The following is a 54,785-nucleotide window of genomic DNA, read 5'->3' on the forward strand; positions in this document are numbered from 1 at the left end:
CTCAGCATGGCCGCCGCACTCGCGTTCACCATCCTGGTGGCGTGGGGTCTCAACCGGCTGCTGGGCGAGCGGAACGCCGGCGATCAGGAAGAGGGGTGACATCGTGGCCCCCTCCGACACGCCCCGACCGGATCGCCCGTCGACCGTCCCGTCGGGTGTCCGCACCGCCTCCGAGTGGTCGTGGCGGCTGCTCGCCATCATCGCGCTCGCCGGGGTGGTCATCTACCTGGTGTTCACCTTCCACGAGATCGTGGTCCCGGTGCTGGTCGCGCTCCTCGTCGCCGCGCTCCTCCAGCCGGCGGTCGCCGGGCTGATCCGGCATCGGTGGCCCAAGTGGGCGGCGATCCTCGTGTGCCTGCTCGCTTTCGCCGCAGTCGTCGCCGGCCTCATCGCGCTCGTGGCGTGGCAGGTGCAGGCCGGTCTGCCGCAGCTCGAGCACTCATCGGAGGCCGCCTACACCCGGGCACGCGACGCGCTGCGTCAGCCGCCCTGGAACGTCAGCGACGCACAGTTCGCGGCCTACCTCCGCGATGCGGGCGTACTCGCGCAGAAGGACAGCGGGGCTCTCGTCGGCGGAGCGCTGCGGGTCGGCTCCACGACCGGGCGCATCCTGGCCGACACCCTGATCGCCTTGTTCGCGACGATCTTCATCCTGATCGACGGCGCGGGCATCTGGCGGTGGGTCACCCGGCTGTTCCCCCGCGGCGGCCAGCCGGCTCTGCGGGCGGGAGGCGAAGCCGGCTGGCGCACCCTCACGAGCTTCGTGCGCGTGCAGATCCTGGTCGCGGCCGTCAACGGTGTCGGGATCGGGCTCGTGGCGTTCTTCCTCGGCCTGCCGCTGGCCATCCCGATCGGCGTCATCGTCCTGCTGTTCTCGTTCATCCCGGTCATCGGCGCGATCGTCTCCGGCATCATCGCCGTGGCGATCGCGCTCGTCTTCGCCGGGCCCGTCCAGGCGCTGATCATGCTCGCGGGAGTGCTCCTGGTGCACCTGCTGGAGGCGCACGTCATGCAGCCGCTGCTGGTCGGCGGAGCGGTCAAGGTCCATCCGCTAGCCGTCGTCGTCGGAGTGGCCGCGGGGACGGGCCTTGCCGGAGTCCCCGGCGCGCTCTTCGCCGTGCCGCTGATCGCCGTCGGCAACGCGATGATCTCGGCGATGGTCCGGGTGTCGCGGGGCGCCTCTCCAGGCACGGCGGCGGCGGAGACGGAGGACGAACAGCCGTCCGGGAGCTGACCGTGCGGCGGCCCCTCCCTCTCCTCCGCCCGCGTTATCCTCCGCCCGGGCGGGCGTGTCAAGCGCCTCACGCCCGCGATCGTCCCGTGGCTGTATGGACGCCACCACAGTCCACGAGCGAAAAGGAGACCCGAGCATGACGAACTCGGAGGACGAATTCGGCGGAACGCCGGTGTTCGACAGCACACGCCAGACCACCAGCACGGCGGGGTCCTATCGCGGCCCGGCCGCCCAGGGCACCGCCGGCACCCTCGCCGGACCGGCCGACGACGCCGGCAAGACGGACGTCGCGAAGGACGAGGCGGCGCGCGTCGCCGACTCGGCCAAGGACGCGGCCGGAGACGTGGCGAGCGTCGCGAAGGAGGAGGCACGCGAGGTCGCGCACGAGACCAAGGCCCAGGCGAAGGACCTCTACCGCCAGACCCAGCAGGAACTGCGCGAGCAGGCCGCCATCCAGCAGCAGCGCGTGGCCGACGGCCTCCGGAGCATCGGCGACGAGCTGCAGCAGATGGCCTCGTCGTCGCAGCAGCAGGGTGTGGCGAGCGACATCGTCGGCCAAGCGGCGGGACGGACGCAGTCCGTCGCCCGTTGGCTCGACGAGCGCGACCCCGGTTCGCTGCTGCGGGAGGTCAAGTCCTACGCGCGACGCAACCCCGGCACCTTCATCGCCGCCGCCGCCCTCACGGGTGTGCTCGCCGGCCGGCTCACCCGGGCGCTCGCGTCCGGGGACGACCACGGCGACGCCGGAGCGCGCACGACCGGCACCCCGGTCACCGGCGTGCCCACCACCGCCCTGCCGACGCGCGACAGCGCCATCCCGGGAGGCACGATGGGCGGCACCGCGCCGGGCGACGCCACCCGCGAGTTCCCCGCCGGCAGCGAGTTCCCCGCCACCCGCGAGTTCCCGGCCACCAGTGAGTTCCCGGGGGGCTCGCTGTGACCGACCAGCCCACTCCCTCGGAGCGGCGGGCGGAACGCGAATCGCTCGGCGACCTGCTCGCAGAAGTCAGTCGCGACCTGTCCACGCTCGTCCGGCAGGAGGTCGAGCTCGCCAAGGCGGAGCTGCGGGAGACCGCGACGCGCACCGGGAAGGGCGCCGGCCTGCTCGGCGGCGCCGGCTACGCCGCCCTGATGGCGGTGCTCTTCCTGTCCATCGCCCTCTGGTGGGCGCTGGGCTACCTGATGGGGAACGCCTGGTCCGGAGTGGTCGTGGCGATCATCTGGGCCGTCATCGCGCTGATCCTGTACGTGGTCGGCCGCAACCAGCTCAAGGCGGTGAAGGGGATGCCGCAGACCGTCGAGACGGTCAAAGAGTTCCCCGAGACTCTGAAACGAAACGGAGAGAACCGATGACCGACAACCCCGACGTGATCCGCGCCGAGATCGAGAACACCCGCCGCAACCTCAGCGGCGATGTCGACGCCCTGGCCGACAAGGTCAGCCCGAGCAAGATCGCCGACCGGCAGAGGCGCAAGGTGAAGGGCGCGTTCCACTCCTTCACCCAGCGCATCATGGGGTCCGACGACGAGAACGAGTACTACTCCGGGCACTCGCACCAGTCCGTCGCGGCGCGGGCCGGAGACGCCCTGGACGACGCGAAGGACGCCACCGCCGACGCCGGCCGCCGCGTCGTCGCCAAGGCCGAGGGCAACCCGGTCGCGGTCGGGCTGATCGCCTTCGGCGTCGGCCTTCTCGCCGCCTCGCTCATCCCGGCCAGCGAGAAGGAGCAGGAGCTCGCCGCGAAGGCCAAGGACGCCGCGCAGCCGATGCTCCAGGAGGCCGCAGAGGTCGGCAAGGAGATCGCGAACGACCTCAAGCAGCCCGCACAGGAGGCGGTCCAGGCCGTCAAGGAGACCGCCCAGGACTCCGTCGAGACGGTCAAGGCGGAGGCCGCAGACCGCGCCGCCGACGTCGCGGACGACGGGAAAGAGGCAGGACAGCGCGTGCAGGACGCCTGAGCGGCGACCAGGACGACGGCGCGGCGCAGGCTTCGGCCGGCGCCGCGCCGTTCCCGTCCCACGACCGGAACCAGAACCAGAACCACAACCCCACCAGACCCGATCCACACCGGAACCCCAAGGAGCGACCTGATGAGCGACGACGACATCGGAGCCAGCCAGCGCCTGGCCGACGCACCCTCCCCCGACGACCCCCGCAAACCCGACAGCCCGCCGAAGCTGCACCGCAGCTCGTGGAAGATCGTGCTCAAGCGGACGCTGCGCGAGTTCAGCAACGACAAGTGCACCGACATCGCCGCCTCCCTCACCTACTACGCGGTCCTCTCGCTGTTCCCCGGACTCCTGGCGCTCGTGTCGCTGCTGGGCGTCTTCGGCCAGGGGAGCGCCGCGACGACTCAGCTCCTCGGCATCCTGAAGCAGGTCGCCCCCGGCGACACGGCCAAACTCCTGCAAGGCCCGCTCGAGAACGCCGCGCACTCCCCCGCGTCCGGCATCGCGCTCGTGCTCGGCATCGTCCTCGCGATCTGGTCGGCGTCGGGCTACATCGGCGCGTTCTCCCGCGCCATGAACCGCATCTACGAGATCGACGAGGGCCGCCCGTTCTGGAAGCTCAAGCCGCAGCAGTTGCTGGTCACGGTGATCTCGCTCGTCCTCGTGGCGATCGTGGCCCTCATGCTCGTGGTGTCCGGCCCGGTCACCAAGGCCGTCGGCGGCGCGCTCGGGCTCGGCTCGACGCCGCAGACGATCTGGGAGATCGTCAAATGGCCGGTGATGCTCGTGGTCGTCATCGTCATCATCGCCGTGCTGTACTACTTCGCGCCGAACACGCGGCAGCCGAAGTTCCGGTGGATCAGCATGGGCGCGATCGTCGCCATCCTCGTCCTCGCCGTCGCCACCCTGCTGTTCGGGCTGTACGTGGCGACGTTCGCCAACTACTCCCGCACGTACGGCCCTCTCGCCGGAGTGATCGTCTTCCTGCTCTGGGTGTGGATCGCCAACATCGCCCTCCTGTTCGGAGCGGAGCTCGACGCCGAGACGGAGCGCGGTCGCGAGCTGCAGGCCGGGATGGCGGCCGAGGAGACCATCCAGCTGCCGCCCCGGGACACCCGTCTGAGCGAGAAGGCGCTCAAGAAGGAGGAGGCGCTCACGGCAGAGTCGGTCAAGCTCCGGGAGCGCTCCGCCGACGGATCTCCCGAGCGACCGCGCGAGGGTGACTGAGCATGACGACGTGCGGCGCGCTCGGCACCGCCACGAGCCGGACGCGCGGGGTCGCCGACGCGATGGCGCGCGTCCACTCCGCGCGCGCGATCGGGTCGCGTTCCCCGCGGACGATCGTGACCGGCATCTCCAGCTCCGGCACGTCATCCTCCAGGCGGTAGCCGAGCATCGAGGGCAGCACGGCCAGATACCATCGCGGCCCGCAGCGGACGTAGTCGGTGAACACGAGCGCATTGCTGTGCGGGCTCTCGCGGAGCGTGTCGATCAGGAGCCGGGCAGCCGCCCGCACCGGAGTCGCGTCCGAGGGCGCCATGACCGGCCCGATCAGCACCGCTTCGGCCACCAGGTCCGGCCTCCGGCGCGCCAGGCTCGTCGCGATCTGCGCGCCCATCGAATGGCCGACGACCACGACCGGCCCGATCGCCCGGGCTTCGACGAACGCCGCGACGAGCCCGGCGTAGTCCTCCACCGTCAGGGGACGTGCCGGCTTCGGCGAGCGCCCGAAGCCGGGCAGATCCACGGCGATCACGCGGCCGCCTTTGGCGAGCTCGGGAGCGAGCCGGTGGAAGTACCGCGAACTGACCCCGATGCCGTGCAGCAGCAGGACGGTCGGCGCGTGAGCGCCCGGGGGACGGTCGTCGAAGGTCACGACGATGGCGGGAGCCGAACGGGGACGTCTTCGCGGCGACCGCACCGTGCGCATCAGGCCCCTCTCCGGTGATTCTTCTTCCCAGGAACGTCCGCCTCGCCCCGCGTCCTTGTCAAGCCCCGCCCCGGTCCGGCGCGCCGCAGCCGCGACCGAAGAAGTCGACCAGCGCGGCTGCGAGGGCCTCCGGCGCCTCCTCGGCCACCACCCGGAACGCGACGTGGTGCCCCGGTCGTGGCCGGCCAGCAGGAAACGCTCGTGGCCCAGCTCCCGCATCACGGCGATGACCGCGTCACCGACGTCGATGTCCTCCTCGACGAATCCCTCGAACACAGAGCCCACGGTGCCCCCAGGCTCGCGCGGCTGGCTCGCCTCAGCCGGTCGCCGGCAGGGTCACACGCCCTCCGTCGCCCCGTACACGGACCGGTACGCACGACGGAACCCGTCCTCCGACGGGAAGCCCCACCGGGCCGCCAGCGCCGCATCGCACAGCGTGGGCTCGACCGTGCGGTCGGCCCGGGCCGCCGAGAGCCGGGCGCGGCGCAGGTACGTACCCGCGCCGCTGCCCGTGCGCGAGCGGAACGCCGCGTTCAGCGTGTGGACGTCCGTCGCCGCCGCGACGGCGACGTCGCCGAGCGTGATCGGCAGGGACAGGCAGTCGTCCATGAAGCGTTTCGCGCGCCGATAGACGGCGGTCTCGTCGCGGCGGGTCGCCGGCGGCCGCCGACTGTCCCGCTCGAGCGGGAAGGTCTCGAGCACTCCGACCGCGAGCTGATGGAACAGGCTCGCCCGGATCATCGGGTTCTCGATCATCCCGGACCGCACGAACTCGGACGCCACCTGGAGGGTCTGCAGCATGGCGAGGCTGCGCTGCGGGTCGACCGGGCGCGGCGACTCGAACACCGGGTCGGCGCGGTCGTCCGCGTACACCTGACGGGCGACCTCCCTGAGCCGTTCCGGGGTGATGTAGACGTTGACGATCGTCAGGTCGTCGCCGTGGCCGAACAGCTCGTGCCCGGGCCGGGACAGGAACGGCGTCGCGTAGCCGGAGCCGCGGTCGCCGTCGATCTCCCAGCGGTAGTCGCCGGCGAACACGCCACTCACCCCGAACTGGTCGAACTCGCCGTCGGACTGCCACTCCCCGTCGATGCGGTACACGCCGACGGCGACGCCCTCGTCGCCGGCCTGCTTCACCCGGAACGAGAAGTCCGACCCCGGGTCGCGCGAGAACGCGAAGCGTCCGCCCGCCTCGCGGAGCAGCGCGTCGGCTTCCGCCGGGTCGCCCGTGCTGCTCTCCACGTGCCTGAGAGGGTCCACATCGGCAAACAGTACTCCCGGGACGCCGGTTCAGCCATCGGTTCTTGTCCTCCGGGCCGCCGGTATGGAATGCTCGACCTCGTGATCCTCTAGCAGCGACCCGCTTCCTCCCCACGACCGTGGGTGAGTCGATCGACCCTGCACACAAATGAGGACTCATGTCTACGTCAGATCACACCAGCACGCTCACGGGCTTCACCATCGAACCGCTCGTGGTCCCCGTCAGCGTCGACGCGCCGGATGCGGCGGACTTCGTCGGCTTCGCCACCGTGCGCAACGCCGTCGAGGCGGAGCAGCGCGGCCACACCGGAGAGGTCATGTCCGCGGCCGAGCTGCTGCCGGACTGGAGGGACGAGTCGCGGCCGATGGCCGGGCTCGTCGCCAAGGTCGACGGCCGCGTCGTCGCCCGGGGGAACCTGGCGCTGCCGGTCGGCGCCCCGGAATGCTGGGGCGCCGTCTCCGTGCTCCCCGGGTTCCGCGGTCGCGGCATCGGCTCGGCGCTCTACGCACGCCTGGAGGAGTTGGCGCTCGCAAACGGCCGCAGCACCATCCAGAACCAGACGACCTACCCGGCCGGTGTCGGCGGTGAGGCGATTCCCGCGCCCACGGGCTTCGGCTCGGTGCCGCTCGACCTCCCGTCGACCCGGTTCCTGCGGCGTCACGGCTTCTCGCTCGAGCAGGTCGGACGGATCAGCGCCCTGCCGCTGCCCGTCGACACGCGCGTCTTCTCCGGCCTCCTCGTTGAGGCGGTCGCGGCGGCCGTCGGCTACCGGACGGTCAGCTGGCAGGGGCGGACGCCGGAGGAGTGGCTCGAGGCCATCGCCCTCCTGCGCACCCGGATGAGCACCGACGCCCCGAACGCCGGCATCGACCTGACCGATGTCTGGACCGCCGACCGGGTCCGAGCCGTCGACGACCTGTGGGCCGAGAGCCCCCGGGTCGCGCTCACCTCGATCGTGGTCGAGGAGGCGACGGGGCAGGCCGTCGGGTTCACGGAGCTCGACGTGTCCGAGGAGTCCGACCGCCCGGCCGAGCAGATGGACACCCTGGTGCTCCGCGAGCACCGCGGACACCGGCTCGGGATGGTGCTGAAGCTCGCCAACCTCCGCGAACTGATGGACCGGTTCCCGGGGTGCGCGCTCGTGGAGACGGTCAACGCCGAGGAGAACCGGCCGATGCTCGAGGTCAACGACGCGATCGGCTTCGCGGCGACCTGCTTCTCGGCGCGGTGGCGGAAGCCGATAGCTGGGAACCAAATGTAGATTGTATAGATTCTTACCTGGCTAGGGATATTCTCGGCAGTGCACGGACCGGACGCGACGAGGGAGGGCGACGGTGGGCAAGCACGACGAGCTGACCAGCTACGAGTACGACAGGAACGGAGGGGCCAACGTCCTCGAGAAACGGACGCGGCCCGTCCGCCCCCTCCACGCCGACGAAGTGCTCGTCGAAGTGGTCACGGCGGGCGTCAACCACATCGACGGCTTCATCCGGAGCGGGCGCGAGGAGGCCTGGGCCGACGAGCCGTTCCCGCGCGGCTCGGGAAGCGACTTCGCCGGCATCGTCGTGACCGGGGACGGCGACGGGCGGTTCCGGCGCGGCGACGAGGTGATCGGGCACCTGCGCCAGGGGGCGCACGCCTCCCACGTGATCGCCCCGGTCGGAGCACTCGTGCGCAAGCCGTCCCGGGTGACCTGGGAGACCGCCGGCGGCCTGTTCCTCGCCGGCGCGACCGCGCTCGACACCCTGGACGACCTCCGGATCGGGCCGGCCGACACCGTGGTGATCTCCGCCGCGGCCGGCGGCGTGGGGAGCATCGAAGCCCAGTTGGCCAAGCACGCCGGCGCCCGTGTCATCGGGACCTGCGGCGAGCGCAACTTCGACTACCTGCGCCAGCTCGGCATCCGGCCGGTGACCTACGGCGCCGGGATCGAGGACAGGATCCGTGCGCTCGCGCCCGATGGCGTAACCGCCCTGATCGACAACTTCGGCCAGGACGGCCGTGCCCTCGCCGAGGCCCTGGGCGTCCCGCCGTCGCGCTACCGGTCGAGCGAGGACCGGCGCGAGACGGAGCTGCGGCTGCTCCAGGACGATCCCGAGTCGGTCGCCCACGCGACCGCCCAGCTCGAGCGCCTGGCCCGGCTGGCCGACGAGCGCGCCTTCACGCTGCTCATCTCGGGCTACTACCCGCTCACGGAGGTCGCCTCGGCGTACGACGACCTCCAGCATCTGCACGCGCGCGGCAAGATCGTGCTGGGCACCCACCCCGTGACCATGTACCGGACCCTGAAGGCGCGCGACGTGCAGGAGGCGCGCGACTGACACCGCACCGTCAGGGGCGCGACGGCGACCCGGGCTGGCGCCACTGATTCGCACGCCGGTTCTCATGCGCTTCGGTCACGATGCTCTCGATGCGCCGGTCGCGGGTCGCGTCCGTCTTGGCGGACAGCAGCCATTCGAGGATCGCGCGGCGGGCCGAACGCGGGAACGCGTCCCAGTTCGCGCGGGCGACGGGGTCGTCGTCCAGGGCGGAGTGGAGGGAAGGCGGCTCGGTCAGCTCCTCGACCTCGTCGAGCGCGGACCAGGTGCCGGCCACCACCGCGGCTTGCACCACGGCCTCGCCCTCTGCGGTCATCAGTCCGCGCTCGCGCAGCGAGGCGATCCGCTCCTTGTTGCGCCGGGACCAGTTGCTACGCGGGTTCCGCGGGGTGAGGCGGAGCATCGCCTGCCGGTCGTCGAGGCGGCGCGGGAGACTGTCGACCCAGCCGACGCAGAGGGCCTCCTCGACGATGTCGTCGTAGCCGAGGGTGCGGTCGTCGCCTTTCGCGTAGACCACCCAGACACCCGCTGAGGTGCGCGCGTTCTCCGCCAGCCACTCCCGGAGCGCTGCCCGGTCCGACGCGACGAACCGCTCGAGCTCGGCCATCGCGGCCTCCCCTCTCCGTGTTCGCCGCCAGGTTACGGCGTGACGCTCAGCCCGGTGAAGAACCGGACGAGCACCAAGCGCTCGCGCCGGTCGAGTGACTTCGTCAGGGCCGCTATCTCGTCGAGAGACGGGGATCGGTGCGTCCGATCGAGCAGGTGCTCCACGGCGAAGGCGATGTCGTCCGCGGTGTGCTGCTGCCGGGGGATCGCGGGCCGCGGGGCGCCCTCCTCCGAGCGTTCCGCGCTCACGTGGTCCACTCCTGGCGCGTCACCTGCCCCAGCCGGCGCGAACGAGTCACAATGATTCCCTTCCTCGGCAGGTAATCAGCTTGCTTATAAAGCTATCACCGAGTCGCACGCACAGCCAGGTCAGGGAGCGAGGATGCCTCTCCTCTCCTGGCGCGTCAGTCGTCGTCGAAGTCGACGGCTCCGCCGCGCAGGGCGGCGACGGCCTTCGCGATCAGTCGCACCGCGGCGACGGCGATCACCAGCGAGACGCCGAGCGCGAGCACCGGATCGAGCCAATAGGCGCCGCCGGTGAGCAGGATGACGAGACCGGCGATCACGATCGCGGCCGCGACCGCGGCGTCTGCGAGCGCGTCCAGCAGCACCGACCGCATGTGGAGGTCCTCGTCGCGCGCGGAGAAGCCGAGGACAAGGGCGCCGGCCAGCATCACGACCATGGTCACCAGGCTGACGATCACCACCGGGAGCCCCTCGACCGGCGGCGACCCCTCCCGCAGCCGGGCGATCGCCTCGGCGACGACCGTCGCGGTGACCGCCAGCAGCAGCGTCCCGTTGACGAGCGCCGCGATGGCGATGGGACGGTTCGCGCGCGGATGTCCCGGGTCGCGGTCCCGCAGGGCGATCGCGACCAGACCGAGGGCGAGGGCGAGGCAGTCCGCGACGGTGTCCCCGGCCGCGGCCAGCACGCTCACCGACCCGGCGACCACGCCCACGACGAGCAGCCCCACGATCAGCGCAGCGTTCAGCCCGAGCACGATCGCGACCCGGCGCGCCTGGCTGCGCCGCGGTCTCGGGTCTGCCGCGGCGATGTCGGGGTCGGATTGCACGCTCCCGATCCTGTCACGTGGCAGGAGCTGAGCGAGCGCGCCGACGGGGTTGGGCGCCCGGCTAGTGGTGGCTGTGGTCGCCGCTGCCCTGGTGGGATGAACCCGCAGTGTCGGGCGCGTCGGCCGGGTCGGGCGTATCGGCCGGCTCCGGCGTTTCGGTGTGCTCGGCGTGCGCCCTCGGTTCGTCCGTCTCAGCCGGCTCCGGCGTTTCGGTGTGCTCGGCGTGCGCCTTCGGTTCGTCCGTCTCGGCCGGCTCCGGCGTGGAGGTGCGCCGCTGGTCGCCGGAGTGCCCCGGCTCGACGATCGTGGCGCAATAGGCGTCGATTGCGTCGACACCCCCCGCAGCCTTCTCCAGCGACGCGAAGGCGACGGACGTCGACGCGAGGCCGCCGTGCTCGAAGGCGGTGCAGAGTCCGTGCGCCGCGGAGCCTGACGCATCCGGCCCGACCGGGACGTCCGTGGACGTCGGGTCCGGACTCGGCGTCGGCGTCGCGGTCGCCGTCGCGGAGTCGGTCGGCTCTGCAGTGGGGAGCGCTGTGGGGTCGGCCGACGGGGTGGCGGTCGGCGCTCCGATGAGCGTGTGCGCCTCCTCCTGGAGTCCACCAGGGAGCGCGTCGGCGTACGCAGCCGCGGCCGTCCCCCCGACGGTGATGGTCCCGAGCGCGATGAGCCCGGCTGCGAGTTTGTGGCCGACGATCACGGAGAAGAACGACATCCGGTCTCTTCCTTTCGATTCCGATAGTGGTCGGACGCCGTTCGGGCGGGCCCTCATCTCTCTTAATCGGCGGGAGCGCGCGAAAGGTTACGCGGGCTGCGCGATTCAGCGCCAGCGGTACTCCGTCTCCGGCCGTCCGGGCGTCCCGTACCGCGGCTCGCGGCTGACCCGCCCCGCGTCCGCGAGGTATTCGAGGTAACGGCGCGCGGCGACGCGCGACATCCCGAGCAGCGACGCCGTCTCGGCCGCGGAGAGCGCGCCCCGCTGGCGCACGGTCTCGCGGATGCGGTCGAGCGTGTCCGGGGACAGGCCCTTCGGCAACGGGGACGCGACGGAGGGGCGCCGCGATCCGAGGAGCGCGTCGATCTCCTCCTGCGTGGCCGAGCCGGCGGCGGCGCGGGTCCGCTCGTGGTGCTCCCGGTACTGTTCCAGCCGGTCGCGGAAGACCGCCCCCGAGAACGGCTTGACCAGGTACTGCATGACACCGAGCGCCGCCATCTGGTGCACCATCTCGGCGTCCCGGACCGCCGTGATCGCGATGACGTCGACGTCGGAGCCGCGGGCGCGCAGGTGCCGCAGCACGTCGAGTCCCGTGCCGTCCGGCATCGTCACGTCGAGCAGGACGAGGTCGATGGGACGGTCCGGCCGGCTCTCCGTGAGGGCGGCGACCGCGGCGCGCGCTCCGGTGCACTCGCCGACGACCTCGAAACCGTCGAGGCGTTCGACGTAGCGGCGGTGGAGTTCGAGGGTGAGCGCTTCGTCCTCGACCAGGAGGACGCCGATCACGGTTCCTCCCGAGCCGGGAGGTGCACCCGGAAGGTGGTCGGGGCGGAGGTCAGCTCGATGGAGCCGCCGGCCGCGTCCACGATGGCCCGCACGAGTGCGAGCCCGACGCCGCGGCCGACGGTGTCCGTCGGCTTCGTCGAGTAGCCGGACTCGTAGATGCGCTCCCGCAGCCGCTCCGGGACGCCCGCCCCGCTGTCCGAGACGTCGAGCAGGACGCCGTGGTCCGCGGCAGGCCGCAGCCGCAGCCGCACCCAGCGCGGCTCCGGGCCGGCGGCCGCGGCGTCGAGGGCGTTGTCGATGAGGTTGCCGACGAGCGAGACGGCGTCCACCGGGTTGAGCGGGGTCCGCGGCGTCCGCGGGTCGAGGTCGGCCTCCCAGTCGACCCCGCGCTCGGCCGCCTGCGCCGCCTTCCCGAGCAGCAGAGCTCCCACCGTGGGATCGCCGGCGCGGGCTGCCGTCACCTGGTCCACCAGGGCTTGGCTCTGCCGGGCCGTCTCGGTCAGGATCTGGACAGCCTCCTCGGTCCGGCCGAGCTCGATGAGCGAGACCGCGGTGTGCATGCGGTTGTCGTGCTCGTGGTTCTGTGCACGCAACGCCTCGCCGAGGGTCCGCACCGACTCGTAGGAGGAGACCGCGTCGCGCACATCGCGGGCTGGGAGGTCCCCGGTCACCCGTCGGGTGACCCACCGCACGACGAGGGCGCCCGTGACCCCCACTCCGATCACCGCGAGAGCGATGCCGATCGCGAGCGGCAGGCGGGGCAGCAGGGCGCTCCCGATGCTCTGGACCGTGACCCCGGTGGCGACCCAGCCCACAACATGTCCCTCGGCGGTGACCGGGGCGATCGTGCGGATGGAGGGCCCGAGCGTTCCGGTGTACTGCTCCGTCAGCGCGACGGGCCGGTCCGGGATGCTGCCGATGTAGTGCTTGCCGATCTGCGCCGGGTCGGGGTGCGTGACGCGGATGCCCGACGCCGTCATGATCGTGACGAAGTCCACTCCGGTGCTTCGCGTCACCTGCAGGCTGAACGGCTGCAACGCGGCGGTCGCCGCGCTCGCACCGGACTCCAGCGCCGACCGGACCCCCGGCGTCGCGGCCAGCGTCTCGGAGACCGAGCGGGTCTCCCGCTCGGCCTCTGCCTGCGCGGACCGCTGCGCGTCGAGCCCGAGCAGCATCGCCGTCAGCACGCCGGCGAGGAGCACGACGCCGATCAGGACCGCGAACACGCGCGACGCCGCACTGCGCACCGTCCGTCGTCGTCGACCCATACTCCCCAGCGTGCCAGACATCGTCGCGGAGCGTCCGAGACCAATACGACCGCAACCCGGCTGCGGCCTCCCCTCGGGGCGATGCTGGGCCGACCGCCCGCCGGACCCGGCGGGGACGAACAGCGACGTTCTTCAGGAGACGACGATGGCACTCTCGACCCGCACCACCTCCTTCCGCCTGCCGGGCTACGACTGGCGGCGGGGGAAACGCGCCTGGGACAAGCACACCTGGCTGTACCTGGCGGTGATCGCCGCGGTCGTGCTCGGCGCGATCGTCGGCCTGGTCTGGCCCCAGGCCGGGGTGGCGCTCAAGCCGCTCGGCGAGGGCTTCGTGGCGCTGATCCACATGATGATCGCGCCGATCATCTTCTGCACGATCGTCGTGGGAGTCGGGTCGATCGCGAAAGCCGCCACGGTCGGCAAGGTCGGCGGCCTCGCGCTCGTGTACTTCCTGGTCATGTCGAGCGTGGCGCTGGCCATCGGCCTGGTGGTCGGCAACCTCATCCACCCCGGCGCGGGCCTGGACATGGCGAGGTCCACCTACAAGGCGACCGGGGAGGCCGCGTCGACCTCCGACTTCGTGCTCGGCATCATCCCGACCTCGTTCTTCTCCGCCTTCACCCAGGGCAGCGTCCTCCAGGTGCTGTTCATCGCGCTGCTGGTCGGCTTCGCCGTGCAGAAGATGGGACGCACGGGCGAGGGGATCATGACCGCGGTGAAGCACCTGCAGTCGCTCGTGTTCCGCATCCTCGGGATGATCCTCTGGCTCGCGCCGATCGGCGCGTTCGGGGCTATCGCCGCCGTGGTGGGCGCGACCGGCGTCTCGGCGATCTGGAACCTCGGGCTGCTCATGGTCGCGTTCTACATCACCTGCGGACTGTTCGTCGCCGGTGTGCTCGGGGCGCTCCTCTACGCGGTGGCCCGCGTCAACATCTTCCGCCTGATCGGCTACCTGGGCCGGGAGTACCTGCTCATCGTCGGCACGTCGTCGTCGGAGTCCGCCCTCCCCCGGCTGATGGCCAAGCTCGAGCACCTCGGGGTGTCCAAGCCCGTCGTCGGCATCACCGTTCCGACCGGCTACTCGTTCAACCTGGACGGCACCGCGATCTACCTGACCATGGCCTCCCTGTTCATCGCGACCGGGATGGGCCAGCCGATGTCGATCGGGGAGCAGATCGGCCTGCTGGTCTTCATGATCATCGCCTCGAAGGGCGCGGCGGGCGTCACGGGCGCCGGCCTGGCCACCCTCGCCGGCGGCCTCCAGGCCTACCGCCCGGACCTGGTGAACGGCGTGGGCGTCATCGTCGGGATCGACCGCTTCATGTCGGAAGGCCGCGCACTGACGAACTTCACCGGCAACGCGGTCGCGGCCGTGCTCATCGGCCGCTGGACCCGGCAGTTCGACGCCGACCGCGCCCGCCGGGTGCTGCGCGGCGAGCTGGCGTTCGACGAGACCACGCTCAGCGGCGACGGGCACGGGATGTCGGCGGACACCGCGGCGGTCGGAACGGCGGGACTGGGCGAGGCGGCACTCGCCGAGGCCGCGGCCAAGGAGGAGCGGGCGCGACAGCGGGAGGCGGGCGTGCTCCGCTGACGGCCGGCGGTCAACCCCTGGCAGGCCGGGATCGCGGACGTATGGTCGGGCCATGCCCACCTACACCGCGACCCGGCCGCTCGACGGCGACGCCGACGAGTACTTCGACTACATCGCCGACCCCGAGAACCTCCCGGCGTACTTCCCCCGCATGACAGAGGCCCACGAGTTACCCGACGGGAAGGTCGAGACGACCGCCCACGTCGACGCGGACCGCGACGGCCGGGACGAGACCGTCACCTCCGTCGCCGCGTTCGACGTCGACCATGCCGCACGCGAGGTCGGCTGGTCGGCCCCCGGTCCGCACGACTACCACGGGTCGTTGCGCCTGGCGGACGACCGGGTCGAGCTGACCATCCACACCACCGAGGACTTCCAGGGGATGCAGCAGGCGCTCGACGGAACGCTCGAGACGATCGCGGACAATCTCCGTCGCGCCCAAGGATAGCTAGCCAAGCTAGGCTCTCATGGCTACACTGGCCGCGTCGCCCGGGTCGCCCGGGCGCCGGCGGCGCACAGCGGCGACCTGCCGGCGATCCATCACGCTGACGTCGATCGTGACAGGGAACCCCCGATGTCCGACACTCACACCGATCCGACTGTCGTCCTGATGCACGGCGCGTTCGCCGACGCGTCGAGCTGGGCCGGCGTCATCGAACTCCTGCAGGCCGAGGGCGTCCGGGTCCTCGCTCCCGCCATCGCGCTCCGCGGCATCGCCGTCGACTCCGACTACCTGCGCAGCGTCGTCCAGCAGCTGGACGCGCCCGTCGTGCTCGTCGGCCACTCCTACGGCGGCGCCATCATCAGCAATGCCGCAACCGGCCTCGACGCCGTCAAAGCCTTGGTGTTCGTCTCCGGGTTCGCACCCGACGAAGGCCAGTCGCTCGGCGAGATCGAGGGCACATCCCGCGACAGCGCGCTCGGGCCGGCTCTCGTGCAGAAGAACTACCCCGGCCCCGACGGTCGACCGGCCGTGGAACTGTTCGTCGGCGAAACCGAGTTCCCCCGCGTGTTCGCCGGAGACCTGCCGCACGAGCAGGGAGCGGTGCTCGCCGCCTCGCAGCGCCCTGTCGCCGCTGCGGCGTTCGACGAGAAGAACGGGCCGCCGGCGTGGCGACGGCTGCCCTCGTGGGCGGTCGTGGCGACTGGCGACAAGGCGGCCGGCTCGGACGTGCTCCTCGCGATGGCTCGCACCGCCGGCGCGCAACTGACCGAGCTGGAGGGCTCGCACCTCATCATGGTCTCCCAGCCGCGAGCCGTGGCCGACGTGATCCTCCGCGCGCTCGAAGCCGTCCACTGATGGGCGGCGGCGAGCAGCGCGACGACCTCGCAGGGCGCCTGCACCGCACGGAGGTGCAGCGAGCCGAATCCTCGATCCCGGGGAGGGTGATCGTGCAGGTGCTGACCGAGATCCCGGAGGGGGTGGAATCCGGTTGGCACACCCACCCCGGCGAGGAAGTCGGCTACATCCTCGCCGGCACCGTCGAGATGCAGATCCGGGGAGCGGCGTCCCTGCACCTCGAAGCGGGAAGCGGGTTCCTGATCCCGCCGGACACACCCCACAACGCGCGCGACCTCGGACCGGGCACGGGACGCATGCTCTCCACCTACGTGGTCAGCGCGGACCGGCCGCTCGCGACCTTCGTCGCCGAGGATGTCTGACAGCGCCGTGATCTCCGGGGCTGGTGCTGAGGCACCGCTGACCGGATACTGAGCGCGTGGAGATTCTGCAGGTCGCACAGCACGCCGACGACCTCGACCGTGCCGCGATGTTCTACGAGAACCTGCTCGGCGAGGCGCCGGCCGCCCGCTTCGATCCGCCGGGCCTGCTGTTCTTCAACGTCGGAATCAGCCGCCTCCTGCTGGACAAGGCCGCGCCCTCCGCGCTGATCTACATCCAGGTCGACGATGTGGCGGAGACCGTGGAGCGGCTGCGGGGTGACGGAGTGACGGTCGTCACCGAGCCGCACGTGATCTTCACCCACGCGGACGACACGATCGGGCCGGCCGGCAACGACGAGTGGATGGCCTTCATCGAGGACAGCGAAGGCAACACGGTCGGGCTCGTGAGCTTCGAGCCGCGGCACGACCCGTGATCGCGGACCACTGCACGGAGCGGACCGGCGCCCGTCACCCCTTCCGATGACGGACGCCGGCTGTGGACGTCGTGCTCCGCTCAGTTCTGGAGAACCGGCTTCCAGGCGCCCGTCGACGCTCCCTCGGCAGACGCATCCACCCCGAACCGGTCGAGGCGGAACGTCTCCAGCAGCGGCGACGGCGTTCCCGTGAGGATCTCCTCGGCGGCGAGCTCACCGAGGGCGAGACCGAGCGTCGCACCCGAGTGCGTGAAGAGCGCGTAAAGACCCGGAACCGAGGGCACAGGGCCGGCAACCGGCTCGCCGTCCCCCGGGATCGGCTTCAGGCCGGCGCCGATGGACTGGGCGCGCAGCCGAGGGTTGCCGCGGAGCATTCTGGACGCCTCCTCGAGCAGGCCCTGCACGGACTCGGCGGGCACCTCGATCGACCCGTCCGCCGCGATGACGACCGACTGCTCCGCCCAGTCGGCGTCCAGGACCAGGCGGCCGTCCGGCGTCGGACGGATCGCGACGCGCGGGGTGTTGAGCACGGTCTTCACCTCGATGTCGACCGGCTCGGTGAACACGACGAAGGCGGCGGGCGTCGCATCCGGCACGGTCACCCCGAGGGCGGCGAGGGTGCCGGGGACGCTCGAGCCGGTTGCGAGCACGACGTGGTCGGCCGGGAGACGGGTACCGTCGGCCAGCATCACACCGACGGCCACGCCGTCGACGACGTCGACACGTGCTTCTCCGACGCCTTCGAGGATCGTCGCGCCGTCCGCGACGGCCTCCGCGATCAGGGCGGCGATGACGTCCGGCAGGCTGACCCAGCCCTCCCCCGCGTTGAAGATCGCGCCCTCTTCGGCGACCGCGGCCGCATCGACATCCGGGGCGACCGTCGGCACGTCGGCGCGGTCGACCCACACCGAGTCGTACCCGTTGGCGCGTTCGAATTCGAACGTCTCCCGGAAGCTCTCGCCGTTCGCCGCCCACTTCATGGCGCCGTCGAACCGCACGAACCGGTGGCCTTCCGGGTGGCGCTCCCGCCACGTGCGGTACCGGTCCAGGGCGATGAGCCGGAGGTAGTGGTATTCGGCTGTGCGATCGCCTGACGAGTTCAGCCACGCGATCGAGCGGCCCGACGCGCCGTCGGCGAGGCGGCCTGCGGTGACGAGGGTGACCTCCGCGCCGCCGCGGGCCAGCTGAGCGCACGTCGAGGCGCCGAGGATTCCGCCGCCGACGACGACGACACGGGAGGGGGCGGGAGAGACGGTCATGGTGTTCGCTTTCGGTTCGAAGAGTGGATGGTTTCGATCAGTTCCAGGGCGGCGAGGCTGTCACGCGGGTCGACCGGCAGGGGAGACCCCTGTGTGAGCGACTGCGCGAGCCGTCGATAGAACGCGGCGTAGTCGCCGGCTTCGAGGGGGAAGGCGCGAGTATCGGCGCCCGCCCCCAGCAGCCCCGGCGTGTCGGATCTTCCGATCCCGGGGTCGGCCGGGCTCCTGCCGGCCGCGAGGCGGTCTTCCTGCGGGTCGAGTCCGGACGAGACGAACCCGGCCCGCGAGCCGAGGACCCGGAACCGCTCGCCGGTCACCGGCGCGACCGCGCTCATCCAGAGGTGGCTCGTCGTGCCCGAGTCGTGATCGAGCACCACGAAGGCGTCGTCGTCGGCTCGACCGCCGCGGCGGTTGCGGACCTCCGCGTACGCCACGCGGGCCGGCCCGAACAGCACCAGCGCCTGGTCGATCACGTGCGCACCGAGGTCGAAGAGGATTCCGCCTCCGTCGCTCACCGCCGTGTTCGACTTCCAGGATGCGTCCGTCTCCGGCTTCCACCATTCGAATCGCGACTCGAACCGCCGGACGTCGCCCAGCGATCCGTCGCCGACCAGCCGCCTCACGGTCAGGAAATCGCCGTCCCACCTCCGGTTCTGAAAGACCGTGAACGGGACGCCGGCCGCTTCCGCGCGGCGGATGAGTTCGCGCCCGGACGCCGCGTCGGGCGCGAACGGCTTGTCGACGACAGTGGCGATACCGGTCTCGACCGCGGCGGTCGCGTGGGCGACATGCAGCGGCGTCGGCGACGCCACGACCACCAGGTCGATTCCCGGGAGCGCCAGCAGCGCGTCCGCGTCGGGCACGGCTGCGACGTGCGGGTGGTCGGCGTGGAGCCTGCCCGCCTGGGAGGTGACGACCGCAGCGAACTCGAAGGCGGGATCGGCCGCGATGAGCGGAGCGTGGAACACCCGGCCGGCCACGCCGTAACCGACGAGCCCGACGCGGAGCGGGGCCGCGTCGCTCACAGCACCTCCGAGAGGAACCGCTGAAGGCGCGGGCTCTGCGGCCGGTCGAAGAGGTCGTCCGGACGTCCGGCCTCGACGACCCGGCCCTCATCCATGAAGACGACCTGGTCCGCGACCTTGCGGGCGAAGTTCATCTCGTGGGTGACGACGACCATGGTCATCCCACGACGGCCCAGGTCCGCCATGAGGTTCAGGACACCCTTCACGAGTTCGGGGTCGAGGGCACTGGTGACCTCGTCGAACAGCATGACCTCCGGTTCCATCGCGAGGGCTCGCGCGATGGCGACGCGCTGCTGCTGCCCGCCGGAGAGGTCGCGCGGGCGGTGATCCATCCGCTCGCCGAGCCCCACCTCGGTCAGCCGCTCCTCGGCGATACGGCGGGCTTGCTCCGAGGGCAGTTTCTTGACCGAGCGCAGGGCCAGCGTCACGTTCTGGAGTGCGGTGTGGTCGGGGAAGAGGTTGAAGTGCTGGAAGACCAGCCCGATCCGCCGGCGGAGCACATCCGGCTTCGTGGCGAGGATGCTCTCGCCGCCGAGTCGCACGTCGCCGGACTTGGGCTCGTGCAGCCGGTTGACGCCGCGCAGCATCGTGGACTTGCCCGATCCGGACGGGCCGATCACGCAGGTCGTCGTCCCGGGCGCGACGGAGATGCTCACTCCGCGGAGGACCTCGACGTCGCCGTAGGCCATCGTCAGGTCGACCAGCTCGAGAGCGGAGCCGCGGAAGTCGGGCGTGGTCTGCGCGGGAAGTGGAGAGGTGTAGGTCATGTGTTGCTCCCGAGGGTGATCGGCGCAGGGGTCTGCAGCTCGTCCAGTTCGTCCAGCCCGCTCTTGGGGGCGGTGGGCTTGCGACGCCCGGTGCGGAACCGGTTGTCGAAGTGGTTCACCACGTGGGTGAGTGGAACGGTGATCACCAGGTAGAAGAGCCCGGCGAGCACCAGCGGAGACAGGTTGCCGGTCAGCACCGCCGCATCCTGGCCGACGCGGAACAGCTCCCGCTCGCCGACCAGCAGGCCGAGGAAGTACACCAGGCTGGAGTCCTTCACGATCGCGATGAACTGATTGACCAGGGCGGGGAGGACGCGCCGCACACCCTGCGGGACGACGACCAGCCGCATCGCCTTGCCGTAGCTGAGACCGAGTGCCCGGCAGGCCTCGAGCTGGCCCCGATCGACGCTCTGGATGCCGGCGCGGAAGATCTCCCCGATGTACGCCGACGCGATCAGCGACAGCGCCACGATCCCGAGCGGGTACGGAGACGGGCCGAAGACCGACTGGGAGAACCGCGCGAAGCCCTGTCCGATCAGCAGGATGGTCAGGATGGCGGGCAGGCCGCGGAAGATGTCGGTGTAGACGCGCGCCGGGATGCGGAGCCACCGCGACGTGGAGATCCCCATGACCGCGACGACCATGCCGAGCACGACGCCCAGCACGGTCGCCGAGGCGGAGATGATCAGCGTGTTCACCAGTCCGACGCCGAGCAGCTGCGGGAAGACCTGCAGCATCGAAGGGAGGTCGAAGAAGGTGTGGGTGATGGTGGTGAGCCAGTCCATGGGGATCTCCCTGCCGCCCTACTTGCTCGGAGTCGGGGTCGAGGTCTGCTCCGCCTTCGGCAGGTACTGCTCGGGCATCGGGGAGCCCGGGAACCACTTCTGGTAGAGCTTCTTCCAGGTGCCGTCCTCCATCGCGGCGTGCAGCGCGGTGTTCAGCGCGGCCTTCAGCTTCGGGTTGCCCTTGGCGATCGCGAAGCCCGCAGGGGCGTCGAACGAGGGGATGTCGTCGGCGTCCTTGAGATTCGGGTACTGAGCGATGTAGCTCTTCACCGCCTCGTAGTCCAGGAAGTGCGCGTCCACCGAGCCGCTGTTCAGCGCCGAGACCGCGGAGTTGTTGTCCGGGAAGCGAACCAGGTTCGCCTTCGGGAAGTGCGTGGCCGCGTAGGTCTCCTGCAGCGTCCCCTGCACCACGCCGAGGCGCTTGCCTGCCAGGTCCTTCGCAGATCCGATGCCCGAGCTCTTGGTCGTCAGCACGCTCAGGTAGCCGGCCAGGTAGCCGTCCGAGAAGTCGACCGTCTTCTTGCGGTCGGCGGTGATGCCGATGGCGGCGACCCCGACGTCGAACTGGTGGTTGGCCACGGCGGCGAGGAGGCCGGAGAAGTCCTGCCCGGTGAAGACCGCCTTGCCGAGCCCCGCGCGCTTCGCGACATCGGTGAAGAGTTCGACGTCGAAGCCGGTGAAGTCGCCCTTGGCGTCCGTGAACGTGTAGGGCTTGGCGTCGCCGAGGCTGGCCACGCGGACGGTGCCCGCCTGGATCAGTCCGTACGAGTTGGACGAGCCGGTGGTGCTGGAGGCCCCGGCGGCGGAGCCCGCGCCGCCCCCGGAGGAGCAGGCGGAGAGCACGAGGGCGGCGGCGGCAACGGCCGCGATGAGGCCGGCGGGCCGGAGGAGGGTGCGTCGTTTCACTGCGGGTCCAATCATGCGTTGGGGTGATTCGGCGGGACGCGGGGGCGATCCTCGTCGATCTTGGTTGCCGAGACCGGTCTCAGTTGGTTAGGCTGAGACCGGTCTCAGTTGGTTTTCTGGGACACTACCCGACGCATCGCGGATTCGTCAACACGGCGATCTACGGTGAAGGTAACGAACGGAAGGCGGCATGGATGAGCTCTCGGCACCCGGTCAGGCGTGCGGCGACGGTGGCGGACATCGCCCGGGTCGCGCAGGTCTCGAAGGCGACGGCGGCGAGAGCTCTCGGCGAGTACGGTCAGGTCAGCCAGGCGGTCCGCGACCGGGTCCGCGCCGCGGCCGAAGAACTCGACTACCGCCCCAACGCCCTCGCGAAGTCGATGAACACGGGACGGTCCAACACGATCGGGGTCATCGTCGGAGACATCGAGAACCCGTTCTTCGCCGTGGCGATGCGCGGCATCTCCGACGTCGCGAGCGCTGAAGGGTACTCGGTCATCCTCATCAACTCGGATGAGATGGTCGAGGCCGAGGAGGCGGCCCTGGAGGTCCTCCTCGACAACCAGGTCGACGCCCTCATCGTCGCCCCTGCGTCGTCGGCCCATGTCGACCACCTCGCCAACGCCGTCCGCGCGGGCCGGCCGTTGGTCCTGCTCGACCGCCGCGCCAACGGCGAAGGCTACGACGCGGTCACCGTCGACAACCGTGCGGCCGCGGTGGCGGCGACCGAGGAGCTTCTCCGCCAGGGCCACCGCCGGATCGCTTTCATCTCGACGCACGAGCACCCTCGCTCGAGCTACAGCAGGGGCGACATGATCACGATGTCCACGGTCGCGGACCGCATCGACGGCGTCCTTCACGCTCTCGACGCCGCCGGCATCGAAGCGCCGGAGCGGTACATCCGCCTCGACGCCCGCCGCCGCGGGGTGGACACGGTGACCCGCGAGCTGCTCCACGACGACCCGCCCGTCACGGCGATCATCGCCTCGGACAGCCTGATCGCGATGTCCGTGTTCACCACCCTCCGCGCGGACGGGCTCCGGCTCCCCGACGACGTCTCTCTGATCGCCTTCGACAACCCCGACTGGACAGCGATCACCACGCCACCGCTGACCGTGGTCGAGCAGCCGATCTACGAGCTGGGCGCTGCCGCCGCGCGCCGAGCGCTGCAGCGGCTGCGCCGGCAGCCGATCACCGACCCCACGCTCGTCTTCGGCACACGCCTGGTAGCCCGTGATTCCGTCAGCGCACCACCCGACGCTCCGCGATGAAGCGGGACGTCGACGATGCGCCTTTCGGAGACCTCAGCCAGCCCGCGTTCGTATCCCGGAACGCCCGCTCCCCGTCAGGGCATGGTGCCTTCGACCGGGATGAAGACACGCATCACGGATGGACCACGGTTCGCCCACAGCGCGTACGGGATCGCCCGCAACACCACGTCCTGTCCGTCGCTCGGCGGCACGTCCTCGCGCCTCATCCAGCCCGCATTCCAGCGACCGTCCTCGCGTGCGCGGCCGCGGGCTGTGATGAGCACGGCGGCCTGGCCGAGGAAATCGTCATGGACCTCCTCCTCGAGCCGCGGGTCGTCGAGGAGTTCGACGTGGTTCAGATCGACCTCCGGCGCCTGGTCGACGCTCTCGAACGCGTAGACGACGGGGCCCCGCTCGATGGCGACGGCGCCGCGTACGGCATCCACAGCGGGGTGCGCCACGGTCAGACGGGGCTTCACCGGCAGGACGATGGTGGCGATGTCGCCGGGGGCCCATGCGCGCACCACGCGTGCATAGCCACGCGACGTCACCTCCGCCGCTGTCGCAGTGCCGTTGACGGCGACCGTCACCGAGTCCGCCCAGTCCGGGACCCGAATGTCCAACGCCCATTCGGTCCCCGTCGCCCGGGTCACCGTGACCTCGATACTCCCGTCGATCGGATAGCGCGTCTCCACCCGCAGGGCGACCTCTCCGGCCCCGATCGCCGTCTCGATCGTCGCCGGCATGAACTGGTGGAGCTGGATGGAGTCAGCGGTCGCGGTGCTGACGTACGCACCCAGCGACGCGATCGTGCGCATGATGTTGGGAGGGCAGCACGCGCACTCGAACCACGCCGGCCGGGTGCCCGGAGCATCCGCGCGATCCGGTCGGGTGTTGGCCGGCGCCGCATCGAGAGCAGTGCGCCGTTGGGCCGGGTTGTTGTAGAAGAACCCCTTGCGATCGGCGGCGGTCGAGGCCGCGAACAGGTTGTACAGGGCCCGCTCGATCGCGTCGGCGAATCGCGACTCTCCCGTGAGGAGGAGGAGGCGCCAGCTGACCATCATGTTGCCGATCGTCGCGCACGTCTCGCCGTAGGCGAGGTCCGGCGGCAGCTCGTACGCGTCGCCGAACGCTTCACCGATGAAGCGCGAGCCGACAGCGCCTGTGAGGTACGTCTTCGTCGCCGTCATCGACTCCCACTGGGTGACTGCCGCCCTCAACAACGCGTCCTCTCCGGTCTCGATCGCGATGTCGATCACCCCGGCGAGCAGGTAGACGGCGCGAACGGCGTGACCGACGACCGTGGTCTCGTCGCGAACCGGAGTCGCATCCTGGTAATACGGGCTGTCCCCGAACTTCGAGGTGTCGAGAGTCCCATGGCCGCGGACATCCACCAGCTGCCGGGCCACGTCGAGATACGCTCGCTCTCCCGTCTCGCGGTACAGCTCGACGAGGGCCATCTCGATCTCCTCGTGGCCGTCGGTGTCGGCGCGACGGCCACCGCCGAAGTCGGCCACCACGACGTCAGCGGCGGCGACCGCGATGTCGAAGAGCTCCGAGCGCCTGGTCGAGCGTCGATGGGCGATCCCGGCCTGGATGAGGTGGCCGATGCAGTAGAGCTCATGGCTTTTGACGAGGTTGTCCCAGCGGACATCGAGCCCGGCCTGGACGAACGAGTTGAGGTACCCGTCGGGCAGCTGAGCGCGGCGGATGATGTCCGAGACGTCCGCGACGAGTTCGGTCAGTTCGCTCGAGTCCTCACGGCCCAGGTCCCACGCCACTGCTTCGAGCGCCTTGTAGAGATCCGAGTCGGTGAACCACAGCCCTCGGCGCTCCGGCTTGCCGGAACCGGCCGGGTCGAGACGGCGGAGGTTGTCGACGGTCCCGTCTCGCTCCAGCCAGTGGAAGGAGTGCGGAGTCGTGATCGTTCGGTTATCTCTCTGCCAGTCCGCCCAGACCCCGCTGCTGATCCGCACGGAGTCGAGGCCCAGTGGACTCACGGCCAAGCGGTCTGCGGCGAGTGGGAGGACGGGAGCGATTTGACGCCTGGTAGTCACGAAGAAGTCTCCTTGGTTGGTGTGCGGCGAGGGAGTTGCAGAAGAGGTCGATTCGGCGGCAGTGCGGTCACCCGCGCAGGGCGCCGTTGACCAGCCCCGAAACGTAGTAGCGCTGCAGCGCGAGGTAGAGCAGAAGGACCGGCACGATGGTGATCACGACACCGGCTTGGAGCGAGCCGTAATCGACCGCTCCGTATTGACCGGTGGAGAGGCCGACCAGCATCAGCGGGAGGGTGTACTGGGAGCCGTCGTTCAAGAAGATGAGCGGTGCGAGGAACTCGTTCCACGAAGCCAGGAACGAGAATAGGGCCACGGTCACCACCCCGGGCAGGACGAGCCTCAGTGAGACGTGGCGCAGCGCGCCGACCGGCCCGCAACCGTCCACGAGGGCGGCTTCCTCGAGTTCGCGCGGAATCGACTCGAAACTGTTGCGCATGAGGAAGACGCCGAAGGGCATCTGGAACATGACCAGCGTCAGGGCGAGCCCGATCACCGAGTTGGTGAGGTGCAGCCAGCCGAGGACGATGTACAGCGGAATGAGGATGGTGGCGTAGGGCACCATCAGGATCAGCAGCGTCGTGCCGAACAGCACGGACTTCCCGCGGAAGCGGAATCGCGCGAATCCGTACCCGGCGAGCACAGTGACCACGACGGTCCCGATGACGACGAGGACGGACAGGGACAGGCTGTTCCACAGGTAGACGCCGATCCCGTTGCCGTAGGTGGCCAGCTTCGCGTAGTTCTCCAAGGAGAAGCTGTGCGGAAACCAGGTCGGGTTCGCTTGGTTGGCCTCCGCGGATGTCTTGAACGAGTTCAGTGTGGCCCACAGAATCGGCATGAGGAAGAGTGCCGCGAGGATCCCGCTGAAGAGGTGATAGGAACCGCCGGCGACGATGCGTCTCGGGCGATTCCGGGAACGCGCCGGTAGAGAAGGAGTTGTCGTCACTTGTCGTCCTTTCCGCGCAGGAACATGAGCTGGATGCCGTTCAGGATCACCAAGGCGATCAGAAGGATGATCGAGAGGGCCGCCGCCTTGCCGAGGTCGAACTTCGCGAACGCCGTGTCGTAGATCGCCATCACGAGCGTGATGGTGCTGTTGTCCGGGCCGCCGTGGGTGAGCACCTGGAACTGATCGAATGCCAGCAGAGATCCGGTGATCGAGAGGATCAGCAGAAGTGCGAGCGTCGGGCGGAGGTAGGGCAGCGTGATGTAGCGGAGGCGCTGGAGGGTCGACGCGCCGTCCATTCGCGCCGCCTCGTAGAGCTCCGCGGGCACTGCCTGCAGGCCGACGAGCAGCACGATCACCTGGAAGCCGATGAACTTCCACACCACGAGCGTGAGCGTGGTGAAGAGCGCCTGGCCCGGGGTGTCCAGGAACCCCCACGGCCCCTTGCCGAAGCCGAGCGCCTGAAGGACGGTGTTGGCGATGCCGTTCTGGTCGTTGACCGCGGCGAACCAGATCAGTGCCGCGGACGCGGTGCCCACCACGTACGGCAGGAAGAACGCGGTGCGATAGAACCGCGCGCCTCGGCGGCGCGAGTTCGAGACCGCCACGAGGACGAAGGAGACGCCGAAGATCACGACGGTCGCGAGCACCGTGTAGAGGAGCGTGAACGTGATCGCGCCGGTGAAGAGGGTGTTCTCGGGGATCGCTTGGTAGTTCGCGATGCCGTTCGGGGTCGGGCCGCCGAGCAGCGGCCAGTTCTGGAACGACATGAAGATCAGGACGCCCAGCGGGATGAGGAAGAGCACGACGACGATGACGGCCAGGGGGGCCACGAACAGCATGCCCAGTCCCGCGCGGGAGGTGAGGGTCGACCTGCGCCTCCGGGACGCGGCGGAGGGCGCCTTCGCCCGGATCTCCTCCGAGGATGTTGCGATCATGGTGAAACTCCGATCCGGTTGCGCGACCGTGTGCGCGCGGCGAGCCGCGCGCACACGGTGTGGCTACTGAGCTTGGGCGAGGCCCGTGTCGAACGACTTCTGCGCGGTGGTCAGGGCGTTGCCGTCGCCGTTGAAGACGTAGTCGCGGATCCCCTTCAGCCACGGACCGGTCGCGTCGTTCACGAGCGACCCGTACGCCGTCGAGGAGGGCGTATAGCCGGTCGCTTCGCCCTTGATCGCGGCGACGACGGCCGGGTTCTTCGAGCTGTACGTGTTGTCGGCCAGGTCGACACGCGACGGGAGGTTGCCCGCCTTTGCGAGCACGTTGACCTGCGCGTCCTCGCCGAGGGTCCACTGGAGGAAGTCCCAGGCCTGGGCCGTGTGCGTGGAATTCTTGCTGATCCCGGCGACGTCGCCGCCGATGAACGCGGAGGTCTTGGACCCGTCCGGGGCCGGGAGGCCGGCCTCGCCATAGTTGATCTTCGCCTGCTCGGCAGGCGTGAAGTTGAAGTTCCCGATCGGGATGATCCCGATCTTTCCGGCGTCGAACAGCTTCGTCCAGTTGGTGCCGTCGTCGGACTTCGCGCTCGCCGGGACGACGCCTTCATCGAAGAGCTTCTTGTAGAGGTCGAGCGTGGCCTTCATCGGTGCGGTGTCGATCTGCGCCTTCTTGCCATCGTCGATGAAGGGCGCCTTACCGGCGGCGGACAGGTACGGCATCATCGTGTACGCGTTGCAGCCGGCGCAGTTGCCGGCGAAATAGAAGCCGTACGTGTCGCCGCCCACCTTGTCGCGGATGGCTTTCGCGTCGTTGTAGATGTCGGTGAAGTTCCTCGGCCCCTGCGCAGGGTCCAGCCCGGCCTTGGCGAAGAGGTCCTTGTTGTACATGATGAGCGACGAGTCGACCACCAAGGGAGTGCCGTAGATCTTCCCGTCCTTGCTGGCCGCGTCCGTGTGGGCGTGCGAGAGCTGCCCGTAGAACGGGAGCCCCTTGACCTGCGAGGTGATGTCCTTGAAGAGCCCCTGCTTGACGTAGTTGGGCGAGTAGACGACGTCCGCTGCGAGGATGTCCGGGAGGCCGTTGGATCCGGCTGCCGCGCCTACCTTCGTCTGGTAGCTGTTGGTGGGGATCACCGTGAGCTTGACCTTGTTCTTGTGCGTCTTGTTGTACTCGTTCACCAGCGTCTGCGCGATGTTGCCGTTGGCGTCGCGGGCCCACATGGTGAGCGTCGTCCCATCATCGGGCGTGCCGGCGGACTGCGCCGGTGCGCCTTGGGAGCAGCCCGCGAGCACGACGGCGGCCACGGCCACGGTCGCTGCGATGCCTGCGACGCGCGCTGCCCGCAGCGGCGTGCGATGGACACGTGATGCCATTTCATTTCTCCTTTGAAAGAAGGGTGCTTCGCCTCATAACTGTCGCGACGAGTTCGTTCGGAAAACTCGGCTAACGATTTCCTAGAGGCTATTGAGCCGTTTGCATCGATGTCAAGGACAATTTTGGGACGCGCTTGCGGAAATGTTTCCGAATGTGTAGCGTTGCTTCCCAGCCTCACGGAATGGAGTCACATGCAGTCGGCAGCGCCGAGGAAGAACCCGACCGTCGCCGACGTCGCTTCCCTGGCCGGGGTCTCGCCCGGCACGGTCTCGAAGGCGTTGAACGGCCGGGGCGACCTGCGACAGGCCACGCGCGAGCGGGTGCTGGCAGCGGCGGAGGAACTGGGCTTCCAGCCCAACCTCATGGCGCGCGGCCTCCTGTCCGGCCGGACGTACATCGTGGGCGTCCTGACCACCGACAGCATCGGCCGCTTCACCATCCCCCTGCTCACCGGAGCGGAGGATGCGCTCGGCGCCGGTCAGATGTCCATGCTGCTGTGCGAGAGCAGAGGGGACCCCATCCGGGAGCAGCACTACCTCCGCGTCCTGCTCGCACGCCGGGTCGACGGCATCATCATCACCGGGCGTTCCAGCGACAGGCGCCCGTCGCTCGGGCACGACTTCCCCGTCCCAGTGGTCTATGCGCTCGTCGAGTCGGACGATCCGCGCGACCTGTCGATCCTGCATGACGACGAGGACGGCGCCGCTCAGGCTGTTCAGCACCTTCTGGACACGGGCCGCAGACGGATCGCGCACGTGACCGGCCCCCCGCACCACGTCGCCGTCCAGCACAGGCTCGCCGGCGTCGAGCGCGCGCTCGCACAGGCAGGGGAGACCCTCGCCGGCAACGGCGCGCTGTTCGGCGAGTGGAGCGAAGAGTGGGGCCGCGAGGCGGCGCTTCGCCTCCTGCGTTCCGGCACGGAGTTCGACGGGGTTTTCTGCGCCAGCGACCAGATCGCTCGGGGACTCGGCGACGGCTTGCGCGAGAACGGGATCGACGTCCCCCGCCAGGTCGGCATCGTCGGCGTCGACAACTGGGACGTCATGGTCACTGCGGCCCGACCCCCACTGACCACCGTGGATCTGCAGCTGTCCGAGTTAGGCCACGTCGCCGCAACCCGACTCCTCGCCGCCATCGACGGCGACCCGATCGCCGGCGGAATCGAACGGGTGCCCAGTCGTCTCATCCAACGACAGTCCACGGCCGTCAGCTGACGCTTCCGTCCGAGTTCAGACCCGGAGGCCCCGCAGCCCGGTCCGGAGCTGCTCGGTCAGGTATTCCGACTGCTCGAGGGCGGCGAAATGACCGCCGCTGCCGGCTTCGTCGTAGTGGATGAGGTCGGCATACGCCTCCTCGATCCACGTCCGGGGCAGGAGCGGGATGTCGCGTGGGAAGACCGTCACCGCGACCGGCAGCGTCAGCTTCGGGCCGGCCATCGTCGCCGTCCGGTTCTCCCAGTAGATGCGGGCGGAGGAGGCTGCCGTGTTGGTGAACCAGTAGAGCGAGATGGTGTCCAGGATGTCGTTCAGGTCGATCGCATCCTCGGCGAGGCCGTGGTTGTCGGTCTTCGACTGGAACTTCTCGTAGATCCAGGCCGCCTGCCCGGCCGGGGAGTCCGCCAGGGCGAAGCCCGGGGTCTGCGGCCTGGTGCCCTGGAGGTGGTTCGACCCGCCGAGCGGACCGCTGTAGAGGGCGAGCGTGTCGACGGCGTGCCGCTCCGCCCGATTCAGCGCGTCCGGGATGGTCGCCGGGAACGCGTAGGGCGTGTTCAGGTGGACGCCGAGTAACCCATCAGGCCGCATGGCGCCCAGCGCGGTGGTCACCACCGAGCCCCAGTCCCCGCCGTGCGCAGCCCACCGCGTGTAGCCGAGTCGCCGCATGAGTTCCGCCCACGCCGCGGCGATCCGCTCGACGTTCCATCCCGGCGCAGTCGGCTTGCCGGAGAACCCGAACCCGGGAAGCGACGGAATGACGACGTCGAAGGAGTCCTCGACCCTCCCGCCGTGCGCCACAGGGTCGGTGAGCGGGCCGATCAACTTGAGGAAGTCGATGATCGAGCTCGGCCAGCCGTGCGTCAGTATCAGCGGCATCGCACCCGGGTTCGATGAGGTGACGTGGATGAAGTGGATCGGGAGCCCGTCGATCTCGGTGAGGTACTGCGGGTGACGGTTGAGCTCGGCTTCGAACCGGCGCCAGTCGTACTCGTGACGCCAGTGCTCGACGAGGATCTTGGCGTGGCTCAGGCGGACGCCCTGCGACCAGTCGGGGACGGTCTCGGGATCGGGCCAGCGGGTTCGCGCCAACCGGGCCTTCAGGTCCTCGATGTCCGCGTCGGGGACCGAGGCGAGGAAAGGCTGGAGCCGCGTGGAGGTCGTCATGGTGATACGCGCCCTTTCGGAATGTCTGAGCCAGGTTCGCTGCACAGATGTGTGCAACGAATGGTGACCACACTACCTCACTGCACACGGCTGTGCAATGATGAAGCGTGCAAGCAGATTCCGCCCGGGCGCGGGCCATGGAAGAGACGCGGAACCGGATTCTGGAGGTCGCCCGCGAGGTGCTGGGCGAGAATCCCGACGCCGGGATGGGCGACATCGCGACCGCCGCCGGGGTGGTGCGCCGGACGGTCTACGGCCACTTCCCGGCACGGAGCGACCTCATCCGCACCCTGGCGGAGCGCGCGGTCGACGAGATCACGGCTGTGCTCCGGGAGGTCGATTCGGACGAGGTGCCCGCCGACGCGGTCTGGGCGACGTTCGTCGCACGCGTGTGGCCGCTCGCGCACCGCTATCGCGTCCTGCTCGCCTTCCGCCGAGGCGGGCAGGGCGATGAGATCCACGCGCTGCTGGGGACGGTCGACGACGTCCTCGCCGGTCTCGTGACCAGGGGCCAGGCGGCCGGGGGCTTCGGCCGGCACCTTCCCGCGCTGCTTCTCGGCCAGGTCGGGTACGCGACAGTGTTCACCATCGCCGACGCCCACAGGACGGACGGAGCCCTCGATGTCCGCGCCGCCACCATCACGAGTCTGCTCACCCTGGGCGTCGCCGAATCGCGTGCGAAGGAGCTTGCCGGAGCGGCGACCGAGCAGTGAGACCTAAGCGGGCGGAGGATCTTCCTATGGATGTCCCGTTCTTCTGGGTCGATGTGTTCGCCGACCGGCCGTTGACCGGCAACCCGCTGTCCCTCGTCCCGGATGCCGACGCCCTCGACGAAGCGACGATGCGAGCGATCGCCCGCGAATTCAACCAGTCGGAGACGTCGTTCCTCGTCGAGCCGAACGAGCGCGGGGCGGATGTCCGGCTGCGGTCCTTCACACCGGACGGCGTCGAGGTGTTCGGCGCGGGGCACAACGCGATGGGAGCCTGGCTGTGGCTCGCCGGGTCCGGACGGCTCGGAGCGGGCGAGGAGTTCGCCCAGCAGATCGGAGACGAGCTTCTGTCCGTGCGGGTGAGCAGGGACGGCGACGGCAGGGCGCGGGTGTCGATGGATCAGTCGGCGGCCGAGTTCGCCCGGCGGCTGACAGAGCATGGACCGTTGGCTTGCGCGCTCGGCGTGGCTGAGGACGCGGTCGCGGGCGTCCCCGAGGTCGGATCCACGGGCGCCGCCCACCTCCTCGTTCCGCTGGTGTCCGCGGAGGCGGTGGACGCGGTGCGACCGGATCCTTCGGCCCTGAAGGCTGTGCTCGCCGACGCGGGAGCCGAGGGCTGCTACGTGTATACGACCGCCGTGCCGCCCGGCAGCGCAGCCCTGGCGTACGCGCGTTTCTTCAACCCGACGGTCGGAATCGCCGAGGACGCGGCCACCGGGACGGCTGCCGGACCGCTGGCCGCGCGGCTGGTTCGCGACGGCGACGCTGCGGCGCGCGCGCCGATCGTCATCGAGCAGGGCCGGTTCCTCGGCCGGCCGAGCGGAATCACGGTCGTGGTCGACGACGAACGCGTGACGATCAGCGGGACCGGCCTGGTCACCGGCTCGGGAGTCCTCGCGCTCTGAGCCGCGGGCGTCAGGCCTCCAGTCGAGAGCCCTCGTCGAGTCGATGCCAGGTGCGGTTGTGGTAGACCAGCGGCGCCGCCTCGACCTCGGGAAGCTGCGCCTGCAGCGCGTGGACGGCGACGATCGTGGACTTGCCCGCGCTCATCGTGTCCACGACGCGGCCGCGGATCCAGGAATGGGCGGCGGGGAAGTACGGCTCGCCGGTGATCAGCCGAGTCCAGATGCTCGTATCCGCGAACCGGTCGACTCCACTGGTCGCGCACAGCTGCGCGAGGTCGAGCTGCTCATCGGCCAGCAGGTGCACCACCACGTGCTCGGCCTTCAGGATCGTCGGCGCGCTGGAGGACTGCGCCGAGATCGAGAACACCAGCAGCGGCGGCTCGGCGCTGACCGAGAACACGCTCGACGCAGTGAGCCCGACCGGCCCGTCACCGGAGTCGGCGGTGATGACCGCGACTCCGGCCGCGTGGTTGCGGAACGCGAGCTTGAACTGGTCGGGGGTGAGCCCCACCGGGAAGCGGCGCGCGTCGTGGCCTTCGTCGGCGCGTTCTTCGCGCAGGGTCTGCGTCTCGGTCACGGTGTCCTCCCGGTGTGGTTGAGCTGAGGTTCATCGTGTTCCACGCCCGCGACCGGCGCACCCTCGCGTTACGCCGGTTTACGTCCCGAGTGTCCGGGTGACGGTAAGCAATCGTCATCCACGCTTCCGCCGCGACGGTGGGCGAACCAGCATGGGGGACATGACCTCCACGCTCCACGACCTCTCCACGCTCCACGACGAGACGCTGCGGTTCGCGCACGAGCTGATCCGGATCCCCAGCGTCAACACGGGCGACCCGGGAACGATCGGGGACGGCGAAGCTCGAGCCGCCAGGTACCTGCGGTCGCTGCTCGCGGAGGTCGGGTACGAGACCAAGTACGCGGAATCCGCTCCCGGCCGCGGCAACGTGCTCGCCCGGCTGCGCGGCAGCGACCCCGACCGGGGAGCGCTGCTCGTGCACGCGCATCTCGACGTCGTTCCCGCTGCCGCCGAGGACTGGACGTACCCGCCGTTCGCCGGCGAGCTCCACGACGGCTTCCTCTACGGTCGCGGCGCTCTCGACATGAAAGGCTTCGCCGGGGTGCTCGTCGCGATCGCACGCCACTTCGCGCGCTCGGGCACGCGCCCGCGCCGCGATCTGGTGTTCGCGTTCTTCGCCGACGAGGAGGCGGGCGGCGTGTTCGGCGTGCGCTGGCTGCTCCGGCACCGGCCGCACTGGTTCGACGGCGTCACCGAGGCGATCAGCGAGGTCGGCGGCTTCTCCGTGCCGCTCGGCGCGCAGCGCGCGTACCTCGTCGCCACGGCCGAGAAGGGCATCGGCCGGCTGGTGCTGACGGCCCGCGGCACGGCCGGCCACGGCTCCCGCCCGACCGCGGACAACGCCGTCACGCGGATCGCCCGGGCGGTCGACGCGATCGGATCGCACACCTTCCCGATCATCCCGACGCCGGCGGTCGAGGCGTTCGCCGAACGCGCGACGGCGCTGCTCGGCGAGCGCGTCGACCTCAGCACCATCGACCGGCCTCCGGAACCGCTCGGGACGGCCGGCCCGCTGGTCGCGGCGGCGCTGCGCAACACGGTCTCGCCGACGATCATCCAGGGCGGCTACAAGTCCAATGTGATCCCGGGTGAGGCCCGCGCGGAGTTCGACGTGCGGGTGCTGCCCGGACAGGAGGACGCCCTCCGCCACGAGGTGGAGGCTCTGCTCGAACCCGGCATCGACATCGAATGGGACCGCTGGATTCATCCCATCGAGGCGCCGTCGTCCGGCCCGCTCCTGGACGTCATGGCGGCGGCGATCGCCGCAGAGGACGAGCTCGGCGTCGTCGTGCCCTATCTGATGCCGGCGAGCACCGACAACAAGCATCTGGCATCCGCCGGCATCGCCGGGTACGGGTTCACACCGTTGCGCGCAGACGCCGACTTCGACGCGTTCGGGCACTTCCATGCGGTCGACGAACGGGTCCCCGTCGACGCTCTGGCCTTCTGCGCCCGGGTGACCGCGCGCATCCTCCGCGAGGCGTGAACCGGAGTGACGAGACGCGGAGGCCGGTCAGTCCTCCGGCGTCGCCGTCGGCTCGCCCACGGGGAGGCCGCTGTCATTCCAGGCCGGGAAACCCCCGTCGACGTGGGCGACATCGATGAAGCCGTTGCCGACCAGCCACTCCGCCACCGGTCCCGAACCGTTCACGGAGCCGCACACGACCACGACGGGCTGATCCTTGGCTGCGCCGGCGAAGGCCGCCTCCAGCTGTTCGCGGTCGACGATGTCGGCGCCGGGAAGCACACCGGCCGCCGAACGGCCCTTCTCGCTGCGCACGTCGATGAGGCGGGCTCCGCCTGCCACGCGCTCGGCGGCATCGGTGGCGGAGATGAGGGCGGGTTCACGGTTGTCGGTCATGAGACGAATCCACCGCCTCCGGCCGCCGCGGGCAAGTCCCGGTTACGCCACGTTGCGGACTTGACGGTTCGTGACGCACGCGCTTCTGCGCGACCGACGCAGTCTGCGAGTCTGCCCCGCACGAGACGAGAACCACCCAGGTGGGGAGGGAGAGACCATGAGCGAGAACCTGATCCTCGCGGTCGCGCTGGACGGGGCCGGCTGGCACCCCGCCGCGTGGCGCGACGCGGGAATCGAACAGTCGACCGCGTTCCAGGCGCAGTACTGGGTCGAGCAGGTCCGGCGCGCGGAGGCGGCAGGCGCCGACTTCGTCACGTTCGAGGATGCGCTGAGCGTCCCTTCGCCGGAGCGGCCCGGTCGCCTGCACGGCCGGCTGGACGCGGTCCAGATCGCGAACTTCGTCGCACGGCGGACGGAGCGGATCGGGCTGGTCCCGACGACGAGCGTGCTGGAGACGGAGCCGTTCCACACCTCGACGCAGCTGGCCACGCTCGACTACACGAGCGAAGGCCGCGCGGGCTGGAAGGTCCAGGCGACCAGGCCAGGGGAGACCGCGAACTTCGGGAGGCGCGACGCCCTCTCGTTCGGCCCCGAGCTGCTCTCCACGCCGGAAGGACTCGAACAGCTGGCGCGCGTCTTCGACGAAGCGGCCGAGTTCGTCACCGTGGTGCGACAGCTCTGGGACAGCTGGGAGGACGACGCGGTCATCCGCGATACGGCCACCGGCCGGTTCCTCGACCGCGACAAGCTGCATCACGTCCACTTCACCGGCAGCGCATTCAGCGTGGCGGGCCCGTCCATCACGCCGCGCCCGCCACAGGGCCAACCGTTGGTGACGGCGCTGGCCCATGCGGAGATCCCCTATCGGCTGGCGGCGCGTACCGCCGACGTCGTCTTCGTCACCCCGATCGAGGACGCCGACGCCGCCCGCATCGTCGAGACCGTGCGCGCCATCGAGGCGGCGGACAGGGCCGAGCCGGAGCCGCTGCGCATCGTCGCCGACCTCGTCGTCGCCCTCGGACCGTCGGCCGCCGCCGCTCGCTCACGCCTGGAGGCGTGGGACGCCCTCGACGGCGAGGAGTACCGCAGCGACGCCGCCATCGTCGCGGCCACCGCCGCCGAGCTCGCGGATCGGATCGAGGCATTGCAGGCCGACGGCATCGAAGGCGTGCGGCTGCGACCGGCCTCCGCCCACGTGGACCTGCCCGCCATCGGCGAGCAGCTGGTCCCCGAGCTGCGGCGCCGAGGCCTTCTGCCCGCCAAACCCCGGGCCGGCACGCTCCGCGACCGGCTCGATCTCGGCCGCCCCGTCAACCGTTACGCCGCCTGAAAGCAGGATGACCATGTCACAGCCAGCAAAGCGCCGCCTCCGTCTCGCCGCCGGAGTCCCGGGGGTCAACCACTGGACCGTCTGGGGCGCGCCCGATGCCGGGAGCCAGATCGACTTCTCGACGTTCGAGCACGTCGCCCGCACCGCAGAGCGCGGCTTCTTCGACTACTTCTTCCTCGCCGAGGGTCTCCGGGTGCGCGAGCACAAGGGGCGCCTGCACGAACTCGATGTCGCCGGACGGCCCGACAACTTCTCGGTTCTCGCCGCGGTCGCGGCCGTGACCGAGCACATCGGCCTGGTCGGGACGGCGAGCGCGACCTTCAACGAGCCCTACGACCTGGCCCGCCGGATCGCTTCGCTCGATCACCTGTCCGGTGGTCGTGCCGGCTGGAACATCGTCACGTCCTCCGACGCGTTCACCGGCGCGAACTTCCGCCGCGGCGGCTACCTCGACTACCCCGATCGGTATCGCCGGGCTGCCGAGTTCGTCGAACTCTCACGCGCGCTCTGGGACAGCTGGGATGCGGACGGACCGCAGCACTACCGGTTCGACGGCGAGTTCTTCGACACAGAGGGCTGGTTCCCGGTGGCCCCCGGGCCGCAGGGCCACCCGGTGCTGGTGCAGGCGGGCGACTCGGGCGACGGCCGGGACTTCGCGGTCACCACGGCGGACGTCGTCTTCAGCCGCCACGGCGAACCGGAGGCGGGACGCGCGTTCCGGAGCGACATCCGCGCCAGGGCGCTGGCGGCCGGCCGTGACCCGGACGGGATCCTCGTCATCCCGGCCGTGAGCGTCGTGCTCGGCGACACGCCCGCGGAGGCCGAGGAGCGCGCCAGGGAGACCCAGTTCGCGCAGGTCACCCCGCAGACCGCGATCCACCTCCTGGAACAGGTGTGGGGAGTGGACCTGTCGGCGCACGACCCGGAAGGCCCGGTGCCCACTCCGCCGGACTCGCTCGGCGACCAGTTGACCCACGGCCAGGCGCGCCGGGTGGACGACCCTCTCGCCGCCGCACACGCCTGGCACGCGGAGGCCGTCGAGCGCGACTGGAGCATCCGTGAGCTCGTCGTGGCGAAGACGACCCGCCACGAGTTCATCGGGACGCCGTCGCAGATCGCCGAGCGGCTGGACCACGCCGCGCAGACCGGTGCGGCGGACGGCTACTTGCTCTCGGGCTCGGTCGTGCCGCACGGGATCGACGAGTTCGTCGACCGGGTGGTGCCGCTGCTGCAGGAGCGCGGGGTGCTGCGGACGTCGTACGAGCACCCCACCCTGCGCGAGAACCTCGGACTCGGCGACCGCCCGTGGGTGCGGGAGGGCGCCCTCGCGCGCGCGGAGCTGGCGTCGTGACGCGCATCCCGCTCGGCATCCTCGATCTCGTCCCCGTGCCGAGTGGGTCCACCCCGGCGCAGGCCGTCGCGGCGACCCTCGACATCGTGCGCCGCGCGGAGGCCGCCGGTTACCACCGGTACTGGTTCGCCGAACACCACTTCAACCGCGGTGTCATCGGCTCGTCGCCCGCCGTGCTCATCGCGCTCGCGGGCGCGCTCACCGACCGCATCCGGCTCGGCTCGGGCGCCGTCCAGCTCAGCCCTCAGGACACCGAGGCGACCGTCGCCGAGGAGTACGCCCTCCTCGCGACCGCCTTCCCGGGCCGGATCGACCTGGGCGTCGGACGGTCCGGGCTGGCGAGCGGGGGGCCGAGCGGCCCGATCGACGCGCCGGAGTCCGTGACGCCGGAAGGCCTCCTGATCCCGGAGCCCTTCCGCTTCGAGCGGGTGTTCGACGCGCCGAAGTTCAAGACTCTGGCACGCCTGCTCGTCCGCGGCGAGGGCGGCGCCGACTTCGCCGATCAGGTCGAGACGATCGTCGCACTCCTCGCGGACGGGGTGGGGTCTGGCGAGGAGCGGGTCGGGCTCGGCGCCCATGCGGCCGGCGCCGCCCCGGAGCTGCGGCTGTTCGGGAGCGGCACCCTCACAGCGCGACTCGCCGGGCGGCTCGGGCTCCCGTTCGCCGCCAACTACCACAGCGCGCCGTCCGGGGTCCTCGTGTCGATCCAGGAGTACCGGCGCAGCTTCACCCCGTCGGAACGCCTCAGGAAGCCGCACGTGATCGTGTCGGCCGACGTCGTCGCCGCTCCGACGAGTGCGCGCGCCGCGGAGCTGGCGTCCGGATATCCGGCCTGGGTGCGCAGCATCCGCAGTGGGCTCGGAGGGATCCCGTACCCGACGGCGGCCGAGGCCACCGCCCTGGACTGGACCGACGCCGAGCGCCGACTCGTCGACGACCGCGTGCGCACGCAGTTCGTCGGCACGCCGACCGAGGTGGTCGAGCGGTTGACGACGCTGCAGCGGGCGACCGGAGCGGATGAGCTGGTCCTGACGACCATCACCCACGACCTCGAAGACCGGGCGGCGAGCTTCGAGTCAATCGCGCGGGAATGGGATGCGCAGGAATCGGGTGACTGAGCTGCGCGACCTCTCCCGGCCGACAGAGCCGAGCAGCAGCTACCTCGACACCCTCCGCGACCGCACCGCGGAACGGGCGGCCCGAGCCGAGGCGCTGACCTCGCCCCACCGTGGCGCGGCTCCGGAGCTCGCCTCGGCGGTGGCGTCGGCCGTCCAGGAGCGGTCCGCGGCGATCGCCGCCCTGTCCCGGAGGATCTTCGAAACGCCGGAGGAGGCGTTCGCCGAGCACCGTTCCGCAGCCGCGATCGCCGCCGCCGTCCGTGCCGAGGGGTGGGACGCCGCGGTCGGCGTGTTCGGCCAGCCGACCGCCGTCCTCGCGCAGGCCGGACGTTCCGACGGGCCGGCCATCGCCGTCCTCGCGGAGTACGACGCCCTCCCGGGTATCGGCCACGGCTGCGGCCACAACATCATCGCGGCGAGCGCCGTCGGCGCTTTCCTCGCCGTCGCCTCGGTCGCCGACCGGCTCGACGGACGGGTCGTGCTGCTCGGCACCCCGGCCGAGGAGGGCAACAGCGGCAAGGAGCTGCTGGCGCAGGCCGGCGCGTTCGACGGGCTCGACGCGGCGATCATGGCCCACCCGTTCGGCTACGACGCCGCCGACCATCCTTTCATCGGCCGTCGGATCCTCCGCGTCCACTACGCCGGCGTCGCCGCGCACGCCTCCGCCACGCCGTTCATGGGCCGCAACGCGCTGGACGCGGCGAACCTCCACTACCAGGCGGTCGCGCAACTGCGCCAGCACCTGCCACCCGGTGACCGGGTGCACGGCATCGTGCTCCACGGCGGCGACCGGCCGAGCATCGTCCCGGCGAGCGCGACCCTGGAGTACTACCTCCGCTCGCACGAGGCCGCGACCCTCCGGGAGCTGAGCGCCCGGCTCCGGGATATCTCGGAGGGTGTCGCGCTCGCCACCGGGACGGGAGTCCGGCTCGAGTGGGATCCGCAGCCGTACACGCTGCCCACCCGGTTCAACCGCCCGCTCACCGAGCGCTGGGCCGTGCACCAGGAGCAGGTCGGACGGCGGGTGCTCACCAGGGACGTCGTGCCGAGCGAGCTGGCGGCGTCCACCGACTTCGGCAATGTCAGCGTCCGCATCCCCGGCATCCACCCGGTCATCGCAGTCAGTCCTCCCGAGGTCGCGTTGCACACCGAGGAGTTCGCCCGGTATGCCTCCTCCGCGGCGGGCGACCGTGCCGCCGTCGACGCCGCGCACGGTCTCGCCCTGACCGCACTCGACTTCCTGACCGACCCGGAGCTTCGCGAGGCCACTGCGGCCGACTTCGACGCCTCGGGCGGCCTCCTCGATGTGGAAGGGTACTTCTCGTGACCACTGCTCCTGCCGTCTACGCGATCCATGAGAACCCGGACTGGTTCGGTCCGTTCCGTGACGCATTCGAAGCCGAGGGCGTCCCCCTCGTCGAGTGGTTGCTCGTGGACGGCGTGCTCGACCTCGACGCCGCGCCCCCGGAGGGCGTGTTCTGGTCGCGGATCAGCGCGTCCTCGCACACCCGCGGCCACGCCCGGTCGAAGGACTACGCCCGCAGCGTGCTGTCCTGGCTGGAGTCCCACGGCCGCCGGACGGTGAACGGCCGCAGCGTGATCGAGCTGGAGATGAGCAAGGTCGCCCAGCTGACCGCGCTCCGCGCCGCGGGGATCGACACGCCGCGCACCGTCGCGGTGATCGGCACGCACAACCTCCCCACTGCCGCACGGGACTTCCCGACTCCGTTCGTGATCAAGCACAACCAGGGCGGCAAGGGGATCAGCGTGCGCCGCTTCGACTCGGCCGACGAGCTCGCGCGCGCCGTAGAGGCGGGCGAGCTGGACGAGCCGGAGGACGGCATCACCCTGCTCCAGGAGCTTCTGGTCGCCGCCGAACCGAGGATCACGCGCGTGGAGATCGTGGATCACGAGCTCGTCTACGCGGTCGCCGCCGACACCGCCCGCGGCGGGTATCAGCTGTGCCCGGCAGACGCCTGCGCCGTCGACCCCGACACCGGAGCGCTGCTTACCCCGCCGGGTGCGACCATCGCACCGGAACCGGGTCAGCAGCTGTTCCGGCTGCGCGAGGGCTTCGACCATCCGCTGGTCGCGCAGTACGCCGACTTCACCCGCCGCCACGGAATCGAGGTCGCCGGGATCGAATTCATCGAGACCGTCGACGGGCGTGCGGTCACCTACGACGTGAACACGAACACGAACTACAACGCGGTCGTGGAGGCCGCGGCCCCCGCCTCCGGGCCGCGAGCCATCGCGCGGTTCCTCGGGCGGGAGCTGGCGTCGCTCTACGCGACCGTCTGAATCTCCGGCTCGTTCGCCCTATCGCCGGAGAATCGCAGCCGCTCGCGGGAGCTGGGTGCGCTCGAGGGTGTCGACGACATCATTGAACGCTGCCGGCGGATTCCGCATCGAGTCCGCGACGGCTTGGACGGCCGCGTGCACGGCGACACCGTCGAGGTGGAACTGATCAAGCAGGAACTCATCCGGGTGCTTGGCCTCGATATCCCACGGCGCCAACTCGTCGGCGGGGAAGTCGTCCAGGTTGAAGGTGACGATCGTGGCCGCCCGCGCTCGGATCGCCGCCGCCAGAACGTGGCGGTCGCCAGCATCCGGCAACGTCAAGGTTTTCACGATCGGCTCGTAGCCGGTGATCAGGCAATCGGCGACGGCCTCGCACATCAGCTCGCGCGTGCGCTCCAGCCTCTCTGCAGGGATCTGCGGATTGTTCGCGCCCACGTTGCGGAACACCTCGTCGAGGATCTCGTCCGTCCAGCGGGCGTGCACCAGCCCGGTCTGGGCGATCTGGATGAGCACATGCCGCAGCGTCGGCGGGTACATCACGTTCGCGTCATAGACGACGGGGAAGCTCACTCCTTCTCGCCGGAATCCTGCGACAACGCCACGAGCTCAGCGAACGCATCCCGACGTCGCAGACCGTCCGCCCGTTGGAAGTCGCGCAACGAGTCGGCTCGGATCCGGCGGTGGGTGCCCACCATCCGGAAGTCGATCTTGCCCTCGTCTAGCAGCTTGATCACATGCGGGCGTGAAACGTTCAGGATTTCGGCCGCCTGCGCCGTGGTGAGCTCCGCGTTCGCCGGCATTATCGTGACACCGCGTCCCGCCGCCATGCTGCCCAGGATTCGGGCCAGCAGCTCCACCGCCTCTCGCGGCACCGGGACGGTTTCCTCGCCCTGCACCGCCAGCTGCAACACCGGCTCGTCGACGTGCGCGCTCAGGCCATGCTGAACGGCGCGGAGCGCGGTCGTGGCCAACTCGATCTCTGGCTCCGGGTGCGTGTTTCGGGACATGCCGCTAGGCTACGCCACACGAGCCCATAAATGCAACAAACGAAATAACCGAAATAACTGACAACGGCAAGATCATCAGTTCCGCTCTACGCCACCGTCTGAATCTCCGGCTCCGCGGCACGTCGGGCTCCCGGCACGTAGCCGAATCGCGGTGCGATGAGTTCGATGGTGTCGTTCAGCACCTGCTCGTAGTCCCGCTCCTCGAATTCGTACGGCAGTTCCAGGCGCAGCTCGGAGACGTCCGCGAACGCCGCGTCCTTCGCCAGCCGTTCGGCGATCTCCTCCGCCGGCCCGACCAGGTCGGCGGCGAAGAGCGTCCGCCGGGGACCGTGCGCGACGCCCACCCGTGCATCGCGCTCGCGCGCGTACTCGCGGTACTTCTGCCGGGTCGCCCGGTCCGCGCTGTCGGTGGGGAGGAGCACCCGCCCGAACGCCACCCGGAGGTCGCCGGGCCGAGTGGTCAGCGATCGGTGCAGGGCGATCAGGGCGCGCTGAGCCTCCACGAAGTCGTCCGTGCCCTCGCCCGAGATGACGTTCCCGGTCAGCAGGTGCAGCCCGTGCGTCGCCGCCCAGCGGATGGACGCGCTGCTGCCTCCGCCGTACCAGACCCGCCGGTCGAGGCCGGGACTGTGCGGCTGCAGGCGGGGGCGCTGCACGTTCCCCGGCGAGTGGATGACGGTGTCCTCGTCGCCGATGAACTCGCCGGAGAGGTCCGCCAGCAAGCGCTCGATGCGGCCGTAGGAGAGGTCGTACCCGGGCCAGTCGCCGTCGAACACCCGGTCGCCGATGAGGTCGGCGTGCGGCGGTGTGCCCGCGCTCAGCCCGATGGCCACGCGGCCTCCCGAGAGCACGTCGGCGGTCGCGAGGTCCTCGCCCAGCCGGAACGGGCTCTCGTAGCCGATCGGGATGACCGCCGTGCCGAGCTCGATCGTCGACGTCCGTTGCGTGGCCGCGCCGAGGAACACGGCGGCCGAGGAGATCCCGTGCTAGAGGTGACGCTGCCGCACCCAGGCGCCGTCGTAGCCCAGCCGCTCCCCCGCCTCGATCAGCCGGAGGGTGTTCTCCAGGCCGCGCGCCGGGTCGTCGTCGGGATAGTTGCCCGGCGTGAGGAAGTGCAGCCGGGTGAGCCGGGTCACGCGGGCACCGCCTCGGCCTGGGCGGGCGTCTCCGCGGACGACGCGGGCCAGGCCGGGTCGCCGATGAAGCCGTCGGCGACCGGGCGCACGTCCGACCGGAACAGCTCCAGGCTGTCCGCCCACGCCGTGCGGGCCAGCTGACCGGGATGGCCGCCGATGGAGATCGTGGTGTGGCCGAACGCTTCGTGATACCGGGCGAGCTTGTCGAGCACCTCCTGGGGGCTGCCGATCAGCGCGGACGAACGCGCGACGTAGTCGTCGTAGTCGGCGTAGTCGGTGCGGGTGCCCGGGAGTGAGTGGTCGGCCTTCGAGACGGCGGCGACGAACGCCTCGTACGCGGGCCGGTACTCCTCGCGCGCCTGCTGGGAGGTGCGGGCCACATGCAGGACGTGGCCGGCGCCGACCGTCGCGTCCACCGGGTCGCGCCCGGTCTCGGCCCACACCTCGCGGTAGCGGCGGACCAGCGCGGCGTACTGCTCGAGGGGGTTCATCGCGTTCGCGGAGAAGATCGGGTCGCCGTGCCGGGCGGCCAGCTCCACCGACGCCGGGGAGGTGGCCGAACCGTGCCAGATGCGGATCCGCGACTGCAGCGGCCGGGGCTGCACATCGGCCCCGCGCAGCGGAGAGTGCCGGATCCCGGGCGCGCCTGTCGGCGGGTCCCAGTCGACCGAACGGGAGGACCAGAGTTGCCGGAGCAGCGTGTAGTTCTCCCGCAGGGTGTCCCACGCCTCGGTGCGCTCGATGCCGAACAGCTCGGCCTGCTCGGGGCCGTTGCCCTTCCCGATGATGAGCTCGAGCCGGCCTCCGGAGAGGTGGTCGATCGTGGCGTAGTCCTCGGCCACCCGGACCGGGTCGAGTACCGAGAGCAGGGTGACACCGGTGAACAGCCGGATGCGCGAGGTGACCGCCGCCAGATGCCCGAGCAGCACCGTCGGCGAGCTGGACAGGAACGGCGCGTGATGCCGCTCCCCGACCGCGAACCCGTCGAAGCCCAGCTCCTCGAACAGGCGGGCGTTCGCCACCACCTCGGCCAGTCGCTCCCGGGGGGAGGGGGCGGGTCGCCCGTCTCCCACCGGCGCGTTGGCTATCAGGTCGAGCCCGATGACCTTCATGCTGCGACCCCTACTTCGTCTTGTAGGCGTCGACGAGCGACCCGAGTCGCGAGTCCGCACCGAGCACGATGCCGTGCGTGTTCTGAGCGGTCCCGAGGATGGTCGTCAGCTCGACGACGGGGATGTAGTAGGCCAGGTCGACGATGCGCTGCCCGGCCTGCTGGGCGATGGCGTTCCGCTTGTCCTGATCCGGGGTCGCGAGCTGGTCCAGCAGCAGCTGGTTGAGCTGCGGGTCCGTGTAGCCCTTGACCGTGTTCGACGGGAGGGTGTTGAGGAACTGCGTGCGCAGCACGTCTCCGTCAGCGCGGGAGAGGTTGCCGTATGCGAGGTCGAACGCCCCGGCGTTCGACTGAGCGAAGTACTGCGGGACCGTTCCGGTCCACACGGTGACCTCGATGCCGAGCTGCTTCAGCTGCTGCTGGATGAGTTCGACGATGGACTGGTTCGGGTTGAAGTTGGCGATGTACCCGAGCCTGAGGGTGAGGCGCTTGCCGTCCTTCTCACGGATGCCGTCCGCTCCCTTCTTCCAGCCGTCGTCGTCGAGCAGCTTCGCCGACGCCTTGGGGTCGCTGGTGAGCTGCTTGCTCAGGTCCACCCAGCCGGGCGTGTTGGCGGCGAGCACGCTGGAGGCGACCTTGAAGTCGGAGGTCAGCGCCGACTGCTGGATCGCGGTGCGGTCGATTGCGGTCAGCAGCGCCGTGCGGACCTTCTCGTCGCTCAGGATCGCGCCCGGCTTGGTGTCGGTGGTGAGGCCGAAGGCGATGCCGGGGTTCGGTCGGATGACGAGGCCGGTCTTGCCGGTCTTCAGCGTGGCGATGTCCTGCGGCAGCACGCCGCCGACCGCGTCGAACTGCTTCGACGTCAGGCCTCCGGTGCGCACGCCGGCCTCCGGGACGATCTTGAACGTGACCGTGTCGAGGTGAGCGGCGGCGCGGTTGCGGTAGTCCTCCGGAGCCCAGCTGTACCCGGAGCGCTTCTTCAGCACCACCGAGGTGTTCTTGGTGTAGCTCTCGAGCGTGAACGGACCGGTCCCGCTGAGGCCCTTGCCGGTGGCTCGGTCGTCGAAGGGGATCGCCAGCGACTTCGGCGACAGCAGCGCGAGCGCGACGGAGGACGCGGCTTGCGGGAACGCGCCGTTGGGCTTGCTGAAGGACACCGTGGCGGTGGAGTCGTTCACGACGGTGGTGCCGGCGTAATGGGGCAGTGCGGTGACCGCGTTCACGGCCTTCGTCGCGTTCGCCACGATGTCGTCGAAGTTGGCTTTCACCACGGAGGCGGTGAGCGGGGTGCCGTCCGAAAAGGTGACGCCCGGACGCAGCGTGAAGGTGAACTGGGTCGCGTCGGCGTTGGCCTGCCACTTGGTCGCGAGCCCCGGGATGATCTTGCCGGTCTTCGGGTCCTGCTCGGTCAGCGACTCGAAGAGCTGACGCTCCACGTACAGGGTGTCGTTGCCGCTGCCGAGCGCCGTCGGGTTGAGGGTGATCGGGTCGTTGGTCAGAGCGAAGGTCAGGTCGCCTCCTTCGACGGGCTTCGCTGAGGCGGCGCTCGTGGAACCTGCCGCGTGCGCGGCGCACGCGCTGAGGACGAGGGCGGCCGCCGCGGCGGTCGCGATCCCGGCGGTGACGCGCCGGATCCGTGGACTGGTCATGCTGTTCTCCTTGGGGTGAGGGGTGCGCCGCGGCCCGGGATGGCCTCCAGCAGGTCGCGGGTGTACGGGTGGTCGGGGCTGTCGAACACGTCGGCGACGGTTCCCGTCTCCACGACGCGGCCCTCGCGGAGGACGGCGACGTCGTCGGAGACCTGACGGACGACAGCGAGATCGTGGCTGATGAAGAGGTAGGCGACGCCGAGCTCGGCCTGCAGCGAGGCGAGCAGGTCCAGAACCTGCGCTTGTACCCGCACATCGAGGGCCGACACCGGCTCGTCCAGCACGACCAGGTCGGGGCGGATGGCGAGAGCGCGCGCGATAGCCACCCGTTGGCGCTGTCCTCCCGACAGCTCGGAAGGGCGCCGCTCCGCGGCATCCGCCGGCAGCCCGACCTGGTCGAGCAGCAGTCGTGCGCGCGCGGCTCGTTCCCGGCGCGTCCCGATGCCGTGCGAGCGCAGCGGCTCGGCGACCAGGTCGGCGATGCGGAACCGCGGGTTGAGCGAGGCGTACGGGTTCTGGTGGACGACCTGGATGCGACGGCGCAGCCTGCGGAGCGCGGATCCGCGGGCGGCGGTGATGTCCTCCCCGTCGAAGACGATCCGGCCCGCGGTCGGGTCGTCCAGTCGCAGCACCAGCCGGGAGGTCGTCGTCTTGCCCGAACCCGACTCGCCGACGAGGGCGAGCGTTCGGCCGCGGTGGATGGTGAGGCTCACGTCGTCCACGGCCCGGTTCCCGCCGAAGTCCTTGACCAGGCCGGTGGCAACGAGCAGGGGCTCCGACGGCCTCTGCGCGTCGGACGATTCCCGCCGTTCGGCGCGGGCGCGGGTCAGGAACGTGCCACCCGACGTGTTCAGGCTCGGCGCCGCGGCCAGCAGTGCACGGGTGTACGCGTGCTGCGCCGAGCCGAGCACCCGGTCGGGGGTCCCGGACTCGACGAGCCTGCCCTCGGACAGCACGAGGATGCGGTCGGCGCGGTCGGCGGCGATCCCGAGGTCGTGCGTGATGAGCAGGGTGGACGCGCCGAGCTCGTCGGTCAGTTCGTCCAGGTGGTCGAGGATGCGCCGCTGCACGGTCACGTCGAGTGCGCTCGTCGGCTCGTCGGCGATCACCAGTTCCGGCCGTGCGGCCAGCGCGATGGCGATCAGGACCCGCTGACGCTGCCCTCCCGAGAGCTGGTGCGGATACTGCACCGCACGCTCCGACGGCCGGTCGATGCCGGCCCGCTCCAGCGCCTCGATCGCGTGCTCGTGGGCTGCCCGCCGGTCGGCGAGCCGGTGGATGCTGAGCACCTCCGCCACCTGCTCGCCGATGGTCTTGACGGGGTTGAGGGAGACGGTCGGGTCCTGCGGGACATAGCCGATCCGCCGTCCGAGCAGGCCGCGGAAGGAACGCTCACCGAGCGCGGAGACCTCGGCTCCGGCGAAGCGGATGGCGCCGGAGACGGTGGCGTTCGCCGCGAGCAGGCGTACGATCGCGGCGGCAGTCGTGGACTTGCCCGATCCGGACTCGCCGACCACGGCGACCCGTTCGCCGGCCGCGACCTCGAAGCCGATGCCGCGCACGGCCTCCACGTCGCGCCCTGCTGAGCGGTAGCGGACACGGAGGTCGGCCACCTCGAGCAGTGCGCTCATCGGGCGCCCTCCGCGGTGAACGCCCGCGAGAGGCGGTTGCCGGCGAGCACGGTGAGAGCGATGACCAGCCCGGGGAGAGTGGTCATCCACCACGCGGTCGCGAGGAAGTCCCGACCACCGGCGACCAGGGCGCCCCACTCCGGCGTCGGCGGTTGGGCGCCGTAGCCCAGGAAGCTGAGCGCCGAGATCGCCAGGATCGCGGCGGAGAAGTCGAGGGCGACGAGCGCGAGCAACGGTGCGATCGAGTTCGGCAGCACGTGCCGCAACAGCACCCGGACGGGACGGGCGCCGCCGGCGACGGCCGCCTCGACGAACACGCTGTTGCGCACTTTCAGCACCTCGGATCGCAGCACCCGGGCGTTGGAGGCGACCGAGGTGACGCCGACGGCGATCGCGACGTTCACCGTCCCGAAGCCGAGCGCGACCACGAAGGCCAGCGACAGCAGCAGGCCCGGGATCGCCAGCAACACATCGGCGAACCGCATCAACACCGCGTCGGCCCATCCCCCGCGATACCCCGCCAGCAGTCCGATCAGCGTGCCCGCGACCACGCCGACGAGCACGGCGATCGCGGCTGCGCCGAGCGACAGGCCCGCTCCGTGGACGACCCGGGAGAACAGATCGCGGCCGATGGCGTCGGTGCCGAAGAGATGAGCGGCCGACGGCGGCTGCCGAATCGCGCTGGACACCGCCAGCGGATCGGTCGCGGTGAAGAACGTGGGGACCAGCGCCGCGAGCAGGAGGACGGCGATCCAGAACGCGCTCAGGGCGACCCCGGGCCGGCTGCGCAGCCAGGAGAGCGCGGCGGCCGTGCGGGCCCGCCGGAAGCCGGATGCTCCAGCGCGCTCACCCGGGAGAGACACCGTGGTCGCCGGGGCCGTGGTCGCAGGGGAGACCTGCTTGAGCTCGGCCACGATGGTCTCGGTCATGCGGTCACCGCTTTCAGTGGGGCCCGTCGCGCGGCGCGCGAGGTGACGATCCGCGGGTCGAGCAGCGGGTAGAGGAGGTCGACGGCCAGGTTGACCGTCACGAACACGAGTGCGCCGAACACGACGACGCCCTGCACCACCGGGATGTCCTGAGCCGCGACCGCGTCGGCCGTCAGTCGTCCGACGCCGGTGCGGCCGAAGACCGTCTCCGTCACCACCGACCCGGCGAGCAACTGCCCGACGAGGAGGCCGGCGATGGTCAGCGCCGGAAGCGCCGCATTGCGGAAGGCGTGCCTCAACTGCACCCGGGTCGCGGACGCGCCCTTGGCCCGCGCGGTGTCCGCGTAGGGCTGCCGCAACTCCCGCTCCAGTCCCTGCGCGAGCAGCTGGGCGATGAGCGCGCTGGTCGGGACGGCGAGCGTGATCGCCGGCAGGACGGCGCTGATGACACCGTCGTTGCCCGTTGCCGGGAAGATCGGCAGCTGGAACGAGAAGAACTGGATCAGCAGCAGGCCCAGCCAGAAGGACGGGATCGCGACACCCAGCGGCGGCAGCGACAGCAGGAGTCCGCGGAGCCTGTTCGAGCGTGCCCGGGTTGCGGCGAGCGCGATGCCGGTGCCGGCGATCAGCGCGAACAGGATCCCGAGTCCGGCGATCTCCAGCGTGGCCGGCAGGCTCTCGGCGATCAGCGCGGACACCGGGCGTCCGGAGACGAACGATCGGCCGAAGTCGCCGGAGGCGGCGTGCAGCGCTGCGGTCCCGAGACGGACGATCACCGGCTGGTCGAGCCCCCACTCGGTGCGGATGGCCGCCAGCTGTCCGGCGCTCAGGTCGCTCGACTGACCGCCGGTGATGCTCGCCAGCGCGTCCCCGGGAAGCGCCCAGAGCACGAGGTAGCTCACGACGTAGGCGACCACCAGGACGAACACGGCCTGGCCGAGCCTCCGGAGGATGTATCTGCTCACGTGCGGCGTCCCTTTCTCTCGTGGCGGACACCTCATTCGGCCAGGCTTCGCGCGCCCGGACCAGCACGGATGACGGACTGTGTCGGGGGTTACGGATCGTGTCGACGACGGTGGATTTCACGCCGGCCCACCGCTATCCCGCGCTCGCGGATCGCCTCCCCGGCGTCTCGATCGCTCTGCGTTACGCACCTTGACGTCGATGGTGGATGCGCCCCAGCACGCCGCGTACGGTGCCTGCGAGGATGGAACCGCCAGCTCGAAGGGAGCACCCCGATGACCACCACCCACCCGTCAGCGACCGTTCGCATCCGCGGCGCGCGCGCGGACGAGTATCCGGCGATCGGGGAGCTCACCCATGCCGCCTACACGCACGACTACGCGGACCTGCCGGCGCACTACCGCGAGGAGCTGAAGCACCCGGAAGCGCTGCTCGACGCGTTCGACTTCTTCGTGGCGGAGGACGCGGCCAGCGGGGAGCTCGTCGGGACCATCGCGCTCCTGCGGCCCGGGGTCGATCAGGACGGCCGGATCGGGTCGGACGAGCTCTACTTCCGGCTGTTGGCCACACATCCGTCGGCACGGGGCCGCGGCATCGGGGCCGAGCTGACCCGGTTCGCCGTCGACCAGGCGAGAGGGCGCGGCCAGCGCGCGGTCGTGCTGAACAGCGGTCCGGACATGCTGGGAGCCCACGCGCTCTACCGAAAGCTCGGCTTCACGAGACGCGCAGACCGAGAGGGCACGATCGTCCTGCCCGATGGGCGCACCCTCCAACTGCTGACGTTCGTCCTCGACCTTCCGAACTGAACCGCCCGGAAGGCCGAGGAGACGTCACGCCGTCCGTCGCGCGAGCGCCGCGGAGTCGAACGGACGCAGCCCGAGGTTCTCACGCAGCGTGTTCCCCTCGTAGCCGGTCGGGTAGATCCCACGCTCCTGCAGCTCCGGCACCAGCCGGTCGACGATGTCGTCCAGACCGGACGGCACCAGCCACGGTGTGATGTTGAAGCCGTCGACCACGCCGGCGTCGGCGTAGCGCTGCAGGGTCGCCGCCACCGACGACGGGCTGCCGACGAAACCGCGGCCCGAGTTGAGGCGGATGACGAGCTCGCGGATGGAGAGGCCCTCCGCCTCCGCGCGCTCGCGCCAGGCGTCGGCCGTGGTCTTGGCCTGCGCCGCGCGGAAGCCCGCGCCTCGGGTCTCGCCCGTGACGTCCTGCGCCGGGTCGATGTCGGGCAGCGGGCCGTCCGGGTCGTAGGCGCCGAGGTCGGTGCCCCAGATGTTCTCGATGAAGGCGATCGCGGTCTGCGGGGTGACCTGCTTGCGGCGCACCCACCTGGCCTTCTCCTCGGCCTCCGCGTCGGTGTCGGCGAGGATGAACTCCTGCCCGGGGAAGATCTTCACGTCGTCGGCCGGGCGCCCGGCCTTCAGGGTGCGCTGCCGGATGTCCGCCGCGAAGCTCTGCGCGTCGTCGAACACGCTGTGGGCCGAGAAGATGACGTCGGCCTGACGGGCGGCGAAGTCGCGGCCCTCGGCCGAGTCGCCGGCCTGGAACAGCACCGGCCGCCCTTGCGGGCTCTGCGGGAGGCGGCTGAGCCCGCGCGCACGATAGTGCCCGGTGTCCACCTCGACCGGCCGCGACGGCGCCCCGGTGCTCCACGCGTCCGCGTCCGGAGAGCCCGCGATGTCGGCGGCCCAGGCGGCCCAGAGCTCCTTGGCGGCGACCACGACGGCCTCAGCGTGACGGTAGCGGTCGGCGTGGTCGAGGTAGCCGCCGCGCCGGAAGTTCTCGCCCGTCCACGCGTTGTCTGTCGTCACCACGTTCCACGCGGCTCGGCCGCCCGAGAGCAGGTCGAGGCTGGCGAACCGGTGGGCGAGGTCCAGCGGGTCGTTGTAGGTGGTGTTCTGCGTCGCGACCAGTCCGATGCGGGACGTGACAGCGGCGAGCGCCGCCAGCTGCGTCTGCGCGTCCGGCCGTCCCGCCACGTCGAGCTGGTGGAGGCGGCCGAGGTGCTCGCGCAGTCGCAGCCCCTCACCCAGGAAGAACGCCGAGAACAGGCCGCGCTCGGCCGTCTGCGCGAGGCGGCGGAAGCTCTCGAAGTCGATCTGGGAGCCGCTCTCCGGCTCGGTCCACACAGTCGAGAAGTTGACGCCCTGGAAGAAGACGCCGAAGCGGAGGACGGTCGGTGCGGTCATGCGGACTCCTGGTAGCGGTTGACGGCGGCGGGCAGGCCCAGCGTCGCGCGGAGGGTGTCGCCGGGGCGCGGGATGGCGAGCGGGATGCGGTCGCGGAGCCGCGGCGCGACGGCGAACACGTACTCGGCGAGGTCGACGTCGAGCACGGCCGGGTGCAGACGGACGCCGTCGACGACGGCTGCGAGCGAGACGAGGAGGTCGATCAGCCCGTCGGCGGTTCCCGTGAAGCGCGCGCGGCGCGCAGGCCACGGCGTCCGCGCGTCGAGGGTGCGCACCCGCTCGCCTGCCGGAAGACCGGCGGCGTCGAGCGCGAACTCGAGGTCGAGGATCGCGAGCGTGCCGGTCGAGCGGAACGCCGCGGCGGTGTCGGTCGCGCGCGCGAGCAGCTCCTCCGCGCTTCCCGGGCGCACGTCGAAAAGGGCCGCATCCAGTTCGACGGTCCCGGCCAGGGCCGCCGCACCGAAGACCGGGAGGGCGCCCTGCGGCGGCCTCGGTACGATCGACGGCCCCACGATCGAGTAGTCGTCGCCGGTGAAGCGGATGTGGTGCAGACGGTCCCGGTCGAGGTACCGGCCGGTCGCCACGTCGCGGATCACCGCGTCGTCCTCCCAGGAGTCCCAGAGCCGGCGCGCGACCTCCACCGCGTCCTGCGGTCGTCCCGGCTGTCCGTCGCGCCCGTAGAGCGCCGCCGTCCCGGAGTCGTCCACCGCCGTCGCGACCCAGCCGGCGCGTCCGCGCGACGCGAAGTCGAGCGACGCGAGCTGAGTGGCGACGTGGAACGGCTCGGTGTAGACCGTGCCCGCCTCCGGCACCAACCCGATCGCGCTGGTCAGCGGGGCGACGAACGCCGCCCGCTGGATCGCGTCGAGCCGGGCGGAGATGCCGGCGGGATCAGCCGGCGGGAGAGCCGAGTCGGCGAAGGTCGCGAAGGCGAATCCGGCGCGTTCGGCCTCCTGCGCGCGTTCGGCGTGCACCCGGCCGCCGAGCAGCTCGGCCGGGCTGTGCGAGGACGCCCGCCACGCGGCCGGGTGCGCTCCGTCGCCGTCGAGCTCGACGGCGAGGACGAGGGGCCGCTCCTGCCGGCTCACCGGGCGCTCCGCTCGTGCGGGATCTTCTCTCCGGCATCCACCGGGAAGGGCAGGCGGTTGCCGGCGGGCGGCAGCGGGCAGGTGGCGAAATCGGTGTACGCGCACGGGAGGTTGACCGCGCGGTTGAAGTCGAGGACGACCGATCCGTCACCGCTGGGGGCGGCCACAGCCAGCGAGCGGTTCGCCGCGTAGGTGGTGACGCCGCTGGTCTCGTCGGTGAAGAGGATGAACAGCGACCCCGGGGTGTGCCCGTTGAAGGCGGTGAGTCGATGAAGGCCGCCGTCCCGCGAGAACTCCACCTCGCCGGGAGCGGCGTAGACGTGCTGGAGGCCTTCGGCGACCGAGCCGACGGTCACCTCGACCGGCTGGTCGAACGGGACGAAGCGGCCCTCGATCGCCCACGCGCCATCCGGAGCGTAGGTCGGGGTCCCGCGGTACCCGGAGCGGGTGGGATGACCGGGATGCCGCGGCCGAAGCAGGTCGGACCCGCCGCGTTTCGCGATCTCGATCACCACGTCGCCGAAGGCGGCGATGCGGCCACCGCGCTCCGGGATGGCGCCGAAGGCGACACGGCCGGTGACCGTGTCGCCGTCGACGAGCAGTGACTGGCCATCGCCGAGTTCCACGACCGGGCCCTCTTCGGAGCTCCACCAGCGTCCGGGGAGGCCGTCGTAGGCGGTCGGCTCGGCGGTCAGCCAGTGCAGCGCGGTGATGGCGAGGAAGCCGTGCGCGGAAGCACGGTCCGCTTCGTGGGCCTGATGCCAGGCGCTCCACGCCGATTCGAAGGCGGTTGTCGTGGTCTCTGCTGCGATGGTCATTGTCGTCACCTCACTGGTTGCTGATCGGAAGCCCGGGCGGGTTGATCTCGGACTTCGGCAGGCCCTCGTTGGTGAGGTTGTACGCCTTCAGCCACTTCGCGTACTGGCCGTTGTCGATCAGGTAGTTGATGGCGTCGGCGATCGGCTTGTCGAGGCCATTGCCCTTCTTCACGGTCGCGGCGATCAGTCCCTGGAGGCTCGCCCCGGCTCCGGAGTAGGTTCCGGCGGTGCGGGTCGGGTTCGCCGACGACGCGCTCTGCGTGTTCTGGTAAGCGGCGCCGGGGTTCGGCCCGAAGCTGGCGTCGATCTTGCCCGAGTTCAGGGCCAGGATCGTCGAGTTCGTGTCGGGGTAGTACTTGACGTTGAGGGTCTTGCCCTCGCCCTCGAGCTTCGTCTTCCACTCGAGCAGGATCTTCTCCTGGTTGGTCCCGGAGCCGACGGCGACGGTCTTGCCCGCGAGGTTCTCGTAGTCGCCGCCGAACTCCCACGTGTTCTTCTTCAGAACGGTGAAGGCGAGCTCGTCCTTGCGGTACGAGGCGAAGTCGTACTTCTCCTTGCGCTGCTCGGTGTCGGTGATGTTCGAGAAACCGACATCGGTCGCGCCGGTGTCGATGCCGACGAAGAGGTTGTCCCAGGTCGCGTTCTTCACTTCGGGCTTCAGACCGAGCACGGCGGCGACGAGGCGACCGAGGTCGGGCTCGGAGCCGGTGAGCGTCTTCTGGTCGTCACCGGTGAAGGCGAGGGGCGGGAAGCCGGCCGGCAGCGCGCCGACGCCGATCACGAGCTTGCCGCTGGACTTCACGCCGGCGGGGAGCTCGTCGGCGATCTTCGCGACCTTGTCCACCTGGATGGTGGTCGGGGTGCCGACGCCGTTGGTGTGCGCGGCGATGGCGACGCCGCCGTTCGAGGATCCGTCGTTCTCGGCTGACGCCTGTCCGGAGCAGGCCGCGAGAGAGACGACGAGGGCGGCCGACGCGAGGACGGCCCCTGCGACGCCGAGGCGTCTGCGCAAGATGAGTTTGGGTGGGGTGATTCGGGGGGACATGGTTTCTCCTTGGTGGGGGATGGGTTGGGGATGTTCAGAGCACGCGGCTCAGGAACTCTCGGGTGCGCGCTTCGCGCGGGTTGTCGAGGACGTCGGACGGGCGCCCCTGTTCGACGACCAGGCCGTCGTCGAGGAACACGACCTGATCGGCGACCTCACGCGCAAAGCCGATCTCGTGGGTGACGACGACGAGGGTGACGCCGTTGCCGGCGAGGGACCGGATGACGCCCAGCACCTCGCCGACCAGCTCGGGGTCGAGGGCCGAGGTCGGCTCGTCGAACAGCAGGACCTCCGGCTCCAGCGCGAGAGCGCGGGCGATGGCGACGCGCTGCTGCTGGCCTCCGGAGAGCTGCCGCGGGTACGCCGACGCCTTCTCGGACAGGCCGACCCGCTCCAGCAGGACGCGCGCCTGCTCACGGGCGGTCGCGGGAGGCGTGCCCAACGCGATCGGCGCCTCCGACACGTTCTCGAGGATCGTCAGGTGCGGGAACAGGTTGAAGTTCTGGAAGACGAACCCGATGCGTGCCCGCTGACGCAGGATCTCCCG

Annotated in this window: 58 protein-coding genes (2 of these 58 cut by a window edge); 24 read left to right on the forward strand and 34 right to left on the reverse strand. The window is 70.6% G+C overall.

Annotated features, from left to right (window positions below):
• The 6 genes from AC1ROW_RS10000 to AC1ROW_RS10025 form a co-directional block, all read left to right on the forward strand.
• Positions 1–99 carry the 3' end of an HPP family protein gene (locus AC1ROW_RS10000; protein ID WP_493018734.1) on the forward strand. It extends 444 nt beyond the left edge of the window, so 99 of the gene's 543 nt are visible here — the last part of the coding sequence; its start codon lies beyond the left edge, outside the window; it ends in the stop codon at positions 97–99.
• A gap of 4 nt (positions 100–103) precedes the next feature.
• Entirely contained in the window at positions 104–1,234 is a 1,131-nt protein-coding gene (locus AC1ROW_RS10005) for an AI-2E family transporter (RefSeq protein WP_493018735.1), read from the forward strand.
• Positions 1,235–1,370: 136 nt separating this feature from the next.
• Complete coding sequence (locus tag AC1ROW_RS10010; protein WP_493018736.1) at positions 1,371–2,174, forward strand: hypothetical protein; 804 nt, start codon at positions 1,371–1,373, stop codon at positions 2,172–2,174.
• Positions 2,171–2,587, forward strand: a complete 417-nt coding sequence (locus tag AC1ROW_RS10015) for a phage holin family protein (protein WP_493018737.1) — start codon at positions 2,171–2,173, stop codon at positions 2,585–2,587. Before AC1ROW_RS10010 ends, AC1ROW_RS10015 begins: the two co-directional genes overlap by 4 nt.
• Positions 2,584–3,192 (forward strand): DUF3618 domain-containing protein, encoded by a 609-nt coding sequence (locus tag AC1ROW_RS10020; protein ID WP_493018738.1) that lies wholly within the window; start codon positions 2,584–2,586, stop codon positions 3,190–3,192. Before AC1ROW_RS10015 ends, AC1ROW_RS10020 begins: the two co-directional genes overlap by 4 nt.
• A 132-nt stretch (positions 3,193–3,324) precedes the next feature.
• The gene (locus AC1ROW_RS10025) at positions 3,325–4,410 is read left to right on the forward strand and encodes a YihY/virulence factor BrkB family protein (RefSeq protein ID WP_493018739.1); all 1,086 of its coding nucleotides are present in this window, start codon (positions 3,325–3,327) and stop codon (positions 4,408–4,410) included.
• On the opposite strand, the gene AC1ROW_RS10030 is transcribed toward AC1ROW_RS10025, so the two are convergent.
• Both AC1ROW_RS10030 and AC1ROW_RS10035 read right to left on the reverse strand, forming a co-directional pair.
• The gene (locus tag AC1ROW_RS10030) at positions 4,352–5,389 is read right to left on the reverse strand and encodes an alpha/beta fold hydrolase (protein ID WP_493018740.1); all 1,038 of its coding nucleotides are present in this window, start codon (positions 5,387–5,389) and stop codon (positions 4,352–4,354) included. The two genes, AC1ROW_RS10025 and AC1ROW_RS10030, sit on opposite strands and share 59 nt — an antisense overlap.
• Positions 5,390–5,449: 60 nt before the next feature.
• A complete protein-coding gene (locus AC1ROW_RS10035; RefSeq protein WP_493018741.1) occupies positions 5,450–6,355 on the reverse strand; it encodes a helix-turn-helix domain-containing protein in 906 nt (301 codons plus the stop codon).
• Positions 6,356–6,531: 176 nt separating this feature from the next.
• Between AC1ROW_RS10035 and AC1ROW_RS10040 the strand changes: the two genes are divergently transcribed.
• Entirely contained in the window at positions 6,532–7,635 is a 1,104-nt protein-coding gene (locus tag AC1ROW_RS10040) for a GNAT family N-acetyltransferase (protein WP_493018742.1), read from the forward strand.
• Positions 7,636–7,708: 73 nt separating this feature from the next.
• Positions 7,709–8,695, forward strand: a complete 987-nt coding sequence (locus AC1ROW_RS10045; protein WP_493018743.1) for an NADP-dependent oxidoreductase — start codon at positions 7,709–7,711, stop codon at positions 8,693–8,695.
• A gap of 10 nt (positions 8,696–8,705) precedes the next feature.
• Here the strand turns inward: AC1ROW_RS10045 and AC1ROW_RS10050 are convergent, their stop codons facing one another.
• The 6 genes from AC1ROW_RS10050 to AC1ROW_RS10075 form a co-directional block, all read right to left on the reverse strand.
• Positions 8,706–9,299: a YdeI/OmpD-associated family protein gene (locus AC1ROW_RS10050; protein ID WP_493018744.1), complete on the reverse strand. Its 594-nt coding sequence runs from the start codon at positions 9,297–9,299 to the stop codon at positions 8,706–8,708.
• A gap of 32 nt (positions 9,300–9,331) precedes the next feature.
• Positions 9,332–9,547 carry a hypothetical protein gene (locus AC1ROW_RS10055; protein WP_493018745.1) on the reverse strand — a complete coding sequence of 72 codons (216 nt, stop codon included), beginning with the start codon at positions 9,545–9,547 and terminating at the stop codon, positions 9,332–9,334.
• Between the two features lie 155 nt (positions 9,548–9,702).
• Positions 9,703–10,371: a cation diffusion facilitator family transporter gene (locus AC1ROW_RS10060; protein WP_493018746.1), complete on the reverse strand. Its 669-nt coding sequence runs from the start codon at positions 10,369–10,371 to the stop codon at positions 9,703–9,705.
• 61 nt (positions 10,372–10,432) lie between these two features.
• A complete protein-coding gene (locus AC1ROW_RS10065) occupies positions 10,433–11,086 on the reverse strand; it encodes a hypothetical protein (protein ID WP_493018747.1) in 654 nt (217 codons plus the stop codon).
• Between the two features lie 105 nt (positions 11,087–11,191).
• Positions 11,192–11,872 carry a response regulator gene (locus AC1ROW_RS10070; protein WP_493018748.1) on the reverse strand — a complete coding sequence of 227 codons (681 nt, stop codon included), beginning with the start codon at positions 11,870–11,872 and terminating at the stop codon, positions 11,192–11,194.
• Positions 11,869–13,140 carry a sensor histidine kinase gene (locus tag AC1ROW_RS10075; RefSeq protein ID WP_493018749.1) on the reverse strand — a complete coding sequence of 424 codons (1,272 nt, stop codon included), beginning with the start codon at positions 13,138–13,140 and terminating at the stop codon, positions 11,869–11,871. Before AC1ROW_RS10075 ends, AC1ROW_RS10070 begins: the two co-directional genes overlap by 4 nt.
• 145 nt (positions 13,141–13,285) lie before the next feature.
• On the opposite strand from AC1ROW_RS10075, the gene AC1ROW_RS10080 reads away from it, so the two are divergent.
• The 5 genes from AC1ROW_RS10080 (at position 13,286) to AC1ROW_RS10100 (ending at position 16,830) form a co-directional block, all read left to right on the forward strand.
• Positions 13,286–14,734, forward strand: a complete 1,449-nt coding sequence (locus tag AC1ROW_RS10080; protein WP_493018750.1) for a cation:dicarboxylate symporter family transporter — start codon at positions 13,286–13,288, stop codon at positions 14,732–14,734.
• A gap of 52 nt (positions 14,735–14,786) precedes the next feature.
• The gene (locus AC1ROW_RS10085) at positions 14,787–15,182 is read left to right on the forward strand and encodes an SRPBCC family protein (protein WP_493018751.1); all 396 of its coding nucleotides are present in this window, start codon (positions 14,787–14,789) and stop codon (positions 15,180–15,182) included.
• Between the two features lie 126 nt (positions 15,183–15,308).
• A complete protein-coding gene (locus AC1ROW_RS10090; protein WP_493018752.1) occupies positions 15,309–16,034 on the forward strand; it encodes an alpha/beta fold hydrolase in 726 nt (241 codons plus the stop codon).
• Complete coding sequence (locus tag AC1ROW_RS10095) at positions 16,034–16,396, forward strand: cupin domain-containing protein (protein WP_493018753.1); 363 nt, start codon at positions 16,034–16,036, stop codon at positions 16,394–16,396. Before AC1ROW_RS10090 ends, AC1ROW_RS10095 begins: the two co-directional genes overlap by 1 nt.
• Before the next feature lie 56 nt (positions 16,397–16,452).
• Positions 16,453–16,830: a VOC family protein gene (locus tag AC1ROW_RS10100; protein ID WP_493018754.1), complete on the forward strand. Its 378-nt coding sequence runs from the start codon at positions 16,453–16,455 to the stop codon at positions 16,828–16,830.
• An 80-nt stretch (positions 16,831–16,910) separates the two neighbouring features.
• Here AC1ROW_RS10100 and AC1ROW_RS10105 read toward each other — a convergent pair whose 3' ends face one another.
• The 5 genes from AC1ROW_RS10105 to AC1ROW_RS10125 are packed head-to-tail and all read right to left on the reverse strand — an operon-like array spanning position 16,911 to position 21,572.
• A complete protein-coding gene (locus AC1ROW_RS10105) occupies positions 16,911–18,089 on the reverse strand; it encodes an NAD(P)/FAD-dependent oxidoreductase (RefSeq protein WP_493018755.1) in 1,179 nt (392 codons plus the stop codon).
• Positions 18,086–19,114, reverse strand: a complete 1,029-nt coding sequence (locus AC1ROW_RS10110) for a Gfo/Idh/MocA family protein (protein ID WP_493018756.1) — start codon at positions 19,112–19,114, stop codon at positions 18,086–18,088. Before AC1ROW_RS10110 ends, AC1ROW_RS10105 begins: the two co-directional genes overlap by 4 nt.
• Positions 19,111–19,881, reverse strand: coding sequence for an amino acid ABC transporter ATP-binding protein (locus AC1ROW_RS10115; RefSeq protein WP_493018757.1), 771 nt, complete (start codon positions 19,879–19,881; stop codon positions 19,111–19,113). The genes AC1ROW_RS10110 and AC1ROW_RS10115 overlap by 4 nt, the downstream gene beginning before the upstream one ends.
• Positions 19,878–20,666 carry an amino acid ABC transporter permease gene (locus tag AC1ROW_RS10120; protein ID WP_493018758.1) on the reverse strand — a complete coding sequence of 263 codons (789 nt, stop codon included), beginning with the start codon at positions 20,664–20,666 and terminating at the stop codon, positions 19,878–19,880. Before AC1ROW_RS10120 ends, AC1ROW_RS10115 begins: the two co-directional genes overlap by 4 nt.
• 18 nt (positions 20,667–20,684) lie before the next feature.
• Positions 20,685–21,572, reverse strand: coding sequence for an ABC transporter substrate-binding protein (locus AC1ROW_RS10125; protein WP_493018759.1), 888 nt, complete (start codon positions 21,570–21,572; stop codon positions 20,685–20,687).
• A 194-nt stretch (positions 21,573–21,766) separates the two neighbouring features.
• On the opposite strand from AC1ROW_RS10125, the gene AC1ROW_RS10130 reads away from it, so the two are divergent.
• Positions 21,767–22,843 carry a LacI family DNA-binding transcriptional regulator gene (locus tag AC1ROW_RS10130; RefSeq protein WP_493018760.1) on the forward strand — a complete coding sequence of 359 codons (1,077 nt, stop codon included), beginning with the start codon at positions 21,767–21,769 and terminating at the stop codon, positions 22,841–22,843.
• Between the two features lie 74 nt (positions 22,844–22,917).
• On the opposite strand, the gene AC1ROW_RS10135 is transcribed toward AC1ROW_RS10130, so the two are convergent.
• From AC1ROW_RS10135 to AC1ROW_RS10150, 4 genes are all read right to left on the reverse strand, one after another.
• Entirely contained in the window at positions 22,918–24,879 is a 1,962-nt protein-coding gene (locus tag AC1ROW_RS10135) for a glycoside hydrolase family 127 protein (protein WP_493018761.1), read from the reverse strand.
• A 67-nt stretch (positions 24,880–24,946) separates the two neighbouring features.
• Positions 24,947–25,717 (reverse strand): carbohydrate ABC transporter permease, encoded by a 771-nt coding sequence (locus tag AC1ROW_RS10140; RefSeq protein ID WP_493018762.1) that lies wholly within the window; start codon positions 25,715–25,717, stop codon positions 24,947–24,949.
• A 104-nt stretch (positions 25,718–25,821) separates the two neighbouring features.
• Positions 25,822–26,763: a carbohydrate ABC transporter permease gene (locus tag AC1ROW_RS10145; RefSeq protein ID WP_493018763.1), complete on the reverse strand. Its 942-nt coding sequence runs from the start codon at positions 26,761–26,763 to the stop codon at positions 25,822–25,824.
• 63 nt (positions 26,764–26,826) lie between these two features.
• Complete coding sequence (locus tag AC1ROW_RS10150) at positions 26,827–28,137, reverse strand: ABC transporter substrate-binding protein (protein ID WP_493018764.1); 1,311 nt, start codon at positions 28,135–28,137, stop codon at positions 26,827–26,829.
• A 192-nt stretch (positions 28,138–28,329) separates the two neighbouring features.
• Between AC1ROW_RS10150 and AC1ROW_RS10155 the strand changes: the two genes are divergently transcribed.
• Positions 28,330–29,352 (forward strand): LacI family DNA-binding transcriptional regulator, encoded by a 1,023-nt coding sequence (locus AC1ROW_RS10155; protein WP_493018765.1) that lies wholly within the window; start codon positions 28,330–28,332, stop codon positions 29,350–29,352.
• A 15-nt stretch (positions 29,353–29,367) separates the two neighbouring features.
• On the opposite strand, the gene AC1ROW_RS10160 is transcribed toward AC1ROW_RS10155, so the two are convergent.
• Complete coding sequence (locus tag AC1ROW_RS10160) at positions 29,368–30,516, reverse strand: epoxide hydrolase family protein (protein WP_493018766.1); 1,149 nt, start codon at positions 30,514–30,516, stop codon at positions 29,368–29,370.
• Between the two features lie 137 nt (positions 30,517–30,653).
• Here AC1ROW_RS10160 and AC1ROW_RS10165 point away from each other — a divergent pair, with 137 nt between their 5' ends.
• The gene (locus AC1ROW_RS10165; RefSeq protein ID WP_493018767.1) at positions 30,654–31,229 is read left to right on the forward strand and encodes a TetR/AcrR family transcriptional regulator; all 576 of its coding nucleotides are present in this window, start codon (positions 30,654–30,656) and stop codon (positions 31,227–31,229) included.
• A gap of 26 nt (positions 31,230–31,255) precedes the next feature.
• A complete protein-coding gene (locus tag AC1ROW_RS10170; RefSeq protein ID WP_493018768.1) occupies positions 31,256–32,131 on the forward strand; it encodes a PhzF family phenazine biosynthesis protein in 876 nt (291 codons plus the stop codon).
• Positions 32,132–32,141: 10 nt separating this feature from the next.
• Here AC1ROW_RS10170 and AC1ROW_RS10175 read toward each other — a convergent pair whose 3' ends face one another.
• The gene (locus tag AC1ROW_RS10175) at positions 32,142–32,708 is read right to left on the reverse strand and encodes a flavin reductase family protein (protein WP_493018769.1); all 567 of its coding nucleotides are present in this window, start codon (positions 32,706–32,708) and stop codon (positions 32,142–32,144) included.
• Between the two features lie 160 nt (positions 32,709–32,868).
• Here AC1ROW_RS10175 and AC1ROW_RS10180 point away from each other — a divergent pair, with 160 nt between their 5' ends.
• Positions 32,869–34,194 (forward strand): M20/M25/M40 family metallo-hydrolase, encoded by a 1,326-nt coding sequence (locus tag AC1ROW_RS10180; RefSeq protein WP_493018770.1) that lies wholly within the window; start codon positions 32,869–32,871, stop codon positions 34,192–34,194.
• 27 nt (positions 34,195–34,221) lie between these two features.
• Here the strand turns inward: AC1ROW_RS10180 and AC1ROW_RS10185 are convergent, their stop codons facing one another.
• Positions 34,222–34,569: a rhodanese-like domain-containing protein gene (locus AC1ROW_RS10185; RefSeq protein ID WP_493018771.1), complete on the reverse strand. Its 348-nt coding sequence runs from the start codon at positions 34,567–34,569 to the stop codon at positions 34,222–34,224.
• 157 nt (positions 34,570–34,726) lie between these two features.
• Between AC1ROW_RS10185 and AC1ROW_RS10190 the strand changes: the two genes are divergently transcribed.
• The 5 genes from AC1ROW_RS10190 to AC1ROW_RS10210 are packed head-to-tail and all read left to right on the forward strand — an operon-like array spanning position 34,727 to position 40,669.
• Positions 34,727–35,899 (forward strand): LLM class flavin-dependent oxidoreductase, encoded by a 1,173-nt coding sequence (locus tag AC1ROW_RS10190; RefSeq protein ID WP_493018772.1) that lies wholly within the window; start codon positions 34,727–34,729, stop codon positions 35,897–35,899.
• Positions 35,900–35,912: 13 nt separating this feature from the next.
• Positions 35,913–37,250 (forward strand): NtaA/DmoA family FMN-dependent monooxygenase, encoded by a 1,338-nt coding sequence (locus tag AC1ROW_RS10195; RefSeq protein WP_493018773.1) that lies wholly within the window; start codon positions 35,913–35,915, stop codon positions 37,248–37,250.
• Positions 37,247–38,368, forward strand: a complete 1,122-nt coding sequence (locus AC1ROW_RS10200) for an LLM class flavin-dependent oxidoreductase (RefSeq protein WP_493018774.1) — start codon at positions 37,247–37,249, stop codon at positions 38,366–38,368. The genes AC1ROW_RS10195 and AC1ROW_RS10200 overlap by 4 nt, the downstream gene beginning before the upstream one ends.
• Complete coding sequence (locus AC1ROW_RS10205) at positions 38,361–39,695, forward strand: M20 family metallopeptidase (protein WP_493018775.1); 1,335 nt, start codon at positions 38,361–38,363, stop codon at positions 39,693–39,695. The genes AC1ROW_RS10200 and AC1ROW_RS10205 overlap by 8 nt, the downstream gene beginning before the upstream one ends.
• Entirely contained in the window at positions 39,692–40,669 is a 978-nt protein-coding gene (locus AC1ROW_RS10210) for an ATP-grasp domain-containing protein (protein WP_493018776.1), read from the forward strand. The genes AC1ROW_RS10205 and AC1ROW_RS10210 overlap by 4 nt, the downstream gene beginning before the upstream one ends.
• 18 nt (positions 40,670–40,687) lie before the next feature.
• Here AC1ROW_RS10210 and AC1ROW_RS10215 read toward each other — a convergent pair whose 3' ends face one another.
• The 9 genes from AC1ROW_RS10215 to AC1ROW_RS10255 form a co-directional block, all read right to left on the reverse strand.
• Positions 40,688–41,239, reverse strand: a complete 552-nt coding sequence (locus tag AC1ROW_RS10215; RefSeq protein WP_493018777.1) for a VapC50 family PIN domain-containing toxin — start codon at positions 41,237–41,239, stop codon at positions 40,688–40,690.
• Positions 41,236–41,676 (reverse strand): helix-turn-helix domain-containing protein, encoded by a 441-nt coding sequence (locus tag AC1ROW_RS10220; protein WP_493018778.1) that lies wholly within the window; start codon positions 41,674–41,676, stop codon positions 41,236–41,238. Before AC1ROW_RS10220 ends, AC1ROW_RS10215 begins: the two co-directional genes overlap by 4 nt.
• An 86-nt stretch (positions 41,677–41,762) precedes the next feature.
• On the reverse strand, positions 41,763–42,656 hold the full coding sequence (locus AC1ROW_RS10225) for an LLM class flavin-dependent oxidoreductase (protein ID WP_493019013.1): 894 nt from the start codon (positions 42,654–42,656) through the stop codon (positions 41,763–41,765).
• 6 nt (positions 42,657–42,662) lie between these two features.
• Positions 42,663–42,812, reverse strand: a complete 150-nt coding sequence (locus AC1ROW_RS10230) for an LLM class flavin-dependent oxidoreductase (RefSeq protein ID WP_493018779.1) — start codon at positions 42,810–42,812, stop codon at positions 42,663–42,665.
• Positions 42,809–43,924, reverse strand: coding sequence for an LLM class flavin-dependent oxidoreductase (locus tag AC1ROW_RS10235; RefSeq protein ID WP_493018780.1), 1,116 nt, complete (start codon positions 43,922–43,924; stop codon positions 42,809–42,811). Before AC1ROW_RS10235 ends, AC1ROW_RS10230 begins: the two co-directional genes overlap by 4 nt.
• A gap of 10 nt (positions 43,925–43,934) precedes the next feature.
• Positions 43,935–45,572, reverse strand: coding sequence for an ABC transporter substrate-binding protein (locus tag AC1ROW_RS10240; protein ID WP_493018781.1), 1,638 nt, complete (start codon positions 45,570–45,572; stop codon positions 43,935–43,937).
• Entirely contained in the window at positions 45,569–47,203 is a 1,635-nt protein-coding gene (locus tag AC1ROW_RS10245) for a dipeptide ABC transporter ATP-binding protein (protein ID WP_493018782.1), read from the reverse strand. Before AC1ROW_RS10245 ends, AC1ROW_RS10240 begins: the two co-directional genes overlap by 4 nt.
• Entirely contained in the window at positions 47,200–48,132 is a 933-nt protein-coding gene (locus AC1ROW_RS10250) for an ABC transporter permease (protein ID WP_493018783.1), read from the reverse strand. The genes AC1ROW_RS10245 and AC1ROW_RS10250 overlap by 4 nt, the downstream gene beginning before the upstream one ends.
• Positions 48,129–49,097: an ABC transporter permease gene (locus AC1ROW_RS10255; protein WP_493018784.1), complete on the reverse strand. Its 969-nt coding sequence runs from the start codon at positions 49,095–49,097 to the stop codon at positions 48,129–48,131. Before AC1ROW_RS10255 ends, AC1ROW_RS10250 begins: the two co-directional genes overlap by 4 nt.
• Positions 49,098–49,370: 273 nt before the next feature.
• Between AC1ROW_RS10255 and AC1ROW_RS10260 the strand changes: the two genes are divergently transcribed.
• Positions 49,371–49,901, forward strand: a complete 531-nt coding sequence (locus tag AC1ROW_RS10260) for a GNAT family N-acetyltransferase (RefSeq protein ID WP_493018785.1) — start codon at positions 49,371–49,373, stop codon at positions 49,899–49,901.
• Positions 49,902–49,925: 24 nt separating this feature from the next.
• Here the strand turns inward: AC1ROW_RS10260 and AC1ROW_RS10265 are convergent, their stop codons facing one another.
• The 5 genes in view from AC1ROW_RS10265 to AC1ROW_RS10285 are tightly spaced (at most 34 nt apart) and all read right to left on the reverse strand, a layout consistent with a single transcriptional unit that may run on beyond the window.
• Positions 49,926–51,287, reverse strand: coding sequence for an NtaA/DmoA family FMN-dependent monooxygenase (locus AC1ROW_RS10265; RefSeq protein WP_493018786.1), 1,362 nt, complete (start codon positions 51,285–51,287; stop codon positions 49,926–49,928).
• Positions 51,284–52,375, reverse strand: coding sequence for an LLM class flavin-dependent oxidoreductase (locus AC1ROW_RS10270; RefSeq protein WP_493018787.1), 1,092 nt, complete (start codon positions 52,373–52,375; stop codon positions 51,284–51,286). The genes AC1ROW_RS10265 and AC1ROW_RS10270 overlap by 4 nt, the downstream gene beginning before the upstream one ends.
• Entirely contained in the window at positions 52,372–53,193 is an 822-nt protein-coding gene (locus AC1ROW_RS10275; RefSeq protein ID WP_493018788.1) for a DUF1684 domain-containing protein, read from the reverse strand. Before AC1ROW_RS10275 ends, AC1ROW_RS10270 begins: the two co-directional genes overlap by 4 nt.
• A 10-nt stretch (positions 53,194–53,203) precedes the next feature.
• Positions 53,204–54,238 (reverse strand): transporter substrate-binding domain-containing protein, encoded by a 1,035-nt coding sequence (locus AC1ROW_RS10280; RefSeq protein WP_493018789.1) that lies wholly within the window; start codon positions 54,236–54,238, stop codon positions 53,204–53,206.
• A 34-nt stretch (positions 54,239–54,272) separates the two neighbouring features.
• Positions 54,273–54,785, reverse strand: partial view of an amino acid ABC transporter ATP-binding protein gene (locus AC1ROW_RS10285; protein ID WP_493018790.1) — the 3' portion only. Its footprint extends 246 nt past the window's final position; the window shows 513 of its 759 coding nt (coding positions 247–759); the start codon falls outside the window, past its right edge; its stop codon occupies positions 54,273–54,275.

It is taken from the genome of Leifsonia sp. GW821-FHT13C09, from assembly GCF_058806435.1.

What these genes read in the sequence shown, in the direction of transcription:
- AC1ROW_RS10010 (WP_493018736.1), top strand. Translation starts at nt 1,371, where the DNA reads ATGACGAACTCGGAGGACGAATTCGGCGGAACGCCGGTGTTCGACAGC.
- AC1ROW_RS10020 (WP_493018738.1), top strand. Translation starts at nt 2,584, where the DNA reads ATGACCGACAACCCCGACGTGATCCGCGCCGAGATCGAGAACACCCGC.
- AC1ROW_RS10025 (WP_493018739.1), top strand. Translation starts at nt 3,325, where the DNA reads ATGAGCGACGACGACATCGGAGCCAGCCAGCGCCTGGCCGACGCACCC.
- AC1ROW_RS10040 (WP_493018742.1), top strand. Translation starts at nt 6,532, where the DNA reads ATGTCTACGTCAGATCACACCAGCACGCTCACGGGCTTCACCATCGAA.
- AC1ROW_RS10050 (WP_493018744.1), bottom strand. Translation starts at nt 9,299, where the DNA reads ATGGCCGAGCTCGAGCGGTTCGTCGCGTCGGACCGGGCAGCGCTCCGG.
- AC1ROW_RS10065 (WP_493018747.1), bottom strand. Translation starts at nt 11,086, where the DNA reads ATGTCGTTCTTCTCCGTGATCGTCGGCCACAAACTCGCAGCCGGGCTC.
- AC1ROW_RS10075 (WP_493018749.1), bottom strand. Translation starts at nt 13,140, where the DNA reads ATGGGTCGACGACGACGGACGGTGCGCAGTGCGGCGTCGCGCGTGTTC.
- AC1ROW_RS10080 (WP_493018750.1), top strand. Translation starts at nt 13,286, where the DNA reads ATGGCACTCTCGACCCGCACCACCTCCTTCCGCCTGCCGGGCTACGAC.
- AC1ROW_RS10085 (WP_493018751.1), top strand. Translation starts at nt 14,787, where the DNA reads ATGCCCACCTACACCGCGACCCGGCCGCTCGACGGCGACGCCGACGAG.
- AC1ROW_RS10090 (WP_493018752.1), top strand. Translation starts at nt 15,309, where the DNA reads ATGTCCGACACTCACACCGATCCGACTGTCGTCCTGATGCACGGCGCG.
- AC1ROW_RS10095 (WP_493018753.1), top strand. Translation starts at nt 16,034, where the DNA reads ATGGGCGGCGGCGAGCAGCGCGACGACCTCGCAGGGCGCCTGCACCGC.
- AC1ROW_RS10105 (WP_493018755.1), bottom strand. Translation starts at nt 18,089, where the DNA reads ATGACCGTCTCTCCCGCCCCCTCCCGTGTCGTCGTCGTCGGCGGCGGA.
- AC1ROW_RS10115 (WP_493018757.1), bottom strand. Translation starts at nt 19,881, where the DNA reads ATGACCTACACCTCTCCACTTCCCGCGCAGACCACGCCCGACTTCCGC.
- AC1ROW_RS10120 (WP_493018758.1), bottom strand. Translation starts at nt 20,666, where the DNA reads ATGGACTGGCTCACCACCATCACCCACACCTTCTTCGACCTCCCTTCG.
- AC1ROW_RS10130 (WP_493018760.1), top strand. Translation starts at nt 21,767, where the DNA reads ATGAGCTCTCGGCACCCGGTCAGGCGTGCGGCGACGGTGGCGGACATC.
- AC1ROW_RS10140 (WP_493018762.1), bottom strand. Translation starts at nt 25,717, where the DNA reads ATGCCGATTCTGTGGGCCACACTGAACTCGTTCAAGACATCCGCGGAG.
- AC1ROW_RS10145 (WP_493018763.1), bottom strand. Translation starts at nt 26,763, where the DNA reads ATGATCGCAACATCCTCGGAGGAGATCCGGGCGAAGGCGCCCTCCGCC.
- AC1ROW_RS10150 (WP_493018764.1), bottom strand. Translation starts at nt 28,137, where the DNA reads ATGGCATCACGTGTCCATCGCACGCCGCTGCGGGCAGCGCGCGTCGCA.
- AC1ROW_RS10155 (WP_493018765.1), top strand. Translation starts at nt 28,330, where the DNA reads ATGCAGTCGGCAGCGCCGAGGAAGAACCCGACCGTCGCCGACGTCGCT.
- AC1ROW_RS10160 (WP_493018766.1), bottom strand. Translation starts at nt 30,516, where the DNA reads ATGACGACCTCCACGCGGCTCCAGCCTTTCCTCGCCTCGGTCCCCGAC.
- AC1ROW_RS10165 (WP_493018767.1), top strand. Translation starts at nt 30,654, where the DNA reads ATGGAAGAGACGCGGAACCGGATTCTGGAGGTCGCCCGCGAGGTGCTG.
- AC1ROW_RS10170 (WP_493018768.1), top strand. Translation starts at nt 31,256, where the DNA reads ATGGATGTCCCGTTCTTCTGGGTCGATGTGTTCGCCGACCGGCCGTTG.
- AC1ROW_RS10180 (WP_493018770.1), top strand. Translation starts at nt 32,869, where the DNA reads ATGACCTCCACGCTCCACGACCTCTCCACGCTCCACGACGAGACGCTG.
- AC1ROW_RS10185 (WP_493018771.1), bottom strand. Translation starts at nt 34,569, where the DNA reads ATGACCGACAACCGTGAACCCGCCCTCATCTCCGCCACCGATGCCGCC.
- AC1ROW_RS10190 (WP_493018772.1), top strand. Translation starts at nt 34,727, where the DNA reads ATGAGCGAGAACCTGATCCTCGCGGTCGCGCTGGACGGGGCCGGCTGG.
- AC1ROW_RS10195 (WP_493018773.1), top strand. Translation starts at nt 35,913, where the DNA reads ATGTCACAGCCAGCAAAGCGCCGCCTCCGTCTCGCCGCCGGAGTCCCG.
- AC1ROW_RS10220 (WP_493018778.1), bottom strand. Translation starts at nt 41,676, where the DNA reads ATGTCCCGAAACACGCACCCGGAGCCAGAGATCGAGTTGGCCACGACC.
- AC1ROW_RS10235 (WP_493018780.1), bottom strand. Translation starts at nt 43,924, where the DNA reads ATGAAGGTCATCGGGCTCGACCTGATAGCCAACGCGCCGGTGGGAGAC.
- AC1ROW_RS10240 (WP_493018781.1), bottom strand. Translation starts at nt 45,572, where the DNA reads ATGACCAGTCCACGGATCCGGCGCGTCACCGCCGGGATCGCGACCGCC.
- AC1ROW_RS10245 (WP_493018782.1), bottom strand. Translation starts at nt 47,203, where the DNA reads ATGAGCGCACTGCTCGAGGTGGCCGACCTCCGTGTCCGCTACCGCTCA.
- AC1ROW_RS10250 (WP_493018783.1), bottom strand. Translation starts at nt 48,132, where the DNA reads ATGACCGAGACCATCGTGGCCGAGCTCAAGCAGGTCTCCCCTGCGACC.
- AC1ROW_RS10260 (WP_493018785.1), top strand. Translation starts at nt 49,371, where the DNA reads ATGACCACCACCCACCCGTCAGCGACCGTTCGCATCCGCGGCGCGCGC.
- AC1ROW_RS10265 (WP_493018786.1), bottom strand. Translation starts at nt 51,287, where the DNA reads ATGACCGCACCGACCGTCCTCCGCTTCGGCGTCTTCTTCCAGGGCGTC.
- AC1ROW_RS10275 (WP_493018788.1), bottom strand. Translation starts at nt 53,193, where the DNA reads ATGACCATCGCAGCAGAGACCACGACAACCGCCTTCGAATCGGCGTGG.
- AC1ROW_RS10280 (WP_493018789.1), bottom strand. Translation starts at nt 54,238, where the DNA reads ATGTCCCCCCGAATCACCCCACCCAAACTCATCTTGCGCAGACGCCTC.